Annotated in this window: 49 protein-coding genes, 1 tRNA gene and 2 pseudogenes (1 of these 52 only partly in view); 19 read left to right on the top strand and 33 right to left on the bottom strand. The window is 67.2% G+C overall.

Features of this window, described 5'->3' with window-relative positions; translation table 11 throughout:
• Window positions 1–63, bottom strand: the beginning of a protein-coding gene (locus F8M74_RS23040) for a YciI family protein (RefSeq protein ID WP_141256404.1). 375 nt of this gene lie to the left of the window's left edge; 63 of the gene's 438 nt are visible here — the first part of the coding sequence; it begins with the start codon at window positions 61–63; its stop codon lies beyond the left edge, outside the window.
• A gap of 304 nt (window positions 64–367) precedes the next feature.
• Here F8M74_RS23040 and F8M74_RS23035 point away from each other — a divergent pair, with 304 nt between their 5' ends.
• A complete protein-coding gene (locus F8M74_RS23035; protein WP_141256403.1) occupies window positions 368–1399 on the top strand; it encodes a histone deacetylase family protein in 1032 nt (343 codons plus the stop codon).
• Between the two features lie 17 nt (window positions 1400–1416).
• Here the strand turns inward: F8M74_RS23035 and F8M74_RS23030 are convergent, their stop codons facing one another.
• The 5 genes from F8M74_RS23030 to F8M74_RS23010 form a co-directional block, all read right to left on the bottom strand.
• Window positions 1417–2184 (bottom strand): glutathione S-transferase N-terminal domain-containing protein, encoded by a 768-nt coding sequence (locus tag F8M74_RS23030; RefSeq protein WP_141256402.1) that lies wholly within the window; start codon window positions 2182–2184, stop codon window positions 1417–1419.
• Complete coding sequence (locus F8M74_RS23025) at window positions 2181–2921, bottom strand: alpha/beta hydrolase (protein ID WP_141256401.1); 741 nt, start codon at window positions 2919–2921, stop codon at window positions 2181–2183. The genes F8M74_RS23030 and F8M74_RS23025 overlap by 4 nt, the downstream gene beginning before the upstream one ends.
• Window positions 2922–2955: 34 nt before the next feature.
• A complete protein-coding gene (locus F8M74_RS23020; RefSeq protein WP_141256400.1) occupies window positions 2956–3333 on the bottom strand; it encodes a DUF1684 domain-containing protein in 378 nt (125 codons plus the stop codon).
• Between the two features lie 486 nt (window positions 3334–3819).
• On the bottom strand, window positions 3820–6555 hold the full coding sequence (locus tag F8M74_RS23015; protein WP_141256399.1) for a DNA/RNA non-specific endonuclease: 2736 nt from the start codon (window positions 6553–6555) through the stop codon (window positions 3820–3822).
• Between the two features lie 355 nt (window positions 6556–6910).
• On the bottom strand, window positions 6911–7882 hold the full coding sequence (locus F8M74_RS23010; protein WP_141256398.1) for an MYXO-CTERM-anchored inactivated metalloprotease: 972 nt from the start codon (window positions 7880–7882) through the stop codon (window positions 6911–6913).
• Window positions 7883–8661: 779 nt separating this feature from the next.
• Here F8M74_RS23010 and F8M74_RS23005 point away from each other — a divergent pair.
• Window positions 8662–10110, top strand: coding sequence for a glycoside hydrolase family 43 protein (locus F8M74_RS23005; protein ID WP_228559943.1), 1449 nt, complete (start codon window positions 8662–8664; stop codon window positions 10108–10110).
• Window positions 10111–10568: 458 nt separating this feature from the next.
• Complete coding sequence (locus F8M74_RS23000; protein WP_141256395.1) at window positions 10569–11099, top strand: RNA polymerase sigma factor; 531 nt, start codon at window positions 10569–10571, stop codon at window positions 11097–11099.
• A gap of 5 nt (window positions 11100–11104) precedes the next feature.
• Here the strand turns inward: F8M74_RS23000 and F8M74_RS22995 are convergent, their stop codons facing one another.
• Window positions 11105–11713, bottom strand: coding sequence for a DUF417 family protein (locus tag F8M74_RS22995; RefSeq protein WP_141256394.1), 609 nt, complete (start codon window positions 11711–11713; stop codon window positions 11105–11107).
• Window positions 11714–12236: 523 nt separating this feature from the next.
• On the opposite strand from F8M74_RS22995, the gene F8M74_RS22990 reads away from it, so the two are divergent.
• Window positions 12237–13556, top strand: coding sequence for a ferritin-like domain-containing protein (locus tag F8M74_RS22990; RefSeq protein ID WP_141256393.1), 1320 nt, complete (start codon window positions 12237–12239; stop codon window positions 13554–13556).
• 105 nt (window positions 13557–13661) lie between these two features.
• Here F8M74_RS22990 and F8M74_RS22985 read toward each other — a convergent pair whose 3' ends face one another.
• From F8M74_RS22985 to F8M74_RS22950, 8 genes are all read right to left on the bottom strand, one after another.
• Window positions 13662–14384, bottom strand: coding sequence for a trimeric intracellular cation channel family protein (locus F8M74_RS22985; protein WP_141256392.1), 723 nt, complete (start codon window positions 14382–14384; stop codon window positions 13662–13664).
• A 181-nt stretch (window positions 14385–14565) separates the two neighbouring features.
• A complete protein-coding gene (gene glsA / locus F8M74_RS22980; protein ID WP_141256391.1) occupies window positions 14566–15534 on the bottom strand; it encodes a glutaminase A in 969 nt (322 codons plus the stop codon).
• Complete coding sequence (gene gadC / locus F8M74_RS22975; protein WP_141256390.1) at window positions 15488–17101, bottom strand: putative glutamine/gamma-aminobutyrate antiporter GadC; 1614 nt, start codon at window positions 17099–17101, stop codon at window positions 15488–15490. The genes glsA and gadC overlap by 47 nt, the downstream gene beginning before the upstream one ends.
• Window positions 17102–17135: 34 nt before the next feature.
• Complete coding sequence (locus tag F8M74_RS22970) at window positions 17136–18524, bottom strand: DcaP family trimeric outer membrane transporter (RefSeq protein ID WP_141256389.1); 1389 nt, start codon at window positions 18522–18524, stop codon at window positions 17136–17138.
• A gap of 138 nt (window positions 18525–18662) precedes the next feature.
• Entirely contained in the window at window positions 18663–19991 is a 1329-nt protein-coding gene (locus F8M74_RS22965; protein ID WP_141256388.1) for an APC family permease, read from the bottom strand.
• 39 nt (window positions 19992–20030) lie between these two features.
• On the bottom strand, window positions 20031–21422 hold the full coding sequence (locus tag F8M74_RS22960) for a glutamate decarboxylase (protein ID WP_141256387.1): 1392 nt from the start codon (window positions 21420–21422) through the stop codon (window positions 20031–20033).
• Window positions 21423–21732: 310 nt separating this feature from the next.
• The gene (locus F8M74_RS22955; protein WP_228559945.1) at window positions 21733–22221 is read right to left on the bottom strand and encodes a hypothetical protein; all 489 of its coding nucleotides are present in this window, start codon (window positions 22219–22221) and stop codon (window positions 21733–21735) included.
• A 697-nt stretch (window positions 22222–22918) separates the two neighbouring features.
• A complete protein-coding gene (locus F8M74_RS22950) occupies window positions 22919–23569 on the bottom strand; it encodes a LysM domain-containing protein (RefSeq protein ID WP_228559947.1) in 651 nt (216 codons plus the stop codon).
• Window positions 23570–23844: 275 nt separating this feature from the next.
• On the opposite strand from F8M74_RS22950, the gene F8M74_RS22945 reads away from it, so the two are divergent.
• Window positions 23845–24396 carry a hypothetical protein gene (locus F8M74_RS22945; RefSeq protein ID WP_228559948.1) on the top strand — a complete coding sequence of 184 codons (552 nt, stop codon included), beginning with the start codon at window positions 23845–23847 and terminating at the stop codon, window positions 24394–24396.
• Between the two features lie 113 nt (window positions 24397–24509).
• Here the strand turns inward: F8M74_RS22945 and F8M74_RS22940 are convergent, their stop codons facing one another.
• Window positions 24510–25100, bottom strand: coding sequence for a GrpB family protein (locus F8M74_RS22940; RefSeq protein WP_171410358.1), 591 nt, complete (start codon window positions 25098–25100; stop codon window positions 24510–24512).
• Between the two features lie 156 nt (window positions 25101–25256).
• Window positions 25257–25427, bottom strand: a complete 171-nt coding sequence (locus tag F8M74_RS22935) for a hypothetical protein (RefSeq protein ID WP_203330818.1) — start codon at window positions 25425–25427, stop codon at window positions 25257–25259.
• A 282-nt stretch (window positions 25428–25709) separates the two neighbouring features.
• Here F8M74_RS22935 and F8M74_RS22930 point away from each other — a divergent pair, with 282 nt between their 5' ends.
• Both F8M74_RS22930 and F8M74_RS22925 read left to right on the top strand, forming a co-directional pair.
• A complete protein-coding gene (locus tag F8M74_RS22930) occupies window positions 25710–26981 on the top strand; it encodes a DUF1444 family protein (protein WP_141256383.1) in 1272 nt (423 codons plus the stop codon).
• A 63-nt stretch (window positions 26982–27044) separates the two neighbouring features.
• Window positions 27045–27353, top strand: coding sequence for an endonuclease V (locus tag F8M74_RS22925; RefSeq protein WP_228565722.1), 309 nt, complete (start codon window positions 27045–27047; stop codon window positions 27351–27353).
• 585 nt (window positions 27354–27938) lie between these two features.
• Here F8M74_RS22925 and F8M74_RS22920 read toward each other — a convergent pair.
• Window positions 27939–29804 carry a hypothetical protein gene (locus F8M74_RS22920; protein ID WP_228559964.1) on the bottom strand — a complete coding sequence of 622 codons (1866 nt, stop codon included), beginning with the start codon at window positions 29802–29804 and terminating at the stop codon, window positions 27939–27941.
• 402 nt (window positions 29805–30206) lie between these two features.
• On the bottom strand, window positions 30207–31940 hold the full coding sequence (locus F8M74_RS22915) for an FG-GAP-like repeat-containing protein (RefSeq protein ID WP_141257326.1): 1734 nt from the start codon (window positions 31938–31940) through the stop codon (window positions 30207–30209).
• A 230-nt stretch (window positions 31941–32170) separates the two neighbouring features.
• Here F8M74_RS22915 and F8M74_RS22910 point away from each other — a divergent pair, with 230 nt between their 5' ends.
• A complete protein-coding gene (locus tag F8M74_RS22910) occupies window positions 32171–32470 on the top strand; it encodes a hypothetical protein (RefSeq protein ID WP_141257327.1) in 300 nt (99 codons plus the stop codon).
• A 9-nt stretch (window positions 32471–32479) separates the two neighbouring features.
• Here the strand turns inward: F8M74_RS22910 and F8M74_RS22905 are convergent, their stop codons facing one another.
• Both F8M74_RS22905 and F8M74_RS22900 read right to left on the bottom strand, forming a co-directional pair.
• The gene (locus tag F8M74_RS22905; protein ID WP_141257328.1) at window positions 32480–33385 is read right to left on the bottom strand and encodes an RluA family pseudouridine synthase; all 906 of its coding nucleotides are present in this window, start codon (window positions 33383–33385) and stop codon (window positions 32480–32482) included.
• A 149-nt stretch (window positions 33386–33534) separates the two neighbouring features.
• The gene (locus F8M74_RS22900; protein WP_141257329.1) at window positions 33535–34806 is read right to left on the bottom strand and encodes a DEAD/DEAH box helicase; all 1272 of its coding nucleotides are present in this window, start codon (window positions 34804–34806) and stop codon (window positions 33535–33537) included.
• A 174-nt stretch (window positions 34807–34980) separates the two neighbouring features.
• Between F8M74_RS22900 and hflX the strand changes: the two genes are divergently transcribed.
• Window positions 34981–36405, top strand: a complete 1425-nt coding sequence (gene hflX / locus F8M74_RS22895; protein WP_163884543.1) for a GTPase HflX — start codon at window positions 34981–34983, stop codon at window positions 36403–36405.
• Between the two features lie 120 nt (window positions 36406–36525).
• Here the strand turns inward: hflX and F8M74_RS22890 are convergent, their stop codons facing one another.
• Window positions 36526–37269 (bottom strand): hypothetical protein, encoded by a 744-nt coding sequence (locus tag F8M74_RS22890; RefSeq protein WP_228559950.1) that lies wholly within the window; start codon window positions 37267–37269, stop codon window positions 36526–36528.
• Between the two features lie 588 nt (window positions 37270–37857).
• Between F8M74_RS22890 and F8M74_RS22885 the strand changes: the two genes are divergently transcribed.
• From F8M74_RS22885 to F8M74_RS22880, 3 genes and pseudogenes are all read left to right on the top strand, one after another.
• Window positions 37858–39171: a hypothetical protein gene (locus F8M74_RS22885; protein ID WP_141257332.1), complete on the top strand. Its 1314-nt coding sequence runs from the start codon at window positions 37858–37860 to the stop codon at window positions 39169–39171.
• A 164-nt stretch (window positions 39172–39335) separates the two neighbouring features.
• Window positions 39336–39470 (top strand): annotated as a pseudogene (locus F8M74_RS37990) (IS630 family transposase); the annotation flags it as partial.
• 504 nt (window positions 39471–39974) lie between these two features.
• The gene (locus tag F8M74_RS22880) at window positions 39975–41348 is read left to right on the top strand and encodes a hypothetical protein (RefSeq protein WP_228559952.1); all 1374 of its coding nucleotides are present in this window, start codon (window positions 39975–39977) and stop codon (window positions 41346–41348) included.
• 128 nt (window positions 41349–41476) lie between these two features.
• Here the strand turns inward: F8M74_RS22880 and F8M74_RS37510 are convergent, their stop codons facing one another.
• The 3 genes from F8M74_RS37510 to F8M74_RS22865 all read right to left on the bottom strand — a co-directional run bounded on the left by F8M74_RS37510 (window position 41477) and on the right by F8M74_RS22865 (window position 45233).
• Complete coding sequence (locus F8M74_RS37510; RefSeq protein WP_194857014.1) at window positions 41477–41728, bottom strand: hypothetical protein; 252 nt, start codon at window positions 41726–41728, stop codon at window positions 41477–41479.
• Window positions 41729–41796: 68 nt separating this feature from the next.
• On the bottom strand, window positions 41797–43800 hold the full coding sequence (locus F8M74_RS22870; RefSeq protein ID WP_228559954.1) for a peroxidase family protein: 2004 nt from the start codon (window positions 43798–43800) through the stop codon (window positions 41797–41799).
• 158 nt (window positions 43801–43958) lie between these two features.
• A complete protein-coding gene (locus F8M74_RS22865) occupies window positions 43959–45233 on the bottom strand; it encodes a triacylglycerol lipase (protein ID WP_228559956.1) in 1275 nt (424 codons plus the stop codon).
• Window positions 45234–45432: 199 nt separating this feature from the next.
• Here F8M74_RS22865 and F8M74_RS38675 point away from each other — a divergent pair, with 199 nt between their 5' ends.
• The 5 genes from F8M74_RS38675 (at window position 45433) to F8M74_RS22840 (ending at window position 47486) form a co-directional block, all read left to right on the top strand.
• On the top strand, window positions 45433–45570 hold the full coding sequence (locus F8M74_RS38675) for a transposase (RefSeq protein ID WP_141257334.1): 138 nt from the start codon (window positions 45433–45435) through the stop codon (window positions 45568–45570).
• Between the two features lie 29 nt (window positions 45571–45599).
• On the top strand, window positions 45600–45827 hold the full coding sequence (locus F8M74_RS22855; RefSeq protein WP_141257335.1) for a hypothetical protein: 228 nt from the start codon (window positions 45600–45602) through the stop codon (window positions 45825–45827).
• Between the two features lie 78 nt (window positions 45828–45905).
• Window positions 45906–46178: a hypothetical protein gene (locus F8M74_RS38670; protein WP_368667186.1), complete on the top strand. Its 273-nt coding sequence runs from the start codon at window positions 45906–45908 to the stop codon at window positions 46176–46178.
• Window positions 46163–46513: a hypothetical protein gene (locus F8M74_RS22845; RefSeq protein WP_141257337.1), complete on the top strand. Its 351-nt coding sequence runs from the start codon at window positions 46163–46165 to the stop codon at window positions 46511–46513. The genes F8M74_RS38670 and F8M74_RS22845 overlap by 16 nt, the downstream gene beginning before the upstream one ends.
• A 55-nt stretch (window positions 46514–46568) precedes the next feature.
• Window positions 46569–47486, top strand: a complete 918-nt coding sequence (locus F8M74_RS22840; RefSeq protein WP_141257338.1) for a M14 family metallocarboxypeptidase — start codon at window positions 46569–46571, stop codon at window positions 47484–47486.
• 154 nt (window positions 47487–47640) lie between these two features.
• Here the strand turns inward: F8M74_RS22840 and F8M74_RS22835 are convergent, their stop codons facing one another.
• Window positions 47641–48798 (bottom strand): alpha/beta fold hydrolase, encoded by a 1158-nt coding sequence (locus F8M74_RS22835; RefSeq protein WP_141257339.1) that lies wholly within the window; start codon window positions 48796–48798, stop codon window positions 47641–47643.
• Window positions 48799–48957: 159 nt separating this feature from the next.
• Here F8M74_RS22835 and F8M74_RS22830 point away from each other — a divergent pair, with 159 nt between their 5' ends.
• Complete coding sequence (locus F8M74_RS22830) at window positions 48958–49632, top strand: response regulator transcription factor (RefSeq protein ID WP_011555180.1); 675 nt, start codon at window positions 48958–48960, stop codon at window positions 49630–49632.
• Window positions 49629–51101, top strand: coding sequence for a HAMP domain-containing sensor histidine kinase (locus tag F8M74_RS22825; RefSeq protein WP_141257340.1), 1473 nt, complete (start codon window positions 49629–49631; stop codon window positions 51099–51101). Before F8M74_RS22830 ends, F8M74_RS22825 begins: the two co-directional genes overlap by 4 nt.
• Before the next feature lie 309 nt (window positions 51102–51410).
• Here the strand turns inward: F8M74_RS22825 and F8M74_RS22820 are convergent, their stop codons facing one another.
• The 7 genes and pseudogenes from F8M74_RS22820 to F8M74_RS22790 all read right to left on the bottom strand — a co-directional run.
• Window positions 51411–51995, bottom strand: a complete 585-nt coding sequence (locus F8M74_RS22820) for a TetR/AcrR family transcriptional regulator (RefSeq protein ID WP_011555178.1) — start codon at window positions 51993–51995, stop codon at window positions 51411–51413.
• A gap of 38 nt (window positions 51996–52033) precedes the next feature.
• Window positions 52034–52351 carry a multidrug efflux SMR transporter gene (locus tag F8M74_RS22815; RefSeq protein WP_141257342.1) on the bottom strand — a complete coding sequence of 106 codons (318 nt, stop codon included), beginning with the start codon at window positions 52349–52351 and terminating at the stop codon, window positions 52034–52036.
• A 23-nt stretch (window positions 52352–52374) separates the two neighbouring features.
• Complete coding sequence (locus F8M74_RS22810; RefSeq protein ID WP_141257343.1) at window positions 52375–53121, bottom strand: 3-oxoacyl-ACP reductase family protein; 747 nt, start codon at window positions 53119–53121, stop codon at window positions 52375–52377.
• A 527-nt stretch (window positions 53122–53648) separates the two neighbouring features.
• Window positions 53649–53721 (bottom strand) — tRNA-Ile (locus F8M74_RS22805).
• A gap of 79 nt (window positions 53722–53800) precedes the next feature.
• The gene (locus F8M74_RS22800) at window positions 53801–54148 is read right to left on the bottom strand and encodes an MGMT family protein (RefSeq protein WP_228559958.1); all 348 of its coding nucleotides are present in this window, start codon (window positions 54146–54148) and stop codon (window positions 53801–53803) included.
• 120 nt (window positions 54149–54268) lie between these two features.
• Window positions 54269–56395, bottom strand: coding sequence for an RNA polymerase sigma factor RpoD (rpoD, locus tag F8M74_RS22795; RefSeq protein WP_011555174.1), 2127 nt, complete (start codon window positions 56393–56395; stop codon window positions 54269–54271).
• A gap of 92 nt (window positions 56396–56487) precedes the next feature.
• Window positions 56488–56961 (bottom strand): annotated as a pseudogene (locus tag F8M74_RS22790) (DNA primase); the annotation flags it as partial.

The raw sequence follows: 56961 nt of genomic DNA, 5'->3' as shown, positions 1-56961 counted from the left end.
CGCGGCGGGCTGGGCCGGCGCGGCGCCGAGGGTGAGCAGGAGCAGGGCGGTCGTGAGCGTCATGGCGAGGGTCCTCGGGAAGCAAGTGCGGGGAACCCTAGAGGCAGCGGCTGACGCGGCGCCACTTTCCGGCCCATGAGAGAAGGGCAATCCCACCACCCGGAGGTGGCGATGCAGGTGACGCTGAGCAGCGTGTTCGTGGACGAGCAGGCCAAGGCCCTCGCGTTCCATGCGGACGTGCTCGGCTTCGTGAAGAAGCTGGACCTCCCGGCGGGCGAGTACCCGGCTGAGCGCGTCACGCCATCGTTACGAAGGTCCTGTAACGTCTTGTGCCGGCACGGCGCACGTGCAACCTGGAGCCCATTCGATGCGAGTCGTTCATTCCCCGCGGCACGCCCTCCACGACGGCGGCATGGAGCTGCACCGCGGTGAGCTGGTGCCCTGCTTCGAGATGCCCGCGCGCGCGGACTTCATCCTGCAGGCGGTGAGGCAGGCCGGCCTGGAGGTGAGCGAGCCGCGGGCCTTCGGACTGGAGTCGCTGCTGGGCGTGCACGACGCCGGCTTCGTCGAGTTCCTGCGCACCGCGCACGCGCAGTGGAGGGCCATCGGCAAGCAGGGCTTCATGCTGCCGAGCGGCTTTCCGGCGCGGGGCATGCGCCGCGACCACCTCCCCTCCGGCATCAACGGACAGATGGGCTACTACGCCTTCGACGCCGGAACGCCCATCGTCCAGGGCACCTGGGACGCCGCCTTCGCCGCCGCGCAGTGCGCGCTGACGGCCGCGGCCTGGGTGGCGGAGGGTGAGCGCAGCGCCTACGCGCTGTGCCGACCTCCGGGGCACCACGCGGGCCACTCCACCTACGGCGGCTACTGCTTCCTCAACAACGCGGCGCTGGCGGCGCAGCACCTGCGCGAGCGTGGCTGCGCGCGCGTGGCGGTGCTGGACGTGGACTACCACCACGGCAACGGCACCCAGGACATCTTCTGGGAGCGCGCCGACGTGCTCGTCGTCTCGCTGCACGGCACGCCGGAGACGGAGTACCCCTACTTCCTCGGCTACGCCGACGAGCGCGGGGCCGGCGCCGGCGAGGGCTTCACCCACAACTTCCCGCTGCCGCGCGGCACCACCTGGGCGCAGTACGGCGCCGCGCTCGACTCCGCGCTGGACGCCGTGGCCCGCTTCGGCCCGGATGCGCTGGTGGTGTCGCTGGGCGTGGACACCTACGTGGGAGACCCCATCAGCGCCTTCGCGCTCGAGCGCGAGCACTTCCCCCTCATGGGCCGGCGCCTCGCGCAGCTGCGGCTGCCCACGGTGTTCGTGCAGGAGGGCGGCTACGCGGTGGAGGACCTCGGCCTCAACGTGGCCGGCGTGCTCGGGGGCTTCGACGCCGGACGCTGAAGGTGGGGGCAGGCACGCTACTCCCGGACGGGCTCGGCGGGCTGCTCGCTGCGCCGGTGCCGCGCGTAGAGCGCGTCGCGCCAGGCGACGATGTCCGGATAGCGCGCGCACAGCTGCGGGTGGACGCCCGCCGCGCGCGTGGCGGGGCCTACCGCGAGGTGCCCGCCGTCCACGGGTGACACGAACTGCAGCGTCACCGCCATCGCGAGGTCCGCGTAGGTGAGGCGGTTCGCGACGAGGTGGCGCTTGCCGCCCGCGAGCGCACGCTGCAGCGCCTCCAGCTCGAATACCAGCGTGGCCTCCGCCGCCGTGCTGTCCGGCATCCCGTACTTCCTGCGCAGGAAGGCCATGGCGAGGTCTACCGCGGGCACCGAGAGCTGGCGCACGAAACCAGGGAAGGCGGGTGGCTGCTGCTCCAGCTTCGCGGCGCGGTCGTTCGCGAGCCGGTCGAGGTAGCGCACCCGCGCCGCGCCGAGCGCGGCCTCGCTGCGGGCGTTCCAGGCGGCGATCTCCTCGGCGTGTTCGGCCGGAAAGAGTGTGGGCGCGCTGCCGTGCGCGTCCGCGTAGCGGGCGATGTGGAAGGAGTCGATGAGCGGCCCCTCGGGCGTGAGCAGCATGGGCGTGCTCACGCGGCCCTTCAGCCGCCGCGCCCGCAGCCGCAGCGAGAGTTCGCCGATGAGCGGGTAGTGCTCGCGGTACGCATACGCGAGGCGGTGGTGGTCCAGCGCCCAGCGGGCCTTTTCGGACCAGGGAGAGACTGCCTCGCCAATCAGGGTCCACGTCATCGCTGTGCCTCCGTGCGCAACTGATGCTGCAGGAAGGTGCGCCAGTCGTCGATGAGCTGCGGTGAGAAGTCGTGGCCGAGGTCGGGGTAGACCTTCACGTCGATGGGGACACCGGCTGTCTTCAGTGCGTCCACGCGCGCCGCGGTCTGCGGGGCAGTGGTGATGGGGTCGACTTCGCCCTGCAGCACCCACACGCGCCGCGTGGCCGGTGCACCGGGCGTGGGGGTTCCGAGCAGGCGCGAGCCCATGGGCACCGCGACATCCACCTGCTCCGGGTGGCGCAGCGCGAGCATCCAGGCGAGGTCTCCGCCGTAGGAGAAGCCCGTCACGGCGACGCGGCGGATGCGGGGGTGTTCGGCGCGCAGCTCGCGGATGAGCTCTGCGAGCCGCGCGGCCATCTGCTCCACGTCGGCGGTCTTCTCCTCGGTCGCCTTCTGCTCGTGGCCGGAGGCGAACCAGGTGAAGCCCTCCCTGCGCGGGTGCGGACCGCGAGGCAGCACGACGCGGGTCGGGGTGCGCCAGTCCTCGAGCAGCGGTCTCCAGAACCCGGGTGTGGACCCGGAGTAGTGCAGCGCGACGAGCATCGCCTCGGGCTCGCCTGCTCCGACGGTGTAGGTCTCGTAGGTGAGCGCGGGTGCGGCAACCGGCGCCTCGCGGGGCGCCTGGGGCGGGTGGGCACACGCGAGACAGAGCGCAGGCAGCATCCGGAGCACGGCGAGGTGCAGGGGCTTCATCATCAGACCTCCGACAGCGGAAGGGGAGACGCGGCGCTCACTGACTCTGCGGGCATTTCTCGCTTGCCTGCACGCGCAAGGGAAGTCGGTTCTGGCGCGGCGGCAGCGGGCACAGGTTGTAGGCGGAGAAGGTACAGGTGGGGTTGTAGGCCCGGTTGTAGTCCAGCACCATCTTGTCCCCCATGGGTGTCTCGGCTTCGCGGTCGCCCCCCCCGCGCCGTTGGTCTCGTCGGGTGGGGCTCGTCGCCTCCTCCTGCATCGCCGCGAGCCGGTGTTCGCGCCCGCCCAGGCGGAAGACGGCCACGCCCGGCGAGGAAGGGGCCGTCGCGTCACCTCGGATGCGTTCAGCGCGGAGACGCAGCCTTTCCTTGGATGGACCGCCTGGGATGGGGCCTCCCATGGAAAGGGCACCCATCCAGGAGTTCTCCGCAGCGTACCTGAGAGGTGACAGAGACTCCGTCGTTCAGCTTGTGGACCGATTGTTGGCAGATGGCTGCGTCGCGGTAGCGCGGTTCGCGCCGGCGGCTCTGCGGGCGGTAGACGAGCTCGACGCAACCTGGGGCCTTCATGCGACGCGGGTCCTTTCCTCGCAGTTCACGGGCAAGGGAATCAAGGTGGCTGTGCTGGATACCGGCTTCGGTCCCCACCCGGACTTCGCCAACCGGAACTTCCTCACCGGATGTCGCGGGTATCGCCGCATTTCAGCGCTGTCAGGGGGCGACGGTCGAGGCCCAGCGCACGTTTCAACTCAGGCCTCCTGACTCCGACATCCAGTGAAGGGGGCACGGGGGCGGCTTCGGGTTTTCGAACCCAAGAGGCCCCCGTGCTCCATGCCCGCCAGCCTTCGAGGGGCCTCTATCGCTCCACGAGGCTCGCGCGCATCAGGCCCCTCCACCAGCATTCAGTGCATCAACCCATCCATCTCCTGGGAGGGGGCGGTGAACTTCAGTGGGAGGATGCGTCGGCCCGCGGCGCGTCGTCGGTTGCCGCTGAAGACGAGGTCCTGCGGGCCGGTGAGCCGCCGGTAGGATTCGGCAGGCACGTCGGCGCGCAGGGCGGCGGGCGCCCATGCCAGTTCGTCAGCATCCTTCAGCGCACCGAAGTCCAGGCCCGTCCACGCTTCGATGGCCTGCAGCGTTACCTGGTAGCGCTTGAGTTGCAGAAGCTTCTTTCCGAGCTTGTCGTGCAGCATCTCCGTCTGCTTCATGAAGAATGCGACCACGGAAAGGTCTGCGCCTCCCGCGCTGGCATCGCGGAGGACCACCACCTTCCAGAATCCCGCTGGAATCTGCGCATCTCGCAGCGGTGGGTCATCGTCGCTCAGCACGGGACCCGTGAAGACGCACAACCGATAGGAGAAGTCGGGCGCACGCTCAAGCACCCAATCCTCGAGCACGAGCCACTCATCCTGGTTGAAATTGGCATGTTGGGGAGCGGCATTGGTGAAGTAGAAGGTGGCTTCATTGGCCCGGCGCGCTTCTGAAACCGGGCCCCAGATGGGGTCCTGCCGCCGGACGAGGTGTCCCCGATCCCACGGGTTGCGTGCATAATAGGCGGGTCCCAGTTGCACCTTGGCTGGGATTCGGGGGTCCATCATCCACGGCAGTCCCTCGCGTCCCAGCCGCACCATGTGCGCAGCGTCGATGTTGCACGCCGTGTAGAGCGCTGTGCGGCGACGTTCGTGCAGGGCCAGGGAGAAGTGGACGTAGTCCACCACCTGTCCACCCGAGAAGGACTCGTCGAGCGTGCGCCCGGTCAGCTTGGGCAGAGGGACTTGGAATCCGTCGCCCAAGAAGTCCGCCGAGTAGGGGATGAGGAGTTTGGGGGCGACGCTGACGATGGTGCTCTCCTGCGCCTCGGTTGAGAGCGAGGGGGAGGGGTGTTCCGTCTCCGCGGCGTCAATCGCTCCCTGGAACTCAGTAGATGGAGTGCCTACCGTAGATGGAATGCCTACCGTGTCGAAGGCACGTGCGACGGCTTTCAGCTTCTCTTCTCGCGCCGGGTCATTTCGGAAGAGCGTGCGCGCCGCAACGCTCATCCCACGACGGCTGTCACTGAATTTGGAGGTGGGAGAGAGGTGCTGGGTGAGCGTGATATAGAAGAGGGCGGCAACCTCTTTCGGCTTCAGGAGCGGCCGTCCCGCCGCATCGGCCGCAGTCAGCAAGAGGTAGGCCGCGCGATTGTGGATGCCGCTGTTGAAGTGCACGCCACCAAAGTCGGATGAACCCTCCTCGTACTGATTCATGTGTTCCGGCTGCTTGCAGCGCTTGGGGGAGCTCAGATCTCTGATGGGGAGCCCCGTTCCCTCCAGTTCCTCACCCATCTGCCAGTTCCACTTCCTGACGTCGGGCTCGCGAAAGTTCGAGACGATGATGCCGAAAATGTCCGAGTAGGATTCGTTGAGCGCTCCGCTCTCTCCTTCGTACCACAGGCGCGCAGTGTTCTCGGTGAGTCCGTGGAAGATTTCGTGGGCGACCACGTCGAGCGCGGTGGCGTAGGAGATGAGTTTGTCATCCTGCATGCGCTGGCCGTAGGCCATCTGGGAGCGGATCCAGGCTGCATTTCGCCATTCTTGTCCGTTGCCCTCGCTCCTGTAGCAGCAGTTGATGGAGGAGGTGATGCGGCCTCCTTGGTTGTCGAGGTTGTTGCGCTTGAGGACCTGGCGCAGGAAATGAGCGACCTCGATGGCGTTGGCATGTGCGCTGATTCCTGCCGCGGACCAGGGCCTGGGGGGCAGCGTGACGTAGTCGCCCGGGAACGTCCTGCTGTCGAGTTGGATGTCGCGGAAGCGTGCGTCGTGAGTGTGGACGTTGTAGTCCTCGTCCACGAGCACGATGCGATCCTGTTCCAGCTTGCACCGGAACTCGCGCTCCTTTCCGAGTTCATCCACTGCTGTTTCTGAGCATCCGACATCAGTGACGCGGGATGAGGCAGGACTGGGGCGCCGTCGCGGTTCGTAGGGTTCCGTTTCCGTGAACTCCATTCCCTGCGTGCGCGGCAGTTCGGCGATCATCGCGCCCGTATGGGCGTCCACCACGTAGTCAAAGAGGGCAGGGGCTCGTGGGTCTTTTGATTTCTGGCTTGGCACATTTTCGACTGTGTAGGCCAGGTGCCACTGATTGTTCTTCGGGTTGAAGTAGTATTGGAGAATGGGGACGGCCTTGAGAGAGCCGTCCGTGTATCCAGCCGCACTTTCGACGACTTTCAGGGCTTGGGCTGGAGATTGCTTCGCCACCGGATTGACGCCAGAGGGTTCTCCTCGAGATGCGTTGATGGTGAGCAATTCGTTGTTCTCGTCCAATTCAACTGTCACCAGGGAGCCGTAGACGGGGATGCTCCCGAAGAGCTGGCGGAACTTCACCATGGTGGTCCCGGTGAGAGGGAGCGCCTCGGCGCCAAGCGTACGGAATTCGTTCGTGTGGCTCTGGACCACGATGGGATTGAAGGTCGGGAGTTGCGGACTGGCGAATGCCTTGTCGAGATATCGCCTTGCCGCCGTTTCTGCGTCGATCGAGGCCAGGGAGGGCGCTTCTCTTGTTGGAGAAGGTGCCAAGCCTCTGATGGGCCGGAGTTCCGCCGCCACTTCGGGGCGGTCATGCCGGTGAAATGTGAATGGCGTCAGTCCATTGCTTTCCATGAATTCCTCTCGACCTCCTGTATGTTCGTGGGAGTTCTCCTCGGTGAAACGTGAGCCGTAACGACGGCGTGGGGAGCGGCAGGCGGCCGTGCACGTGCCCAGCCGCGCGTGGGTCCTTCCTGTACACGGTGGGTCGGCACGGTGCAGGCGTCCACGGTGTCGTCCGGCGGGCCAGGCACTTGGAGGTCCGGAAGGTACTGAGTTCTTCCAGGCACATGCATTTCGTTTCGTGGGGCTGCTCAAGCAGGAGTTTCGCGGTGGACGTGTTCGCCCGCGCAAGGTGTGGAGGCCGCCCCACGGGGGCAGTGAAGCCGCTGCGAATGTGTGCTCGGGTCAGGTCATGCCATCCGCGGGTTCAGTCCCGTGCGCGTTGGCGAGTGCGTCGCGCCCCCAGCAGGAGCATGAGCGCTCCGAGGAGTGGCACCGAGGAGGTGGTGGTGCAGCCAGACTTTGACGGAGCGCCGCCATCGCCGTCAGGGACGCTGTCACCAGCGTCCGGGACACCACCGTCAGCCTCATGCACGCCACCATCGTCGGAGGGGATGCCGTCACCAGCGTCCGGGACGCCGCCATCCGTTGAGATGATGCACCCGGGTGTTGGCAGCCCTCGGGGATAGGTCTCGCAGATGCCCTGGAGCGTGCCAGGGTCGATGATGCGCTTCTGCGTATCGCCCCATGGCAGGACGCGAGACATCGTGGAATCGGTGTGGGCCAGCAGGGCGAACCCCAGCCCCTCGCCGATGGAGCGTGTCACCAGGCTCTGGACATCTCCGATGACGCAGCCGGGCTCGATGACTCCCGCGTCGCAGGGGGGACCGTCCAGCGTGGTGAGCATGCCATTGCTGTTGTTGAGGCTGATGGCGGTGCCGAGAATCTCACCGGTGGACAGCCGGAAATAGCTCGTCTCATCGACGACATCCTCCGGCGCGAAGGGCCAACAGTCATACTTGTCGGAACAGGATTCATTCTGCCAGCAGGCATCGTCATCGGGGACGATGTCCGGGCAGTTCACCTGGCGGAAGGTCACCAGCATCTTCCCGTCGAGCGGTCGCGGTGCAGGATGGGGCACATCCTCGCTGGGCGTGAACACCAGGTCCGAGCAACTGGCCACGGTCTGGTTCCAGGTGTTGAACGCGGCGGTGACCGCAGCCCTCTCTTCAGCGGTCGGGTGGCCACCCGAGGTGGTCATCGCATAGGTCACGGTCCTGTCACCACGGCACAGCTCCAGCCCTCCGTATCGTGTACGCTCGTATGGCTGTGCTCGCGCGCTGGACACACCGAAGAGGAGGACGAGAGGAATGAGAAGAAAGACTCTGGAAGGGGGCATGTCCGGATAATCATAGACGGTGCGGGTGACACGCCGCGAGTTCCGGCGCAGGTCGAACAGATCGGCAGTGGATTCGACGCACCAGGTGATTGTCGCCCAATCCCTCACCAACCAGCCTCCGGACGCCGAGCGCCTGTCAGCACTGATGGACCGGGTGGCCACCCACCTCGAAGCGGTGGCTTCGCGCACGTGTCACGCAATTTCCTGGAAGCGACGACGCCTGGCTTGACTTCGCGAGATTTCTGGCAAGCCATCCATCCCAAGGGCCGGAGTATGAAAAGGCGCTTCATGCCCTGAACCGCTTGTCGCCCGAGGCCTGGTGGCCCGCGACAGAGTTGGCGTGGCTGCGAGCGCAGGAAGGGAAGTACGCGGAAGCAGAGCCCTTGGCGAAGGTGGGGCGGCGCTTCGCACCCGAGAATCCCTATGCGCTCGAGACCTCGGCTCTGGTGGCCTTCCACCAGGGCCATTGCCGGGAAGCGGTCGCGGACCAACAGCAAGCGGTGGCGAAGTTCCCCAAGGAATGGCCGGAGGAAGAGCGAGTGCGGTTAGAGCAGGCGCTGGATGCGTATCAGCGTGGGTGCTCGTCCGAGGCGGCTCCGGCGGCCCCATTGAATAGGTAGCGCGCCAGGCGTGCGTGTCCCGGTGCTCATGCGGGTGGAGGTTCAAGTGCTGTTGTCTCTGGTCGACTGAAGGACATGGGTCGGAGAGTAGATGGCTCGTGTTTCTTGTTTTGCTGGTATTTCGTGTTAGTTCACACCCCTCCATCTGGAGGTGGTTCCATGAGGAAGTTCCCTCGCATCCTGGCGCTCACTGTGGTGTGCGCCGTCTCTGCCTTTGCATCCGGCTGTGGCGACGAGCGCATCGACACGCCGCTCGCGGAGGAGGCTCCGGCAGGCACCGCCGGCGCGTCGCTCGCGTGCAGCACCCGCATCACCTACGGCGAGAGGTGGATTCGCCCCTCGGGGCACACCGCGCAGTACGACATCGCGAGTGGCTTGGTGACGTGGGATGGCACCTGCATCAACGAGGGCAGCAACTCGTACGCGGTGCTCTCCAACGGGTGGCGGCCGTACTTCACCGGCAACAACGCGTGTGTCATGGCGCTCGACACGGACTGTGCCGGGGCCTCCGCGTGCTCGACGCGCGTCACCTATGCCGCGTCGTGGCTGCACCCGTCGGGACACCCCGCGCAGTACGACGACGTGAGCGGGCGCGTGTTCTGGGACCGGGCCTGCACGAACGAGGGCAGCAACTCGTACGCGGTGCTCTCCAACGGGTGGAGGCCGTACTTCAGCGGCACGGGCGCGTGCGGCATGTCCTTCCGCTACACGGGGTGCGGCGGCCTGTACCGGAACCCGGTTGTCCCCGTGGATTGCGCGGACCCGGGCGTCATCCATGATGGGACGCGGTACGTCGCCGCGTGCACGTCCGGCGGCGCGGCGAATGCGTTCCCCCTGCGCACGTCGACGGATCTGGTGACGTGGACGAGCGCGGGCTCCATCTTCCCGTCGGCGTCGAAGCCCACCTGGGCGACGGGCGACTTCTGGGCGCCGGAAATCCACAAGGTGGGGACGCGCTACATCGCTTACTTCACCGCGCGGCACTCGAACGGGAAGCTGTCCATTGGCGCGGCGACGTCGGCGAGCGCGCTCGGGCCCTTCACGGACATCGGCAGGCCGCTCGTGCATGACACAGCGATGGGGATGATTGACGCCACCTTCTTCACGAGCACCACCGGGGCACCCTACCTGGTGTGGAAGGCGGACGGCAATGCGGTGGGGCGGCCGACGCCCATCTATGGGCAGGCGTTGTCAGCGGATGGCCTGTCGCTGGTGGGCTCGCGCCAGACGCTCATCAGCAACAACCTCTCGTGGGAGGGCGGCGTCGTCGAGGCGCCATGGGTCGTCGCTCGGGGCGGCTACTACTACCTCTTCTATAGCGGTAACGCGTACTACAACAGCACCTACGCCGTGGGCGTCGCGCGGGCGACGAGCCCGCTGGGCCCGTACACCAAGCTGGGCTCGCCGATTCTCAAGACGGGTGGCGGCTGGGTGGGGCCGGGACACAACTCCGTCGTCACCGGGCCGCGCGGTGACATGTACATGGTCTACCACGCGTGGAACAGCGCCCACACGGCGCGGGTGATGCTCGTGGATGCAATCACGTGGCCCAATGGCTGGCCCGCGGTTCCGTCCGCGCCGTCGGCGAGCTCGCGGCCCATGCCGTAGCGGTGTCGCTGTGACGACTGCCTCCGCGCCGCGGCCTCATTCGCCACGGCGCGGAGGTGCGCGGCGGCGGGGGAGGGCGGTTTGCCCGCAGAAGGCAATCGATAGCTCCGCATGGCTCGAGGCACCTCGCCGCGCGCGGAAGACCCCCCCTTCGGTCGGAGGTGGACGCCTGGACACGCGCGAAGGTTCCTATCGCGGTGGGCGGGCGGCGGCTGGCGTACCCGCTCGCCGGGGCGCGCTCGCGGGCCGCCTGGGCCAGGGGAAGGGGCGGCCCTTATTGGACGTCGCCGGAGAGACGGGCCCCCTTCAGATGAAGGCGGCGTCGCCGCGCGACAGAGGCCATGGTACGGCGGGGAGCAGATGCCTACCTCCGCGAACTGCCGCGCCCCTCAGGCGTGCAGGACGCTTCGCGGGGGGCGACGGTTGCTTGCCGGATCTGCCGCTGGAAGGAGCTGGAGATGGAGCGCAACGACGAGAAGGGGTTCTTTTCCTGGGTCACCAGCCTGGTGCGCGACCATCGCGGCGCGCTCGCGGCGGTGGCTCGAAACGAGGGCCTGCTCGCCGATGATGCGCTCGACGCCGTCCAGGACGCCTTCGCGACCTTCCTCGGCCTGCCCCACGCGCGGAAGCTCGCGTACGAGGAGGACGACAGCCGCAACCTCCTCGCGATCCTCGTGCGCAACCACTCGCGGAACAAGAGGCGGCGCCACGAACTCGCGCGGCCGCATCTCAGCGACAGCGAAGTGGTCGAGAGCCTGGCCGACGATCGGGAGAGCGTCGATTCGCTCATCGAGCATACCGAGGCGCATGTGCTCGCCTTCCAATGCGTGGAGAAGCTCGCCGCCGTGCAGCGCCAGGTGGTGACGCTGCGCCTGCTCGAGGATCAGCCGGGCGTCCGCGTGGCGGATCTCCTTGGCACCACACCTGGCAACGTCGCCGTGCTCCTGCATCGCGCGAAGCGTGAACTCCGCGCGTGCATGGAGGAGTAGCGCTCTCAGGCGGCGGCGCGGTGGAGCCGCTCGGCCGGCTGCGGCTTGCGCTGCGCCAGCCAGATCCGCGCGGAGTCGGCCATGGTGACGATGGCGGCGCCAATCATGATTGCATCCTTGACCACCAGCCGCCCGCGGCCGCTCAGCCACGGAAAGCCGTGGTGGGCGTCGCCGAGCGCCGGCACCCAGCTCTCAGGTGTGGTGACGAGAAAAGAGAGCGTCACGACCGACATGCCGATAACGAGGGCGCTGCCGATCGCGCCGAGCTCCGGGCGCCACCAATGGGCGGCGATGAGCAGGCCGAAGAGCACGATCACGCCGCCGAGCAGGTAGGAGAACCCATAGGTCCCGTTCGCCTCGTGCCACGCGCGGTTGGCAGGAACGAGCGCGCCTTCGGCATTCATATGCTGCCGGTATTCGGGGGCGTCGTACGCATAGACGAAGCTCATGACCGGGCTGTTGGCCACGAAGGGGACGATGCCGTCGGCTTCGTATTCGGCGACCTTGAGCGAGCCAATCCAGACGAGGACGACGATCAGGCCGGCGCGAAGGACGTTCATTCCGATGCGGTCGGCACGGGCGGCGAGGCGGAGGAGTGACTCGATACGGGACAAGGATGGATCTCCTGCTGTGGGGAGCGCTCGAGCCCGCGGTTTCGGACTCGAACGCTCGCGCTATGCAGTAGTCAGGTTTCGTCCCGTCCGGGCATTACACGGAGCATGCGAAAGGCGAGCGCGGCGACAAGCAGCGCGCCTGTTTCCGGGGGATCTCCTTCGTGGGAGCGAGCGCCTGCTCTGCCGCTGGAACGTGAAGCGCTCCGGCCGAGCGCCGGGCAGCAACCGGGGCGGCACGTCGAGCGGCGGTGAGGCGGCGAACTGCCAGCGGCGCGAGCACCTGAGGTGGGCCACCTCCTGCGGAGGCGCCATGCCAGCGCGAGGGCGGCGTCATGTTGAGCCCGCTTGGGCGCCGCTGCCGCGCGACCTGAGCAATCCGGGACACCGAGTGCATCAGGTTTCTGAGTATGCTCATGGAAAACACCCACATGCTTCAGTCGGCGACCCCGGGTTCCTCGAATGAAGTGCTCCTGGCATCGTCATTGCTTTCGAGGGAGAGGTCGTTCCTGAAGAGGAGTGCTACTTGAACTCGGATCAACTGCGTCGGCTCTTCGCTCGAGCGCTGAGTGCATCACTGGCGTCCCCGCTGCTGCTCACCGGTTGTGGCAGTGGGGGTGTTTCCCTGGAGGGCTACTCACCCCCCACCTGCGATGATGGAAGCCTGTCGGTCCGAGGGCTGTCTCCCGCGACACAGACGGACTTCGTCGAGATGAGGCTCCTCGCCGACCTGCACACCACGCCCCGGCAACAGACCCTCGTGTCCTCGGGGACGCCGTGCGAGACCGCAACGCAGCCGGCGGCGTGTAACGCGGAGCTCGAGGCCCTCTCCTCCGAGGAGGGGTTTCGCTCCCGCTGCGAGCCGGACTGCTACGCGTACTACCTCGTGACGACGCGAGGGGATGCGGTGGAGGCCCACACCTCTCAAGCGGCGCTCCAGGCCTTCCTGGGCGACATCGACACCTCTCAGGAGGCGCTGCTCCAGGTCTTCGCGGGGGGCTACAACCTGAGCTGCACCGAGTTGGAGAAAGGCGCGGTGAAGGCCAACGCGGACGGGACCTTCAATGTCGTCGCCACGAAGGGGTTTGCGTGTGGAGAGGGCTCCAACCTGACGCAGTATCTGCTGGAGGTGACACCCTCGGGCGAGGTACGCGTGAAGCGGACCCACATCTTGGAGCGGGGCACGAAGGGGTGCACCGTGGGGCGCAGGCCCGCGGGACTCCGCTCGGATGGTTCGGTTGCATGCGCGGATGAGCTGGGGCAGCACTTCGCGCTCATCGCCCACCTGGAGGAAGCCTCCATCACGGCCTTCTTGAGGCTGCGGGACGAACTGGCGCTTCATGGCGCGGCGGTCGAGCTTCAGCAGGCGGCGCTGCGCAGCGCACTCGATGAGGTGGCTCATACGGAGGTGTGTGGACGACTGGCGCGTCGTCATGGCGCGACGCCTGCGCGCGCGGTGGTGGCGCCGCTCCCGCCCAGGCCGCTGCTCGAGGTGGCGCTGGACAACGCGGTGGAGGGGTGCGTGCGCGAGACGTACGGCGCGTTGCTGGCTCACCATCAGGCCCTGCACGCGGAGGACGACGAGGTGCGCGAGGCGATGGTCCGTATCGCCGAGGACGAGACCCGGCACGCGGACCTGTCCTGGGCCATCGACCGTTGGGCGGTAGAGCGTCTGCCGTCCGCCGAGCAGGAGGCGGTGCGCGCGGCACGTCAGCGAGCGGTGGAGGCGCTGCGTGCGGAGGTCTCCGCGCCGACCGATGCGGCGCTCCTGCGGGCGCTGGGGCTGCCCGAACCGGAGGTCGCCGTCGCGATGGTGGACCTGCTCTCGCAGGAACTTTGGAATTGAGGCCGGGCCTGCTCCTGAAGAGGCCATGGAGCCGAGGCTCGTGATGCCATCAGGGGGGGAGCGGCCCAAGGCTCGTGACGCTCACGTTGGCGGCACTCTCGCGCATCACCTCGGCTCCTCCTCCATCCCGTCGAAGCCGTCGCCCTTCACCGGAGGTTGGGGCCGCCGCGCCTTCTTCACGGGCAACCGCCAGCCGTGGCGCACGGAGAACAGGCGGACGAGCGCCCCTACGACGATGCCGGCGAGCAAGGCGATGCGCTGGTGTCCCAACAAGGAGAGCGTGAGGCACACCGCGCTCGCCGCGAGCGCCGCCATCGCGTAGTAGCCAGGCTCCGGTCGCATCAGGGTGGGCGTACGCTGGATGAGCACGTCGCGAATCATCCCGCCGCCCACGGAGGTGATGATGCCCATGAGGAGGGCCGTCCCGGGCGACAGCCCTACCTCCAGTGTCCGCTGCGTCCCCGCCACCGCGAACGAGCCCAGCGTCAGCGCGTCCAGTGACATGAGCAGCTTCACCGTCGGCCCGTGCCGTAGCTCGAAGAGGAACGCCGTGAAGGCGCCGCCGAACGCCGCCACCAGATAGGACGGCCGCAGCAGCGCCAGCGGCGGCCCCGCCTGGAGGAGCGTGTCCCGGAGGATGCCTCCGCCGATACCGGACACCAGCCCGAGCACCAGGAAGCCCATGAGGTCCAGCTTCCGACGCTCGGCCAGCAGCGCGCCGAGCACCGAACCCGCGAACACGCCCAGCAGGTCCGCGACGAGGGTCCCCAGCGAGAGGACATGCTCCTGGACCTCCGGTCTCGACAGGTCCCACAGGTCGATGTCCATGGACGTGCGCGCGCGTGCGGCGGCATCCGCTCCGCGCCTCCTTCACCGCACGCTGGGGACGCGCGCGCGCGAGGGCAATCGCGGGACGACGCGCCCGGTGGCGGGATGCACGGCCCCTTGCCTGGGAAGGAGGACCCAGGCAACCGTCTCCACCACGCTGAAAGATGCGTCGCGTCGTGCTTCACCTTGCCGGTGGCGAGGACCCGGTGGTGGTCGCGAAGAGGTTGAGGTCGAGCACCTCCGAGAGGTGCCGGATGGCCCGCTGGCTCCTCACGCTGTTGCCGAAACGGTCCAGCGGAGGGCTGAACGCGGCGATGGCGAGCCTGCCCGGAACGACGGCGAGGATTCCGCCGCCCACGCCGCTCTTGGCGGGCAACCCGACCTCGTATTGCCACGTGCCCGTGTTGTCGTAGAGGCCACTCATGGTCATCTCGGCGAGAATCCGAGGTACGTGCTCCGCCTTGACGGCGCGTTGCCGCGTGAGGGGGTTGATGCCTCCCGCGGCGAGGGTGGCCCCCATCACCGCCAGGTCATAGGTCGTCAAGCCGACCGAGCACTGGCGCGTATAGACGTCCGTCGCCTCCATGGGGTCGCTGTAGAGGGTGTGGCTGCTGTCGAGCAGCCACGCGAGGGCGCGGTTGTGCTGATTGGTCGCGCTCTCCGAGCGGTAGACCTCGTCCATGACCTCGAGCTTGCGGCCCGCGAAGGCACACACGGTCTCGTGAATCTTCTCCCAGCGGCGCGCAGCCGAGTCCGCGGGAATCAGGCTGACGGTGGCGATGGCCCCTGCGTTGACGAAGGGGTTGAGCGGCTTGCCGTCATGCACCACGAGCGCGTGGACGGAGGCGAAGGACTCGCCGGTGGGGTTGTCGCCCACCTTCTTCTGGAGGACTTCCGCGCCCACCTCGTCGAGCACCCGCGCGAGGGTGAAAACCTTGGAGATGGACTCGATGGCGAACTCGAAGCGGGTGTCCCCGGCCTCCGTCGCCTGTCCGTCCGTGGTGACGACGACCAGCCCGAAGCGCTCGGGTGGGACGCGCGCGAGGACCGGGATGTAGCTGGCGTTCTGTCCTTCCTTCAGGTCCAGGAATCGCTGATGCGCTTCAGTGGTCGCCGCGCGGATGGTGGCGTGTGTCGTCGGTGCGCCCATCGGGTTGCCTCCTGTCGTGTGGAGTCATGGGAGGCCAAGCCTCCTCGTCGCCTAGTGTCGGAGCCGCGCCGGGGTGGCCCGAGGCGTCGGGCTTCTCCCAGTTGAAGGGGGCCAGGTCGCGCGCTCCCGCCGCCGTGCGCCAGCTGGCCTTGCGCTGCGCATAGAGGATGAGGGGGATGGCCACGAAGAGGATGTTGCCGGCGATGAGGATGAGCACGTACGTCATGGGGCTGCCGACCTTGATTTGCGACGGCGGGATGAAGCTGAGCACGAACGCGACGAGCGCTCCGATGAGGCCCGCTCCGCCGATGACCCACATGCCCACTTCTCCACCCGGGACCTGGTAGGCGCGCTTCGTGTGCGGCTCGCTGTAGCGCAGGTAGATGGCGGCCGAGAACATCAGCATGTACATGATGAGGTAGAGCGTCGACGTGAGCTGGCTGAGGATTTGATACGCGGCCTGCACCGACGGCAGGATGACGAACATCAACGCCAGGAAGGTGACCACCATCCCCTGTACGATGAGGATGTGGCTGGGCGCGCCGTGTCTGTTCCGTCGCTGGAAGAACGGCGGCAGATAGCCCGCCCGGCCCACGACTCCCAGCGCCGCCGAGGGGCCGGAGACCCACACCGTGACACTGCCCAGCACGCCCAGGAAGAGCGCCACTGCTATCGCCGGTGACAACCAGGCCATCCCAAACGCATTGAAGAAGTCGCGGTACGAGACGAGCAGACTCTGCGTCAGGTTGATCTGCGTTTTGGGGATGATGAAGCTGATGGCCAGCGTGCCGAGCACGAAGATCACCACCGTCGTCACCGACGCGATGAGGATGGCGAGCGGATAGGTGCGCGAGGGGTTCTTGGCATCCACGACGTGGATGGCGTTCATCTCCATGCCCGCGTAGAACAGGAAGATGGACGCGGCGAGCACCAGGTTTCCGAACTGGCTGAAGTCGGGAATCACCTTGTCCCAGCCGAGCTGAATCTGAATCGGTCGTCCCGAGGCCAGGTACGTGAGGCCGAACACGATGAGCAGCGCGGCGGGGATGATGGTGCCGATGAGGCCCGCCCACTTGGATATCTTCGAGGACGTCTTGAGCCCGCGCAGCGAGACAAAGGTCGCCGCCCAGTACAGGCCCAGCACGATGAGAATCGTGTAGAACTTGTTGCTGGAGAGGGCCTTGTCCCATGTCTGGTTGGGGCCGACGAACGCCAGCGCCACCGCGCCGAAAGTGAGCACCGTCGGGAACCAGATGGTCGACTCGATCCAGACCAGGAAGATGGCGAGGAAGCCCCAGCGCGGACCGAAGGCCTCGCCGACCCAGCGAAACACACCGCCCTTCTCGGGCCAGCCCGTGGCCAGCTCCGCCGCCACCAGCGACACCGGGATGAGGAAGAACACCGCGGCGAAGGTGTAATAGAAGATGGAGGTCAGTCCGTATTCGGCTTCCGCGGGCATGCCGCGAAGGCTGACGACGGCCGTGACGTTCATGATGGCCAGCGTGAGCACGCCCAGCTTGGGCGCCGCACTGGCGGCAATGGGTTTTCTGGTCGTCCCCGACTCCATGGAGTCTTCCCTCGGTCCTGGTTCGTGTGGTGTTTCAGTAGCGGTACTGGAGGGTGAGCTGTCCGCGGACGGCCTGTCCGGACTGGCTGTCGATGGCGCGGTTGTAGCCCCACAGCCCCTCGACGCCGACCAGGACGCCCTTCATGGGTTTGGCCACCAGGTTCAGGGACGCGTATTGCGACCGCCGGAAGCTCTTCGCATCGAGCGAGGCTTCGAGGTCCCGGTCCCAGAGCTTGAGCCACCCGTAGGTCGCCGTGGAGCGGAGCATGTGGGTCCACGCGTAGGTGACGCCCGCGTAGGCCCCGAGCAGGGGGATGGCCTTGAGCGAGCCCGCTGTATTCAGCGCGGCGTCGTACTGCGCGCCGCCCGTGTCGTTGAGGTACGCGCCCAGGCCCTGTCCGCCGGAGATGCCGGCGAGCAGCGTGTGTTTTCGGGAGAAGTGGTAGGCGCCGGTCAGGTTGCCGCCGATGCCCAGCACCGTCTTGCTGTCCTCGCTGTCCTTGGACTGGAGGCCCACCGCGCGCACCAGACCGGCGAGCTGCAGGTGGCCCCAGCCTCCCTCGCTGCGCCAGGCGACGACGCCGTCGGGGAGCATGTCGCGCGGCTCTCCCGCGGATGTGGGAACGTTGGAGCCAGGCTGTTCCAGGGCGACGTGGAGGAACATCCGTTGGTGCTTGTCGTGAGACAGCGGGTGGCTGTAGCGCGCCACGGCGCGCTTGGTGAAGACGAGCGCGTTGGGGCCCTCGAAGTCGAGGGTGCTCGGGTAGGCATCGACGTCCGCGAAGGTCGAATCGGTGAAGCCCGCCAGCACGCCGCCCAACTGTGCGTAGGCGTAGTTCGGATGGAAGCCGAAGGTGGGTTTGCTCTGGGCGAAGCTCGTGTTGAAGAGCAGCTTCATCGGGCCCAGCTCAGTCTTGCCGCGCATCTCCAAGGAGATGTCGGACGGGTTGGCGGTGACCGTCGAATGGGCGCCCGGAGAGTGGAAGAAGGGCTGGCCGCGCACGGGGATGGCGGACGTGGTGAACCAGGTGGGCGTGCCCAGACGCTTGGAGCTGACCGTGAACGCGGTGGTGGCGCCGATGCCGATTTTCAGGAAGACCTTCGTGGCCGGAATCCGGAAGTAACCGGGCAGCCTGGTGTCGAACACCCCGTGGTCGGGCCGTGGAGCGAAGGCCTGGGTGTTGGAGGGGAGCATCAGGTCGAGGAAGGGCAGCTCCAGGAGTGCCAGCTCCTCAGCGGGCGACAGGGGCGCGGAGGACGTGTCTGTCTTCGCGTCATGGCTCGTGGAGGACTCGGGTCGAGAGGCGCCTTCCGTGGAGGGCTCCTGGGCCTGGGCGTCCCAGGCGAGGGTGCTCAGCGCAGCCATCAGCGCGATGGCGACGCCGCGAACAGGGAGCTGCTGAGAAGGGGCTGAAGAAGTCATCGGGTCCGTTGCCACCACGGCGAAGTGGCTGAAAGCGTAGGGACCCTCTGGTTCCAGTCATCCCAGCTAGGGAGTCTTGCCCGATGTTGGAATGCGGGCATCCCTCCTACCCGTGCGGAGGTCGCGCGGGCGGGCCTGTCAGCGCGCGCGGGAGTGCGGCAGGCCGTGGTGATGCGATTGGATGAGCCACTGGACGAGCGCGCTGCCCGCGACGGCGACAACGGTGAGGACGAGCGAGAGCGGCTGGGTCTTCGCGGAGCTGACGAGGAAGGTGATGAGGACGACACCCATCAGTGCGGCGCCCACGCCAATGACGGCGCGCGAGGCTCCCGTCTGGCGCGCGAGCTTCCAGCACGCGACGTGGACCGCCATGTAGCAGATGAGGAAGGTCGCGCTGGCGACATTGGCGATGGCGCCCAGGCTCATGGTGTTGACCATCACCAGGATGGCGACCACGCCCCACATGAAACCCTTCGTGCTCTTGCCCTTGAGGGGCGTGCTGAAGGCTTGGGGGAGTTGGTCGGCGCGAGCCTGTGCGGTCGACACATTGAGGGCGGCGAAGAGCGTGGCGTTGATGGCCGACGCGGTGGCGAGCAAGGCCCCGAGCGCGACGATGGTGAACCCCGCGGAGCCGAGCACGGGCCGGGCCGCCTGGGCCACGGCGGTGTCCGCGTTACGGGCGAGCTCCGCGGGTGATACCAGGGACAGGACTGTCACGGAGAGCCCCACGTACAGCACCGTCACCACGCCGATGGCCAGGAAGATGGCCTGGGGAATGGTCTTCTTGGGATTGGCCACATCCGACGCGGCGTTGGCCATCATGCCGAAGCCCGAGTAGGCGAAGAAGCACAGCCCCACGCTCGAGATGAGGCCGGTGAGCCCCAGGTAGGCGTGCGTATTCAGGTGCCGCGTTCCGCCCTGGGTCATGGAGTAGATGCCCACGGCGAGCAGGCCGCCCAGGATGATGAGCTTGATGGACACGAGGGCGACCTCCGCCTTGCCCACCGCGCCAGAGCCGACGGCATTCAGGACCGAGAGCAGGATGACGATGGCCGAGCCGAAGATGCTGAACCAGAGGTGTCCTCCGCTCGGGAGGAAGAGCCGGGTGGCGTAGGCTCCGAACGTCTTGGCCACCATGGCGATGCTGATGGCCAGGGTGATGAGGTAGATGAGCGAGAGGGTCCCTGAGACGAGCCCTCGCCCGAAGCCTTCCTCGAAGAAGAGGGTGATGCCGCCGGAGCTGGGGTAGCGCGAGCCGAGCTTGGCGTAGGAGTAGCCAGACAAGAGGGTGACGACTCCCGCGAGCGCGAACGAGAGCCAGGTCTTCGGGCCGACGAGCAGCGCGGCCTGTCCCAGCAGCGCGAAGATGCCGGCTCCCACCATGGAGCCAATGCCAAGCGCGCTGACCGCCCAGATGCTCATCGTTGCCCGCCGCGCGGGCCGGCCCTTCGTTGGTTGTTCCGCCATGAGGTGCCCTCGATGTTGGCGTTCCCCGTTTCACCAGACTCAGTGGTGGTAGCCGGAGGCTTCCTCCTTCGACATTGGCGTACTCACTGGGTGGCGGTGGAAATGTTCGATGCTGGCGTGAAGGTCGTGTACCAGCAGCGTGGCCAGGTCCCGGCTCACGCCGTGACGGACCAATACCCGTTGCACCACCATGTCTTCCAAATCCGCGGGCATGGGATAGGCGGGTACCAGCCAGCCGCGCTCACGCATCCGGTCTGCGAGGTCGTAGAGCGTGAAGCCTGGGCTCACGCCGTCTTTCATCCTCCAGCACACTCCCGGTACTCCCCCCCGGCCGTCGTAGATGATCTCGAAGATACCCAGCTGTTCGACCGCCTTCGCAATGAAGTTCGCGGTGTCCGAGCATGCCTGCTGGATGCGCTGGTAGCCCGTTTTCCCCAGCCGCAGGAAGTTGTAATACTGAATGGCAATCTGCCCGCCTGGCCGTGAGAAGTTCAATGCGAACGTCGGCATGTTCCCGCCCAGGTAGTCCACGCGGAATATCAGCTCTTCCGGCAGGTCACTCTTGTCACGCCAAACGACCCAGCCGCAGCCCAGGGGCGTCAGCCCGAACTTGTGACCGGAAGCGTTGATGGACTTGACTCGATCCAGGCGGAAGTCCCACACCACGTTTGGGTGGATGAACGGAGCGATGAAGCCTCCGCTCGCCGCGTCTACATGGATGGGGATGTCCAGGCCCGTTCGGCGCTGGAGGTCATCCAAGGCGTCGGCAATTTCCTTTACCGGTTCGTAGAGCAGGTTGTAGGTGATGCCCAGGGTGGGAACCACGCCAATGGTGTTTTCGTCGCAGCGCTTGAGCACCTCCTGCGGCGTCAGTGTCATCCGCCCGGGAGCAAGCGGGACCTGCCTCAGTTCCACGTCGAAATAGCGCGCGAATTTGTGCCAGCAGATTTGCACTGGGCCGCAGATGAGGTTGGGCCTGTCCGTGGGCTTTCCTTCGGCAGCGCGGTGCTTGCGCCAGCGCCACTTCAGGGCAAGGCCTCCCAACATGGCGGCCTCGCTGGAGCCCGTGGTGGAGGTGCCGATGGTGTCGCGCGCGACAGGCGAGCGCCAGAGGTCGGCGAGCATGTTTACGCAGCGCGTTTCGATTTCCGCTATCTGCGGATACTCATCCTTGTCAATCATGTTCTTGACAAGGCACTCATCCATCAGGCGGTGCACTTGAGGCTCGGACCACGTCTGACAGAAGGTCGCCAGGTTCTGCCGCGCGTTGCCATCGAGCAGCAACTCGTCGTGCACCACTGCGTAGGCGTGGTCTGCGCGATGCTCTTCGTCCGGGATGCGGAACTTGGGCATCGCGATGGAGAGGTCAGGCGACGCGTACACGTCGTCATTGATGCGGGCGCGGATTTCTTCTCTCCCTCGAATTGTCATGCCTAGTCCTTGACGAGCGGGTGGCCTTTGATTCGTGGGTTGAGATGGGGCTCGTGGACGGTGTCGCCAACGGTCTCCGGGGGCGGGCGGGAAGCGGAGCTTGCGCTCGCTCCGCTCGGCCGGCACTCGTTGCCGAGGGCGGCACTCCAGCGCGCCTACGTTCGCTACAAGGGCGTGATGGACCTGAGGTGAGACACCGGAGCCTCGCACGATGCCCATGTCTGGAGCAGGCCGAGCCTTGAGGCGGGAGTCCTCGAACGAGGTTTCTCCCGCCCCAAACCTCATGTGGCCCGAGGTGCGAGGCGAGGCCTCACGGGAACGCCATGATTGTCGGCGGCGTGGTGCTGGTGAAGAAGTCCGGATACCTCGCTGTGTAGTGGCTCCCGCTGCCGCTCTCTCCCGAGATGACGCCGGTCTTCGAGCCCGAGACGGTTACCGTGGTGCCGTCCGCGGCGATCGCCACGTTCTCCGACACGATGTTGCCCGCCCCCAGATAGACGCCCAAGCCGCTGCTTCGGATGACGGTCAGTGTGGCCGGGTCCACGTGGTGCACGCTGAGGGTGATGGGCGCGCTGCCGCTGAGGCTCGACTTCTTGGTGTAGCTCGCGGCGATTCCCAGCGCGTTCCCCGCCACGGACCGCGTCGGCTCATAGACGACGGACGTGCCCAGGGTCACGCTGCCGTAACCATACACACACGTCGGGATGGGCTGGCGGAAGAGCTTGACGTCATAGACAGTCGGCGTCACGTTCGGCTGCGGGTAGGCGGAGATGCTGTAGATGCATCCGTCAAGCGACACGGATGACACCGCTGACTCTTGCTGCGCCAGCGCGTCGTCCTGCCCGGTCACCCCATCCCCTCCGCCGCAGGCAGGGAAGAGAAGGGCGGCACAAAGATAGACAGTCCTTTTCAAGAATCGCATCGTGCAATGACTCCTTTGCTCGCGGGGGAAGCGCAGGAAGGGTAACAGCAACGCCATTCTCTTCGTGGGCAATCTGCACGCATCCACTCGTTCCTGGATGACCCCAGCGGTGGAGAGATGCCACTCAGCGAGCTGCCCCTGGGTCGCGTGGGCATCACCTCGAAGGTGGTGTCCAACGAGGCATGAGGGGGAACCCGATGCCTCGCATCAAGAGCAGAGGCTCTCTGGATGGAGGGTGTTTGGGGACTCGCTCGCATTCACATCTCACCTCCGCGGCATGAAGCGCGGTGCCCTCCTCGTGGTTCCCCTGGGGTACCCTCGACGCGCTTCCTCCCGGTGTCTTCCCAAGGAATGGAGCGGCTCTTGACCAGGATGATGGTCGAAGCCCGCTGTGTCGCTCCCTTGTCGTCCGGGTCCGGTTCAGCGACGGGCTCGAAGGCGAGGCGAGCCTCAAGCCCTGCATCTTCGAATGGGACGCAGCGCGCGTCCCGCGTTTTCCCTCCGCTGGAAACGACGAAGCCCCCGACCCTCTACAGGGCCAGGGGCTTCCAGGGATGCCATCTGCGTAGCGGCACTACACGATGGGCATGAAGACCTTGAAGCCCGTGCGCCCGCTGTTGGTCGTGTTGCGCTCGATGAAGTCGCTCGCGGACGAGTGACCATCACCCAGGGTGACGGCCGTGTGGCCGTAGATGCTGCCCAGGCGCGTGGAGGTGCTCTCCCATGTGAGGACGAGGCCCGGAATCTTCAGCGCCTCCTCCAGCGACATGTTGACCTGCTTGAATTTGTCGCGCGGCAGGTTGTTGTCAATCTGGTTGCCGTTGCCCGACACGCCAATGCCCAGGGCGTTGCGGATGGCCCGGCTGACGCCCGTGGCGCACAGGCCCTGGCTGTTGTAGCCGCCCATGCCCATGGCCGCCGAGCGGGCCGCATCCGCCAGCCGACGCATCGCGGCAGACGCGTTGCTGGGCCCCGCGCCCGTCGGGCCGCCCACGTCCGCTCCACCGCTCACGTCACCCGAGGGGCCTCCACCGCGAACGCCCTGACGGCCGCTACCGGCGTCGAAGCTGTCGCGACCGGAGTGCCCGATGCGCAGCGTGTTCCCCGCGTAGATGAGGTCGGGGTTCGCGATGTTGTTGTCACGGGCCAGCTTCTCCACCGTGGTGCCGAAACGGGCCGCCAGGCCGGAGAGGGTATCGTTGGGACGGATGCGGTAGTTGGACATGGAAGCTCCTGCCCCCATTCTCGCGACTTCCCCGGTGGAGTTGCTTCACCCTTCCAAGATTCTTGGATTGTTTGGGGGAGCCTTCGGGTTTCACCCAGAGCGACACTTGTGCCTCTCCATGTGCGGACTCACCCATGGCGTGCCAGGAGCCGGACATCGTCCCTGCCGTGGAGCGGTCATCGCGCCGCACGTCTACGACTGCCCCCTCTGCGCCTGATGCTGGCGCGAGGGCAGGGTCTTTCCAAAGATTAAGTCCGCGAGCCTCCTGTGTGGACATGGCGTCACAGTCCTCCACCGCGTCACCGTCCACAGCCTTGCCGACGCAGGACTCCGGGGTGGCGCCGGATGATGACTACTCGCTTGGAGGGCACCTGGTCGTCGGGACGCTCCTGGGCGGCGTCGGGCTCTTCACTGGCGCGCTGGTGGGAGGATTGGTCGGCGCAGTGCTGGATCGCAACTGCTCGCTGACGCGCTGCGGAGACACATTCGTGTTCGCGATTCCCATGCGTCTGGGGACCGCGCTCGGAACGTCGCTTGCCATCTACCTCACGGGGGACAAGTTCAACGGGAGCGGCAACTTCGGCCCCACCTTCCTGGGCGCCGCACTGGGAGCGGTTCCATTCGCCTTGCTCACGACCAGCCGCCACGATCGCGTGGCGAGGATTGGCACCGTCGGGATGCTGGTCACTCCTCTCATCGGTTCGTTCACGGGCTACTGGCTTTCACGATCGCCGAGCTCTTCGCACGGGACCGCGCGCGCTGAGCTGCCGGAAGCTCGGGCTGCTCCGGTGCTGGGCCTGACTCAAGGGGTGGGCTCGTCGGGGTGACGGGACACTTCTGAGCCTCCGCGATGCGGATGAGACGCAGTTCCTCTACGGAGACTGTTTGGGGGAGCCGGCGGAGCCTGGCGAGCACGACGACGACCGGCACGCGCCGCGCCTCAGCGAATCCAGCCCGCCGCGCGAAAGAGCCGCGCGTAGAGGTCGCGGATCACCGGCTCCTTTCGGCGGTTGTATTCCATTACATCGTCCATGCCTTCGGCGGATGTGTACTTGACCGCCGCGTAGCGCTGCCGGTCGTCGTCGTGCTCGCGCAGCCAGTCGCGGAACATGACGTGGCGAATCACCTCGGGGCAGTCCGGGCCGAACACATGCAGGTTCACGCGTGGCGCGGCGAGCCGCAGGCAGCGGTGCTGATGCCAGGACGGCTCGCGGATGATGAGGTCGTAGCCCAGGCTCTCGAGGGCAGGCACATAGTCGTCCTCGCGCGTGGGGTCGGCGACGATGAGGTCGATGTCGATGATGGGCTTGGCGGGAAGGCCCGGCACGGCGGTCGAGCCGACGTGCTCGACCTGCATGGCCGATGCGCCCATCACACCCTGGATGGCCACGGCAAGCTCCGCGTAGCGTGTCGGCCATCCGGCATCATAGGGAACGACTGCAACTTTCTCAGGAGCGGGTTTTCCTTTGACCCAGGGGTCCTCGTCTGGGTCGGCATCGTAATGACGCATGATGTCTTCGGGGCGTGGCATGCTGGGCATTCTTGTTCAGCTTCGCGTTGTTGCCCATGCGAATCTCGCCATGCGCTGACGCGGAGCCCTTCCGTAAGCTCCGACGTATGTCGTCAACTCCATGAGTTGAGTCAGTGGTCGCGCGGTATCGCTGATGAGCATGACCTCCTCCGGCGATCACGGGCCAACGGTATCGGCCGGGGCATTCCAATGACGGAAGTGGGTCTTTAGCTTCTCGACGGTAAAGCGCCACTTCGGCGTGGTCGGCTGACAAACCGTGTTCTGGTTGCCGAACAGCCCGACCTCGTTGATCGCGCGCGACTCCGGAACGGTGTCCAGCCACTTCACTCCCGCGTGGTGTTGAGGTCCAAGCCGCCCGGGACAAGAGAGCCAAGCCCCTGCCGCGCACCTGATGGGAGGGCGGCCAGGGTTGGCGTGTCCCCAAGGGGGCTCAAGCGGCCTGTGTACAGGCCGGGCGCACTGCTTGGGCGGCCCCCGTCAGCGGCATTCTCGGCTCCTCCGCTCCAGCCCTCACCCTCAACATGGCTTCTATCCCGCCTATACGCCGAGGCGCTCTCCGCGGACATGGGAGTGCTGCTCGCGTACCTGGGGCTGTAGTAGGAATCCCGCATGGGTTTCTTGAAGAAGCTATTCGGTCTGGAGAAGTCGGACGAACAGGAGTCGGTGAGTCCTCGGGAGTACCTGCTGCGCGAGGTGGAGTCAGCGCTCGGAGCCGACTCCACCGTGAGCGAGGTGGCGCGGCTGCCAGAGGAGTACGGGCTGCGCTTCAAGAAGAACGGAGAGGAGATCCAGATGTTCCTGGACAACCTCTTCGCGGAGACGCGTGAGCTGTCTCCCGAGCATCGCGCCGAGACCATCCGTCGCTTCCTGGGTGCATTCCAGGGAGGCGGCGCGAGCCAGGTCACGTGGGAGGAGGCGCAGGAGAAGCTGTTGCCCGTGGTGCGCTCGGCGACATTCGGCACCGTGCTGCCCGCGGGAGTGGACGGCTCTGCGAAACACCTGGTGGAGCGCCGCACCATCCCCTTCCTGCGCGAGCTGCTGGTGTTGGACCTGCCCGACGCGTCCATGTACGTGCAGCAGGACCACCTGAAGGAATGGGGCGTCACCGAGGAGGAGGCCTTCACCTCGGCCTTCGCCAACCTGGACCTCATCCACGAGGTGGGCGTGGAGCTCCAGGACGAGAAGCCCAGCCCGCTGTGGTCCGTGGACTCCAACGACACGTATGAGGCCTCGCGCCTCTTGCACCCGGGCTTCCTCGCGTCCTTCTCCGGCCGCGTGAAGGGGCGTCCCGTTGCCGCCATTCCCACGCGCGCGGCGCTCGTCATCACCGGTGACGGGGACCCGGACCAGTTGAGTCGTCTGTGCGAGTTCGCCGAGCGGGAGTTCGAGGCGAGCCCTCGCGGCATCACTCCGGCCCTCTACACAGTGGACGACGCGGGCCGCGTGGTGCCCTACCACCGCCGGGGCGACGACGAGCTCGCGCAGCGCGTGCGCCGCGCCCACGTGCGCTTCGCCATGGGTGAGTACGCCACGCAGAAGGAGCAGCTCGAGGCCTGGAACGAGGCGAACGACGTGGATGTGTTCGTCGCCAGCTTCGGCGCTCTCGTGCGCAAGACGGACGACCGGCCCATCACCTGGTGCAGCTGGGGCAAGGAGGTGGACTCGCTGCTCCCGGAGACCGACGTGGTGGCCCTCCAGGTGGGCGAGAAGGACTTCTTCATGGTTCCCTTCCGCGAGGTGAAGCGGCTCGCCACGTCCTGCCTCGCGCCCGTGCCGAAGATGTGGCCCCCGCGCCACCGCACCACCGGGTGGCCCGCGGACTCGGTCATCGAGCAGCTGCGCGCGGCCCAGGTGGACTTCAACAGCTTCACGGACCCCTGAGCCGTCCCCGAAGTCGCGGGCCGGAGGCCTCCGCGTCAGCCCGGGGCCGCCTGCCTGGAGGAGATGACGATGCTCGCCTGCGTGGATGTGGACTACCGCGAAGACCTCACCGTGGCCGCGTGTGTCCTGTTTCGCGAGTGGGTGGATGCCTCGGAGGCCACGCACCATGTGGACCGTGGCCCGCGCGCGGCCGAGTACGAGCCCGGCCAGTTCTTCCGCCGCGAGCTGCCCCATCTGCTGCGCGTCCTCGCCCTCGTGACGGAGCCCTTGGAGGCCATCGTCGTCGACGGCTACGTCTGGCTCGGCCAGGACAAGCCGGGCCTCGGCGCCCACTTGCACGAGGCGCTGGGCCGCGTCGTGAACGCCCCCTGACACGTGCGGAGGAGCGCCTAGGGCGCTTCGCACGCGTGGTGCTCCCATCGACCCGTTCTCCTTCCGGCAGAACGAGGATGGACATCTGGATGCGCTGCTGGTGGCCACGGGCCAGGGCGATGCGATGTGGGGTCCGGAGCTGACACGCGGTGATGGACGGTTCGCCCTGTTGCGCGCGCCGGTGGTCGCCTGCGACACGGAGTTGCTCCCCCAAGCAGGAGAGGAGGAGGGGAGGGTAGCGCTCGAGGCCGCGGCCAGGAATGAGCCGATGAGGAGAGGACGCCGCGAGTGAACTGGGCAGAACTACTGAGGAGGACCTTCGACTTCGACGTATTGGCCTGCGGGAGGTGTGGAGGCAGGAGGCGGGGGCTGGCGTATGTGAAGGAGGTGGGAGGGGGCGAGCGATTCTGAAGCACCTTGCCTGCCCACGGCAGGTGCGATGCGGGCCCGGCGAGAGGGCCCCGGCCCTCCTCCAGCGCCGCCTCCACGAGTTGGAGCGCGTGGACGCGACACCCGACTTCCTTGAGGTCTTCATGTCCATCCAGGACGACCGGGCCGGATTTCGTCCCGTCTTCCCGCGGGAATTCAGTCGTCGCGCACGTTCCGGACATCTGGCTTCTTGCATCCGGGCGTCAGGCACACCCCGCCCACGATGGCACCACCCCCGAACCCCGGCTGAAGGTCCAACGCACGCGTGTGGATGCGCACGCGGACGAAGGGATGACCACAGCGCAGGTCCATGTCCAGGGCAGGGTCATGCTCCTCCGGGAGCAGCGGCAGCCCGCCGATTTGAAGCGCGAGCGGATGTCCCTCGTGTTGACGCGTGAGGAAGCGCTCGTACCGCCACGGCACGAAGCCCTTGGGAAACGGCTTCTTCAGCGCGGCGGCGTCCCGGTACTCGACGAAGACACGCGCGGGCGTCTTCGGGGCGCGGGCTGGCTTCACCGCGCGGGCGAACAGCAGGGACCTGTCACAGGGCTCGCACTCGTAGAGGCGCACGGTGCGCGCCTCCATGCCAGCGTCGAGCGAGGGAATGTGCAGTACGCGGCTCGGCTTCACCCGCCGGTTGCACTCGGGGCAGGCGGCCCGGGCCTTCAGGTCCGCGGCGGAGAGTCGACCCGGCTGGACGTCCCAGCAGCGCGCGCCCGTGAGCCCGAAGGGCGCGGGGTGGAGGCGGGCTCGCTCCGCGCTCTCGAGGATGGCCTTCGGCAAGCGCTTCGCGCGCTTCAGCGCCTCGAACTGCTCCACCAGCCAGTCGCCCTCGACGTCCTTCAGCTCGGGCCGGCGCCCCTCCACCAGCCATTCGACGACGGCGCGCGCCAGGTTCACGCGTGCGCTCGGCGCGGAGCCCTTCGCGTCCGGACTCCCCGCCTCTGTGAGCACCGCCGCGAGCGCATGGGCTTGCGACTTCGCCTTCGCGCTCCGCCGCTTCAGGTAGTCTCCGAAGCCCGTTCCGTCACTCAGGGCTCGGCGGTCCAACTCCTGCTCGTGCAGCTTCTGCTCCTTCGCGGTGACAAGGTCAGGCGCGACGTGCTGGAGCACCCCCAGGAACTCGGCGGAGAGCGCCACCTTCGCCCCCGCGAGGCGCCGGAGGAAATCCAGGGCCTGCTTGACCTGCTCGAACCTGTACGAACCTGGAACCGAGCTCCCGCTGACATCCCTCGCCGCGAGCCACCCGGGAGCCCAGGGCGCCACGGCCGCTATCTCCTTGAACCGATGCCCTTGCTCCCGAGCCAGCCGCTCCAGGGGCTTGCGTGCCGAGGGCTTCGTCAGCGTCCGCAGGGACGCGCACCACGAGGCGAAGCTCGACTCATCCAGCAGCCCCGGCGGCGAGTAGCGCTTCGGCCAGGTCTCCACCTCCGTGAGCAGCTCGATGCGACGGCGCAGCTCGCGAGGGTCCGTCGTCTCGAACTCGAACCTGGGCAGCAGCTCCTCGTACGTCAGCGCCTCGAACGCGTTGCGCGGCTGGAACATGTTGGCGAGGAAGACGTCGTTCTTGGGAAGCGGAATGTTCAGCTTCACCAGCCGGGTGCGCAGCAGTTGCAGGGACTCATCGTTCTCGGGACGTGACTCGATGCCAATCGGTGCGGTGAAGTCCCGCTCGCAGCTCGAGCAGGCCACGGCGGTCGGAGCGGTGGCCGTGCCACACGCGCAGCGCAACACGGTGGCCTTGCGTGGCACGTACTTCAGCGCTGCTTCCCGGCAGTGTTTCTGCAGCATGACGAAGTCGGTCTTCACGCGGCGGTCGGAGTGAGCCACCGGGAGCGCGCGCTTCTTTCCCTCCCAGAGGAAGCAGCGCACCTCGCCGTCGAGGGTGAACTCCGCCAGCTCTCCACGCCCCCCGAGCCGCAGGGTCCAATCGAGCAGCGCCTCGAGCATCGCGCGCTGCGCCGGAGCGTCCGCCTCCGGCACGGCGCAGCTCAGCTCGATAGGGCAGATGAGGGTCGACACGTCGAACAAGGGACGCCGCTGCAGCTCTTGGAGGAGCTCTCCTACCGGGAGGGACTGCCCTTCCAATCGACCGGCGGACCACTTCTTCCGAGAGGCTCCAGCGGCATCGATTCGAGCCGCCAGCCCCCGCAACCCCTGGATTCGCACACACGCTCCTGATGTGAACTCCGGCGACAGCGTCTACCCGATGGCAATTGTCATCGTCCATCCAGGACGCCACGAGCCGTGATGTCGAAGGAGGGCTTCGACACCCCATGGACGCGGGTGAGCGCCCACCGGCACCTCGCCCGGCCGCGGGAGCTGGACCAGGAGTCCGCGGGTGCGCACATGGGCTGAGCCCCGCTCCCGCGCATCCCCCGCTTCGGTGACACCACCGAAGCGGGGGCCGTACCCGAGGACGCTTCAGGGCAGGCAGTTCGTCGTCAGCATCGTGAGGGAGGCGCTGCCTTCCTGGCTCACCATCAGCTCGAGCTTGTCACCGCCGCTGAAGTTCCCAGCCGCGAGCCCCAGCGGCGCGCCGCCCAGGAGTACGTCTTGTCTCGCCGAGAGCGAACCATCGCCCAGGCCACGCAGGAAGCTGACCCTGGTCTTGGCCGTATTCGTCACGGCGACGTCCAACCACCCGTCCTGGTCGAAGTCCGCCACGGCCAGCTCACCCACCTCCCCCAGCACGTCGAAGTCCTTCGCGGCCTCGAACGTGCCGTCGCCGCGCCCCAGTCTCACGCTCACCGCGGGCTCGTTGAATGAGTCTCCCTTGCTGGTCATCAACAGGTCCGCTCTGCCATCGTTGTTGAAGTCCGCCGCGGCCACATGCCTGGGCTCGTTCTGGGCGGAATACCGGAACGCCGCGCGGAACGAGCCATCGCCCGCGCCAAAGTAGATATAGAACTCGGAGACGAGCGAGGCGGGCATCACCACGTCCAGGTGACCGTCCCCATCGAAGTCCGCGGTGGTGACGGTGAGCGCGGCGAAGGACAGGGGGAAATCCAGCCGGGTGAGTGAGCCCATCCCGTTGCCTTTCATCCAGCTCAGCGTCGAGGACCCCGTCGCGAGGCTCGTATTGACTGTGAAGACATCCCGGTTCCCATCTCCATCGAAGTCCGCCGTCGTCATCGCCCAGGGGCCCGCGCCCGTGAGGATGCTGCGTCCCGCCCCGAAGTCGCCATTCCCCAGGCCGGGCAGCACGCTCACCGACTGACTCCGGGTGTTGAGCACCACCAGGTCCAGCAGCGTGTCGCCGTCGAAGTCCCCCGTGAGGACGCTCTTCGGGTCCGCGCCCACCGCGAACTCCCCGTGCCTGCGGAAGCTCCCATCCCCCTGCCCGAGAAAGGTGGCGACGGTCCTCTCGGCCATCCGCGTCCCGGCGAGGTCCAGCTTCCCGTCTTTGTCGAAGTCCCCCGCCACCAATCCCCGGAGCTCGGCCTCCACGGAGACCTGGGGGAGCTTCGTCAGCCCGACATTGTCACAGCGTGTCTTCGACAGTCGCGGCGCCGAGGGTGGCCCCATTCCCACTGCATTCACCGCCCGGACCACGACCTGGTACTCCGTATCCGGCCTCAGCCCCGTGAGCTCCACGCTCGTGCCCTGCGCCGACACGGAGCGCTGGACGGTCCCCGCGAGGAGCTCGACAGAATAGGAGTGAACCGTCACCCTTCCGTCCGAGGTCGGAGGCTCCCAGCTCACCTGCAGCGCCGTGTTGAGGGAGACGACATCGATGATTCGCGGGGCGCTCGGCAGTTCGTGGGTCGTCACGGCGATGGAAGCGCCCGACTCAGGCCCATCTCCGGCCGCGTTGGTGGCGCGAACCTGGAAGGTATAGCTCGTGCCGTCGGAGAGGCCGGACACAACCACTTGCGTGGCGCCTGTCGTCGTGGCGGTGATGCCCCCGGAGCCCGTCACCGTGTACTTCACGATGGCGCCGCCGCCGTTCGACGTGGGCGCCTGCCAGCTCACCTGCGCGGACCGGATGCCTGGTGTGGCCTGGACGTCCATCGGTGGCCCTGGAGTCGTCACCGTGGGCTCCGGCCTCGGCGGAGGGTCCTTGTCCCCACCCTCCGAGCTGGAACCAGAGCACGCCGCGAGGAGTCCCATCAACAGTGCGGCAGCGAGGCCGCGCTCATGCACCTGAAGCATCATCCATCCCTGGTCAGTTGGCTCCGGCCGGCCATGCGTGGCCTGTAAAGGCAAACCATATGCCCCAGGCGTCGTGAGGCACAGCTCGGAAGTCCGCCCGCGAGGCGTGCAGCGCGTGGCACAGGGACTGTGAAGGTCAAGGCACGACTGCCCATTCCCTGCACAAAGGCAAAAGCCCCTGCTCGTGCTACTTCAGGCACACCGCCGGTTGCACGAACCCCTGGGCAGGGGCCATGACCAGCAGTGACGAGGTTTTCATGGTGAGCCTGTGGGCCATGCTGAGCCTGTTGTCGATTGCCTCCACCCTCGAGGGCGGAGGCGGCGCCCGTCTAGGATTGGGCGTGGTGCTGGGACTCGGGCTGGGCGTTCTGTTCACGGTGGGCCTCCGGAAGATGGGGGACCGTGTCTTCCGCTCCATCCCGACCGACGACGTCCTGGCCGTACCGCACCTTCGGGCGGTCCGAGTCCCCACTGCCGAACAGGTCATCGCGCGGCCCCCGGTGGCCGGCGTGCACGCGTGGCTCGAGGAATGAGTCCGGGCGCTACCGCCAGGAGTCCTGGACGCGGAGCTCGAGCGGGGGTGGCGCCTGAAGCTGAGCGTGCTCGCCCGAGCGCGGATGCAGGAAGGTGAGCGACTCCGCGTGCAGCAGATAGCCGCCGTCTCCGGGCAGGCCGGGGTTCTCCGCCAGCGGCAGGCCGCCCACGCCGAAGAGCGGGTCCCCCACGAGCGGGTGGCCGATGAAGGCGAGGTGGATGCGGATCTGCTCGGAGCGCCCCGTGTGGATGTCCACCTCGAAGAGGGTGTGCTCGGTGCGCCGCTCCAGCACGCGGGCCGTGCTGTGTGAGGGCTTTCCCCGCGCACTGGCACCATGGACTTCGCCCAGCCGCGGATGGGGCACCAACCCGATGGGCGCGCGGATGTCGTAGGACTCCTGGGCGGCGAGTCCCTGGGAGAGTGCGCGGTAGCGCTTGTGCACGCGGCCCTCGCGCCAATCGCTCGCCAGGCGCGCGGCTGCGTCGCGGGTGCGGGTGAAGAGCACGAGGCCCGACGTCGCGCGTCCCAGACGGTGCATCGGAACCGCCTCCGGCCATCGTGCCTGGACGAAGGAGAGCAGGGTGTTCTTCAGGAAGCCTCCCGAGGGCAGGGTTGGCAGTCCGCTCGGCTTCACCACGACGACCAACTCCGCGTCCTCGTACACGAGCTCGAAGGACTGCGGAGTGTCCGCCTCCTCCCACGGCGGGCGGTGCCAGCACAGCCACTGCCCCGGTCTCAGCGGCTCCGAGCCGTCGGCGGTGACGTCGTCGAGTCGCACCTCGCCCCGCGCGAAGCGTGCCCGCCACTCCTCCTCCGAGGAGTGACGATACTTGTCCGTCAGATGGGCGAGCGCGCTGCTGCCCGGTCGGCGCCCGAGCTTCTCGCGATACACATAGCCGTCGTTGAGCAGCACTCGCGTACCCTACATCGCGTGGGCTCGCGGTGGGAGGCACTCCGCCTCCCTTCGCCGTACTCCGCGTCTGGCTCACCGCCCACGAAGGGGTGATTCCACGGGGGACTCACCCGCACGTGGGCCTGCTGGACACGCGGGAGCAGGAGCCGCTACGGCCCGCGCTTCGGAGGGTGAGTGGCGGCGGCAGCGGCGGCTTCGCGCAGCTTGTCCTTCTTGCTCTTGCGCCGACCCTTCACGCCGCCGTTCGGATCCTGGGGCGGGGTGGTCGTCGAGACCTCTTCCGTCGGCTCGAAGCCCGGCACCTGCTCGCGCGGGAGGTCGAGCTGGTGGCGTTTCTCGATGAGTCGGAAGTGGGCTTCGGTGTCCGCGCTGACGAAGCTGATCGCCACGCCCTTGTCGCCCGCGCGCCCCGTGCGGCCGATGCGATGCACGTAGTCCACGGTCGAGCGGGGCAGGTCGTAGTTCACGACCGCCGGCAACTGCGCGATGTCCAGGCCGCGAGCGGCGACGTCCGTGGCCACGAGCACGCGCACGCGCTTCGTCTTGAAGTCCGCGAGCGCCTGCGTGCGCGCGCCCTGGCTGAGTTCCCCATGCAATGACGTCGCGACGATGCCGGCGCGGTTCAGCTTCAGCGCGACATGGTCCGCCGTGTAGCGACTGGCCACGAACGTGAGCACATGGCTCCACGCATGTGTTTCCAACAGGTGCCGCAGCAGCATCGTGCGCCGGGGCACATCCACCTGGAGGGCCCGCTGGAGGATGAACTCCGTCGAGGGCAGCTCCCCGTCATCGACGTCGATGCGCGTGGGCTCGTGAAGCAGCTGCTCCGCGAACTTTCGCACCGCGGGCGGGAAGGTGGCGGAGAACAACAGGTTCTGGCGGCGCGCGGGCAGCAGCGCCAGCAGGCTGTTGAGCTCATCGGCGAAGCCCAACGAGAACAGCCGGTCGGCCTCGTCGAGCACCAGCGTCTCCACCTGGTCCAGCCGGAGCGCGTTCTGATGCACCAGGTCCAGCGCGCGGCCGGGCGTGGCCACGACGATGTCCGCGCCGCCCCGCAGCGCCAGCATCTGCGGGTTGGCGGAGACGCCACCGACCGCGAGGCAGGTCTTCAGCGGTTTCTTCAGGTGTTGGCCGTACCGCTGGATGGAATCGAGGATCTGCGCGGCGAGCTCCCGCGTGGGCACCAGGATGAAGGCCCGCACCGGTCGGACCGACCCTCCGGGACGCGCCCGCAGGGCTTCCAGGATGGGCAGCAGGAACGCGGCGGTCTTCCCCGAGCCCGTCTTCGCCGAAGCCCAGACGTCGCCACCTCGCAGGACCACGGGGATGGTCGCGCGCTGCACCGGCGTGGGTTCGTCGTATCTGAGTCCGGCCACGGAGCGGGTGAGCGCGTCCGACAGGCCGAGCGAAGCGAATGTCATGGGATGGAAGCCTTGGGTGGCGCGAGGACGCGGAAGCCTACCCTACCCGGGAGGTCCGCCCCCGGCATTCCTGCCCCCTCCTCATCCAGGCAAGGTGTCGCCCGGACCCGGTGGGGGGCGGGGGGCGTGGACTCGCCCCGTCGCGGGACGGCCCGACGTGTTACGAGCATGCTCATGGCGATATCTACCCTCCCTGAACGTCAGCGTGCCGTCCTCGTCGGTGTCCAGCTTCCGGGCGTCTCGGACGAAGAGCACGCCGCGGACTTCGCGGAGCTGCGCAGGCTGGTGCACACGCTGGGGTATGACACGGTGGCGACCGTGTCCCAGAAGCGGACGCGGCTGGCCACGGGCACGGTGCTCGGGACGGGCAAGCTCAAGGAGCTGGCGGCCCTCACCGGAGGCACGGGCGTGATTGCGTCCGGGGCGAGCGACCGGACGTCGAAGGCCCGTGAGAAGTGGGAGGCCGTCGCCAACACGGAGCCCGACCCCGAGGGCGAGGCCGTCGAAGAGGAGGCCGACGGCGTGGAGCCGGAGGACGCGCTGCTGCCTCCGCCTTCGGAAGAAGACGACAAGGCGGAGCCCCGGCCCACCGTGGTGGTCGTGGACCACGAGCTGTCGCCTGGCCAGCTGCGCAACCTGGAGAAGGCCACCGGCGCGATGGTGCTGGACCGCGCGGGCGTGATTGTCGACATCTTCCACCGGCACGCGAAGAGCCACGAAGCGCGGATGCAGGTGGAGATCGCCCGGCTCAACTACCTGGCCCCCCGGCTGCGCGAATCCACCGGAGGCCGTGAGCGACAGCAGGGGCGTGGCGCGGGTGACTCGGCGCTGGAGCTGGACCGCCGCAAGATTCGCGACCGGCTGGCGGAGCTGCGCGAGGGATTGGCGGCCATCCAGAAGGACCAGGACCACCGCCGCTACGCGCGAAGGGACCTGCTGCGGGTGGCGCTGGTGGGCTACACGAACGCGGGCAAGTCCTCGCTGATGCGTGCGTTGACGGGCAGCACGGTGCTGGTCGCGGACCAGCTCTTCGCCACGCTCGACACCACGGTGCGCGCGATGCAGCCGGAGACCCGTCCGCGCATCCTGGTCTCCGACACGGTGGGCTTCATCCAGAAGCTGCCGCACGACCTGGTCGCGTCCTTCCGCTCCACGCTGGACGAGGCCCTGGAAGCGTCACTGCTGCTCTACGTGGTGGATGCGTCGGACCCCACGTGGGCCGCGCAGCTGGAGGTCACCCGCACGGTGCTCCGGGATATCGGCGCGGACGCCGTACCGAGCAAGCTGCTCTTCAACAAGGCGGACCGGCTGGACGCGGCGGCGAAGGAAGCGCTGCTCGCGAAGCACCCGGACGCCCTGATGCTCTCCGCGCACATGCCGGACGACGTGGCGATGCTGCGCAAGAACATCATCGCCTTCTTCGAGTCCTCGATGGTGGAGGCGGACCTGGTGATTCCCTACTCCCGGCAGGGGCGCATCAGCGAGGTGTACGAGCACACCACGGTGGTGTCCCAGGCCTACGACGAGAGCGGCAGCCGGCTGCGCGTGCGGGGGCTGCCAGGGGCCATCGCGAAGCTCACCCAGACGTTCCAGGAGTAGGCCTTCCCTGGGGGCCACCCCAGCTAAGGTAGTCCACTCCGCCTGCCTCACGGGCCGGAAACCGGAGGCCGCTGACGCCCGCGCTCCGGCACGGCACCGGAGGCGGGCTGTTCCGGCGGACTACTCGGCGCGGCAGACGGCCGGCGCGGAGAGGTTGGGGCGAATCATCTTGAACGGCTGAATCAGGTCCGGGACGCGGAGCAGCGCGTCACGGCAGCTCGCCTCATCGTTGCCGGACATCTCCACCTTGAAGCTGCATTCCTGCGCGCCCTCGCAGACCGTCTTGGCCAGCCGCGCATAGCAGTCTACGGCGCGGGCGCAGGTGCCATCGCCCAGGTCCACCGACGCGGAGGAGGACGTCGTCGAGGCAGAGGCCGTGTTCGTGTTCGTCGACACCGACGCGCCAGCGGACAGGGAGTCCCGCGAGTTCGCGTCCGGGGCGTTCAGGTTGATGGTGACGTTCGTCTGCGCGGGCGCGTGGGTAGGGGCGGCGACGTAGCGCGGGTTGATGCGGTCCTGGGCGCAGAGGTACAGCTCCTCGCCCTTCTTGCGCACCGTGGCGAGCTTCGCCTCCAGCTCCTCCGGAGGAACCTGCTTGTCGTCCACGGAGACCTGGAAGGTGTACGCGTCCCTCCCATTGTAACGGTAATACATCGTGGAGGTCGCATCGTAGGTGACGGCGATGGCCGTGTTGTCCATGGACTGCGACTCGAGACCGCTCTCCAGGGCGCAGACGCCGATGGACGTCTTGGTCGTCGAGGCGTCATGCGAGTCGACGGGCAGCGTGTAGAACTTGTTGGCACCACAAGCCGCCAGAGAGAGACACAGAGACGTCAGGGACAGTCCCTGGATGAGCCGCTTCATGAGGTTTGCTCCTAGGAAGGGGAATGGGTCCGCGCTGGTGAAGCCCGGCGGAGTGGCGCATCGACGCGTGCGCCGGTTGCTCATTCAATCCTGACACGAAAAGGCCCGCCCCCGGAAGTCTCGGGGACGGGGCTGTCCCGGGCGTTTCTCGAAACCTGGGACTGGTGCGGTATCGGCGGCGCAGGTCGTCAGCTTGGAGGTGATGTCGATGGACGCGGGAGGGGGGCGCGCGATGCTGGAGCACTTGGGCCTGCCCACGACATGGCTTCCATGCCGCCAATACGCTCCAGTAGAGGTCCTGGGGCCGCAGCCAGGTCGTCCCTGGAGCTCGCGACACCTCGGTGGATGTCGCTGATGTGGCGGCGCTTGGGGTGACGGCCCCTCGGTGGTGACTGGCGCCATCCGCCTGGTGACTGCGGTCACCGGCCCAACGCCTCACACGGGGGCTCCGAAGTCATCGCAGCCATGTGAGATCAGCATGTTGCGTTGAATGCCTAAGGTGGCATGGGCGCTGCAGTGAGACAGCGCATGGGCGGGACAGACTCGCCGCAGCAAACCTCCTTCGCTGTCAGAAACCAGGTGATTCCCATGATCGGCGTCAAGGCCAAGGCCCCCTCGTTCTCCTCCATTCGTACGGGCGCTGCGCAGTCCTCTCCCACGGCCCCGAAGCCGTCGCCCTCGGCTGGGCCCGTTCCGGACAAGGGCGGGCGCGTCTCCCAGAACGCCGCGAACCTCCCCGCGCGGCCCTCCGGCCCGGTGGATTCGTTCCAGTCCGCGGGCGCGCCCGGACGGACCTTCGGCCGGGAGGGGGCGCTCCAGGCCGTGGCCGACTACGGCCCCGCAGCGCTCCAGACCGTGGCTGACTTCGGTCCCGCGGCGCTCCAATCCGTGGGTGGCTTTGGTCCGGGGCCCGCGCTCCCGCCCATGGGCAACTTCGGTCCTGTGTCGCCGCTCCATGCCGGTGGCGTGCCCATGGGCCACGTCAACTCGATGGATGGGTTCGAGACGCGCGCCATCACCCACCCGCAGTTCTTCAACGCACCGGTGTTTCCGGGGGCGCAGGGGCCAATCAACGAACCCGCCACCTTCGCGCCCCGCGGGCTTCCCAGGAACCTCGAGAGCCTGCAGAACCTCAATCCGGCGCCCGAGCCGGCTCTCGATGCCTCCGGTTCCGGCGTCCCGAGCGCCAAGGACAAGCGCCCGGCTGGAGACAAGCGGACGGCGGCGCAGATTGTCGATGACACCCCCGCGCTGAAGAACCTGGGCCGCCAGAAGGACATCAAGTTCGACCAGCTCTGCAAACAGACGGGCATCGACCCCAAGCTCGACCTGAAGGACGCGAGGCAGAACCCCGACGCCGTCTACCGTCTGGCCAAGGTGCTGGAGTTCATCGACAGCGCCAAGGCCTCCAACGGTGGGGACCGGTCGAACAAGGTCCAGAACGGCAAGGGCGACGGCAACATCGAGGGCATCACCAAGGATGGAGATGCGCGGCACGGCACCGAGGCCGGCATGGTGAAGGACTTCGCAGAGAAGGGGTACTCCTTCCTGGGTGAGCACCAATTGCCGACCACGAAGGACACCCACGTCAAGGCGGACGGAAGCAACAAGGACAACTTCCAATGGTTCGCGGGTGAGGCGGGCAAGCGCCTGTGGTTCCTGCCGGGAGTCAGCAACGTCCTGACGGGAATCGGCAACTCGGAGGGCGGCGTCAAGGGCGTCTTCGAGGGCGCCGCGAAGGGCTACTTCAACACCTTGAAGGGCGCCGCGGAGGGCGTCCTCGGGGCTGTTGGCAAGGGCCGCGTCAACCCGGCATCCATGATCTTCGGAGGCGCCATGGGCGCGCTGGGGAGCACCGAGGCCGCGCCGCAGCCGGTGAAGGACATCGCCAACATGCTCTGAGCCCGTGGTGCGGCCCTGCGCCAGCATCCCCTGGTTTGAAGACGTCCCTCGGAGCCGCTTCAGATGGGCAAGCGAGGGGCCGCAGTTCGGGGACTCGCTGTGTCATCCTCCGGGCTGCGTGAGGTGTGAATGCAGGAGGCGGGTGCTGGCGTCGCTTCACCGTGCATGTCACGCCCGTGCATGGCAGTTGGCTCAATCAGGCGGAGGTAGAGATCTCCCTGCTCTCACGTCAGTGCCTGGGCGGTCGGCGCATCCCAACCCTCGACAAACTCGCTCAGGAGACAGACGCCTGGGAGCGGTGGGCCAACCACCAGTGGCTCCAAATCCGCTGGCTCCTTGTGCTGAGCACGGTGGTTGATGGAGCCCGGGCTCGTTTCGGACCGGCTGGGTGATGGGAAGTGGCTGCGGGAGGGCGCGTCAGCGAGGACCACGATGGACTCGCCAGGAGCCGCAGCCTGCGATTCGAGGAACTTCCTTGTGGTTTCAATCTGGAGCGGCGTGGGTTTCGCTGACGCCACCTCAACCAAAGGGGACTGAACATGACGTCACCCTGCGAATTCCGTATCGCTAATTCCCCAGCCTGAGCTGTCCGGTTTGATGGGGGCAACTCCACGCCGCATGAACTGACTTGCGCCTTCTCGACACACCGGGATGCCTTTAGTACGCGTGTCCGGGTGCGTTATTCGAATCTCTCTACGCCCCGTCTCCACCTGTCCTGGTGGCCCCTGGTGCTCATCGCTTCAGGTGCATGGCTGCTGCGCATCGCGGGCTTCTTCCACCGGGGAGGCGCTTTCGGGCATCCCGTGGACTACGACGAGGGCGTCTATTTCAGTGCCGCCGCACTTCTTTCCCATGGTGTATTGCCCTACCGTGACTACTTCTTCGTCCACCCTCCTGGGATTGCCATGTTGCTGGCGCCGGTGGCCGCGCTCGCACGTGGCTTCGACGCAGCGCTGGCATTCGCGGTGGTCCGTTGGTTCGTCCCCGGGATCGGGGCACTGAGCACGCTCCTGTGCGGACGCATTGCTCAGGAGCAATGGGGAGTCAGGGCGGGCGTCGTGGCCGCGCTCGCCTATGCCGTCTTCCCAGAAGCGGCCGCCACCGAGCGCGGGCCCTTCCTGGAGCCACTGCTCAACCTCGCCTGTCTTGGCATGGCATGGGTTTGGCTGCGGCATGGGGCTGATGCCTCACGGTGGAAGGGGGATCTGCTGGCCGGAGCCCTTCTTGCCACCGCGTGCGCCATCAAACTGACAGCCGGCGCCTGGGTCATCGCCGCGGTGTGGGCTCGCGGCATGGAGGGCCAGGGACGGCGTGCCCTACGGGTCGTGCTTGTCGCGGCAGCCGTGGGACTGGTCTGGCTGGGCCCCTTCTTCGCGCTCGCCCCCTCCGCGATGCTCGATGGCCTTCTTCGGTTCCAGGTGCTCCGCCCTCCCGATGGCGAGTCAGATGTCTGGCGCCGGCTTCTCATGGTTCTGGGAGACGGGCGCATGGGCTTCTCCGTCCTCTGTGTATGGGGCTTGGTCGTGGCCCTGGCCCGAACTCGTCGAAGGGAGGCTGTCGCCGAGCGACTCTTCGCGGCCGCCTGGGTTCTGACGCTCGTGACCTTCTTGTCGTCGAAGAGCTATTGGGCCCAGTACAACGCCCACTTGGCGCCTACCATGGCGGTGCTCGCGGGGTTGGGGGCCTCCGTGGTGTTGAGTTGGGCGGACACACGCTCGCGCACGCAAGCCGCGCTCGTCACCACCACAGTGATGCTCATCGCACTCTCACCGCTGCCGGCGGCCATCCGCTCAGCGAATCAGCGAGACCGTTTCCTGCTCACGCTCGGGAGCGCACTCCGGGCCTCCGTCCCCCCGGATTCAGCCCTTTGCACCTTCGAACCGGCTTGGGCAATCGCCGCCGGGCGGCTTCCCGGAATCCCAGAGGGGACCCCCGTCCTCGTCGACCCCTACGGCCTCATGCTGAATGATGCACTGGGCACCCCCGGGCGCTTCGCTCACGCAGGAGCCGCTTTCGAGGATGAGCGCTCGCAGCGGACCATGCTCCCCATGCTTGCGCGCTGTGACATCCTGGTCCTTGAGGGGCGTGGCGAATGGCAGCTGTCCTCCGCCAGCGAGCGCTGGGTCCATGAGCACTTCGTGCGAGAAGGGCGCTTCTGGCGGCGTGCTTCTGAATGAAGCCTCGCGGATTCCCCAAGCCGGAAGGAAGCTGGAGGGGGCGAGCGATTCTGGAGCACCGGGACTGTCCACTGCGCGTGCAAGGCTGGCCACGGCGTGAGGGCCTCCAGGCTGCGTGGTGTTGAGGCTCAAACCATGGCCACCAGACCCAGGGGCCCCTTGCAGAGGTTCGCTTGCTGACCACGAGCGGCCCGCATGGTGCGCCGGTGGCGGGCGCACACGCCGCCGCAGGCGAACTTCACCTCCCAGTTGATGCGCGTCTGGGTCCCCGTGCCGTTGTAGTTGTCGAACCGGCCAGAGACGTTGGAGGGGAAGATGCGATTCCTCACGCGCAGGCCGCTCGGGAACTTCAGCTCTCGAAATATCGTGCCGAATGGCATGGAAGTCTCCTGCCCGCGGGGGCCGGAGTGGTCCGGCACCCGCCCCTGGAACGAGTGGTGACCCCGGCTCAGTGAAGGAGGCTTCCCGCGGGGGGCTCCGTGGCCACCATGCTCACCGGCTCCCAGGGGGCGAATGCATTCCGGGTCTGGCGGAGCGCGGGGGCGAGTCCCGGGTAGTGGCGCAGCAGCACGCTGGCCATGGTGTTCTCGTTGAGCCACGCCATCCCGGGCTGAGTGTAGAGGTTGACGTTCTGGTCGTTGGTGAAGAAGCGGTCGCTCGCCAGCCGGCGCGAGGCCATGAGGATGAAGATGCGGAAGGCCGTGTCGCTGAAGCCAAAACCCCTGGGCGGGTCTTCGGCGAGCATGCCCACCATCAGGTCCACGCGGTCCACGTGGCCGTAGACCTCACGCAGCTCCCGGGCCCACTGCTCGTTATGGGTGATGTCCTTGAAGGAGCGGGCCGGCTGGAGGTGCATCAGCTTGCGGAAGGCGTTGTAGCGAGGCACGCCGCGCTCCCGGTCGCGCATCACGTCGATGGATGCCAGGTCCACGCGGGACTCGGCGCCGTCCGGATCCTGCCGGTGGAGGTCGCGCAGGAAGGCGGGGTAGTTGTGCAGCACGAGCGCGCCGGGGTGGCTGATACCGAAGGAGTAGCAGAGGTCCACCATGGTGAGCCCGCCTTCGAGGGCTTTCAGCGTGTTGGGGCCGGCGATGTCCACCATCGCCACCTCGCGCACCTGGACGCCATCCCGCATCCGGTGCAGTCGCATCGTGTCGGGTATCAGCGAGTGCATGCGGTAGACGGCCACGAACTCCTCGGTCAGCGCGAAGGGGACGCCGTGGTGGTTCACCTCGCTCCCGGGGATGCCGCTGATGAGCTCGCTGCGGCTCATCCTCCCGAACAGCCGGGTCACCCGTTGGCCGACCAGGCCCCACCAGTTGGTGTTGAGGGCGGTCTCGGTCGTGGGATGCGCGAGGATCGCCGGCGTCCACTCAATGGTGTGGATTTTCGCCATCAACGCCGTGTTGATGAGGCGGGCCGTGTGGAAGAGCCGGTCGCCATCCCAGTCGGGAAACTCCAGCCGCAGCCGGTCCACGATGGCGTTGTGCTCCTTGGCGAACGTCGTATGCAGCAGGCTCAGGCCAATCCACCAGTTGTGCGTCACCCCGGACTTCTGCAGGTGGGTATTGGGGTCTACCGGGAGCTGCGCCTCCATCCCTTCGCCGACGAGGATGAGCTTGCCTCGACGCTGGCCGCCGTCCTCATCGTCCGTGCAGCGCAGGGCGCGCGTCTCCTCCTCGTTGCTCCCGTAGATCTGTGAGGCATCCCACCATTGTGAGTGCTGGTTGATGTACGTGGGCGGGCCATCCTTGGCACCGGGGATGCGAGTGGGGTCCTCGGGCGTGCGGCGGATTCGCATGGGGTCCTCGGACCAGGAGTCGCCGCGCTCCTTGTCCAGGGGGACCTTGAACTCGCCGCCACGCCTGGGCGAGCCATGGTCGAACCAGTCGTGGGTCATGAATTGAATCCACGCTGCGGCCAGCAGGTTGAGTGAGGTGGCCGGAACGAACGACTGGCGCGCGAGCAGCCGGTTGCTGATGACGCGGGGGCTCGGCTCCAGCAGCGCCGGCTCGGGCTCGGGCCAGGCGTTCTCGAGCGGGACGTTGCGGCCGAACCTCGTGCCCGCGGCGCCCATCCGGGGATTCGAGAGGTCGTTGTACGTGCCGTCGGCGGCGCGCCGGGTGGCCAGTTCCGGATCCCACGTGGGGGGCTCGGGAACCTGGGTGGAGGGCAGGTGTGTGGTGTCGTAGAGGTTCTTTGCCCGCAGCTCGTCGCGGATGGGTATCAGGTTGAGCAGGCCCAGGAACTTCGGCAGCCGGTGCCAGGCAATGACGCGGTTGAGCCCGGCGAAGACTCCAGAGAGGGCCCGCGAGGCGACGGTGCGGCGGAAGGGCCGGAGCGTGGACTGCGCGACCGGTTTGATTCGCCGCGCGGCGGCCGGATGGGGCACGCCAGTGGACACGCCCGCGACGGGTTGGACGGTCCCCTCCATCTCATCCATTCCACTCATAACCCCTCCCATGACCGTCACAGCCCCTGTCAGACGAACCGCTTCGGCCGGGGGGCCGTGGCCCCGCCATCATGGGAATGGCAGCGGTGGATTGAATCGTCCGGGTGTGTGGGGGGCGGTGCGCCAGGCGACGCTGTGTGGGGGCTCCGCGGCCGGGTTCACGAGTCCGCCCGGTGCGGCGGCGCGCTCCCAATGTGGTGGATGCGCGCACCACCGCGCGGCCGAGGCGCCGTTGCTTCCCGGTGTTGCTGGCTGGCCGTGAAGCGGCCGATGTCCTTCCAGAGCCTGATGAACCGCCGTTGATCGAAGCCCGCGGGGGAGTTCAGCAGATCGTACTGGCGGAACGTGGTGGCCGCGACACTGGCCTGGGACGGTGGGCACTGCGCGCTGAAGTGCCCGATGACGTCCGCATGATCGCCCTGGAGCAGGTGGCTGCGGGCCTCGTCCGGCCAGACCTGGGAGACGGAGTTGACGATGCCATCGTTGTCGGTGGGACGCAGCACCTGGTGCTTGCCGGTCCAGAGTTCGCGGAGTTCGCGCGTGCGCCGCAGCCGCTGCGGAGGATTGAAGGCAGTCAGCGCGTGCAGCACGTTGAACAAGGTGGGTGGCCAGGCCTTGCTGGGGGGCGCGACCGTTACGATGGAGCGGACCTGGATGTGGTGCTCCTCGATGAAGGCCGCCTCCGCAGCGAGCTCTGCATCCCCGGCATGGGCCGGACTCGGGGGAGCCAGGGAGGCGGGAGCTGGGTCCAGGTCGGTGATGACGGTGAAGTCGCTGGTCATGTGAAGCAGCCAGCGCAGCAGGTCGAAGTAGGTGCCGCGCGCGGTAGCACGCGGGAGGCTCGCCTCCCGGGAGTAGCAACGCACCAGGGTGTCGATGATGGCGTCGATCCAGTCGGCCGTCTGTTGCCTGGGACTCAATGTCATGAGGGCGCGCCCGAGGACCCCCAGCCCCACGCCTCTCAGTCCGCGCGCCCCCTCGTACATCACGCGCAGGAACAGGCGGGACGCGAGCACCTGTGGGAGGGAGTTGCCCAGCCGGTGCGCGAGCGCGGTTCCCTGGTGGGGCGTCGAGATGAACTGCACGGTACGGAACTGCTTGAGCAGCGGGAGCGGGCTGTCCGCACATTTCTGCTCCTGCTGGTTCCGGAGGTTGATGAGCAACTGGCGGAGGTCCAGGCCACCCGTCGAATGGCCGACCAGATGGATTTCATCTTCCGGCGCTATCGCCCGTCGATTCCGCAGTTCGGACAGCCACGACTGGAGCGCCTGGGCCCGCGTCTGGACGCTCGCCGTGGGCAGGTTGGTGAAGTAGTGCACGGGGCGCTCGTCGTCACCAGCCTGAAGCACTTCCGTCACGCCGTGGTAGTAGCGGAGCGAGCCCAGTGCATCAAATCCACCGAAGCCGGGCACGAGCACGAGATGGCTGGTCATGGATGCGCCTCCCCTGACTTGAATTAAGGCCGCCTGGGTGGAGACGCCACCGCGGGCCGGGGCAGGAAGGACGTGAGGGGGCAGGCGGCCTCGGGCCAGCCGCCCGCCAGGGGAGGGGACCCCGTGTGTCAGGGAAGTTGTCGCCTCGACTGAGGTGCCGAGCTGACGACGCCCATGGGGCGAGAGCAGGCAGGATGCGGTGCCGTACACGGATGCATTCAAGGCGCAGATGGTGAAGCGGATGGTGGGCCCTGGCGCGGTGAGCGCGGTTGCGTTGGCGCGCCAGGTGGGAGTCTCCCAGCCGACGCTCTCGCAGTGGTTACGGGGGGGCGAATAGGGTAGCTGCCTCCCCGCCACGGAGGGCACATGGCCCACCCCGGCTTCGTGCGCCTGGGGGACCTGTTCACCGCGTTCGACGTGGTGTCGGAGGTGCTGGAGACCGGCGGGGGCGGCTTCGTGGAGCCGCTCAAGCGCACCGCCGACGGGGCGCCCATCACCGACGCGCTCCTGCGCCAGGCCAACCCGGATGGTAAGGCGGTGGCCGAGGAGACTCCCCTGTGGGCGGAGCTCTTCGCCATCGAGTACATGTCCTGAGCGGGGGAGGCGAGGCGTCCATCGGCGGGGAGTGCCTTGACGGCGCGGCGGGGCCTGCGCGGCGGGCAGGTCGGGGCTGTGTCATTCGTCCAGTTCTTCGGCTCGGCGTTGCAGGTGACGCCGCACTTCCATTCGCTGGTGCCAGACGGCGTCTGCGTGCCGCGGGAGGGCGGCGTGGACAGGCGTGTACCCCAAGGGGCTCAAGCGGCCTCTCCACCGGCCTGGCACACAGCTCGGACGACCCCCGTCAGCGGCCCTCCTCGTCCCCTCTGCTCCTGCCCGCCACCCTCAACTGAGTCCCTATCCGTCTTATGCGCGGGCGCTCGAACGCGTGGATGTTTGCCGCGCTGAACACGGTCGAGCCGCCCATCGCCGAGCTCGAAGCCGCGACCCTCATGGAGAGCGACAAGAGCCGGCACGCGGAGCGCCTGCCCATGCTCGAGGAACGCATCCGGGTGCGTCTCGACGACCTCTCCGCGGCGCTCGGCCATTCCGAGTGGCTCGGCGGCGCCTTCAGCGCCGCGGACCTGCTCATGGTGACGGTGCTGCGCAGGCTCACCGGAGCGCACATCCTGGAGGACGATTCGAGCCTCTCCGCGTATGTCGCCCGGGGCGAAGCGCGGCCGGCCTCCCAGCGCGCCTTCGCCGATCAACTCGCGGTCTTCACCGCTGCATCGAATGTCTGATGTCACACACGAGAATCCCGGGTAGCGGCCCGCAACCCGCTCTAGAATCGCCGATATGAGCACTGCACCGTACCCTATTGGTTCCCCCGGAAGCCCCTGGGGTGAGGCGGAAGTCACGGCCTGGCGGTCCCGCCAGACCCGCAAGCGCAGCTACGCGGCCGACGTGCTGAGCGCGATAGAGCGCCTGCGCGCGCGCTTCGACGTGGTGCAGTACGGCCTGCTGGACTACCCGCCGGACACGTACCCGCTGTTCGCGCTCGCGAGCCGCGACTGGCGCGACGGGTTGCCGGTGGCGCTGGTCACGGGTGGGGTACACGGCTACGAGACGAGCGGCGTCCACGGCGCGCTGCAGTTCGTCGAGCGGCATGCGGCTGGCTACGCGGGCCGCTTCAACCTGCTCGTCGTCCCGTGCGTCAGCCCGTGGGCCTACGAGCGGATCCAGCGCTGGAACATGAATGCCATCGACCCGAACCGCTCCTTCCGCGAGCCCAGCCCCGCGGAGGAGTCGGCGGCCCTCATGCGGCTGGTCGCCCCGCTGCGCGACCGCGTGCTCGTGCACGTGGACCTGCATGAGACCACCGACTCGGACGAGGCGGAGTTCCGCCCCGCCTTGGCCGCGCGCGACGGCAAGCCCTTCGAGCCCGACCACACCCCCGACGGATTCTACGTCGTGGGCGACACCGAGAACCCGCGGCTCGACTTCCAGCAGGCGGTCATCGCCGCGGTCGCGAGGGTCACCCACATCGCCCCGCCCGACGCCGACGGCAAGATCATTGGCTCTCCCGTCGTCGCCCCGGGCGTCATCCACTACGCACTCCGCCAGCTCGGACTGTGCGCTGGCATCACGCGCGCCCGCTACGTGACGACCACCGAGGTCTACCCCGACAGCCCGCGCGCGACGCCCGCGCAGTGCAGCGACGCGCAGGTGGCGGCGGTCACGGCGGCGATCGATTACGCGTTGGCGCATCCGTAGGGGACGTGCCAATCCAATCTCGACGTCGAGCGCACGCCACGCTCGACCTCGTGGCCGTCACGGCTCACGTGGGCGAGCCGACGCAGGCGGCGCCGGTGGCAGCGGCGCAGGGCCCGCTGGAGTGGGAGTAGGACTTCAGGGTGGCGTGTCGTGCCTATCGCGCCCCGGTGGCCGCGTCCCGGGGTGCTGGCTTCGGTGCATCGCCTGCCGCCTCGGCGATGGGCCGGGCGTACCTGACCAGCGACAGCAGCATCTTGCCCGGCTCTTCGTTCATGAGCTCGTGAGCCGAGTTCTCGAACCAGACTAGGTGCTTGATGGGGGCGTGAAGGCGCTCGAACCATTCGGCCGCGACGCTTGCCGACACGTTGTAGTCGTGCCGGCCATTGAAGAGAAGCATCGGGCACTCGAGCCGGGTCACGTTGCTGAAGTCGGCCCGCAACACGGCGGGGAACAGCTTCTCCTCGGAGAGCTCGTTGGCGGTCCACACCGAGGCCAGCTCGGCATCCGTGTACTCCGGAGAGAGTGCGAAGCCCTCCGCTTCGGCCTGGCCACCCGTCCGCCCGTGCACCTGGCCACCATAGAAGCCGAGCCACTTGCGCTGGATCGCGACGACGGGCAGCTCGAGCGCAGCGCCATGCGCCGCGTAGGGCGCAATCGATTGCAGCTCCCTGATCGCCTCCTCGTTTCCGGCTGCGCGTGCCCTGTCCATGGCAAAGCGCCATCCGCGCCGTTCGCTCTCCAGAACATCGGTCGCCTGTCCCATTCCGATATACGCGTGCAGCCATTCCGGGTGACGTTGCGCTACGGACAGGCCGAGGTAGCTGCCCCATGAATGTCCGAGCAGGAAGATCTTCTCCTTGCCGAGCTCCTTGCGTGCCCAGCGAATCATCTCCTCGGTATCGGCGATCAACCGCTCCGCCGTCATGGTCGCCGCGACCGCGGAGGGGTCATTCGCCAGGTAGGTTTTTCCAGCACCGCGCTGATCCCACTGGATGACGGTGAAGTACTCCTCCCACCCCCGCTGGAAGTACCAGCTCGTCGGCATCGACACGAAGCCGGGACCTCCGTGGAGCATCAGCAACACGGGATTCGCCCGGTCGACGCCGCGGATCGAGACCCATTGGTCGATCCCGCCGATGCGGATCTTCTCCATCCGCTCCACACCCATGGGGGTTACGATCCGGCGCAGGTTGGCGACGATGGCGGTCGCTTCGCGCCGGCTGCCGGGTCCAGCCTGCTCCCTGGCCGTAGGGGTGCCTGCACAGCTCGTCAGGAGGATGGCCAGGCAGCAATTACGGAAGAGGTTCGTCATCTCGGTCCCGAGACAGTACGCAGGTGCTCGCATAGGGGGCATCGCCCACCTCCTTCCACTCTCTTCTGGCAGCGCAGGCTTGCACGAGCCTGACAGTCGCTGATTGTCGCGGCGCCTTCGCCCCGGGAGGAGTAGCGTCCGCCGACACGGAGGGGACTCATGCGTGCGCTCCTTGTCGAGGATGAGCCGGAACTCGCGCGGCTGGTGGCAAATGAAGCGACGTCCCAGGGCTTCTCGGTCGACGCCGTGGCTTCGGTCACCGAGGCCCGTAGCGCGATCCACCTGGGCGCCTACGCGATCGTGCTTCTGGACCGCCGCCTGCCCGATGGCGACGGCCTGTGCCTGATTCCCGAGCTCCGTGCCATGCAGCCGGAGGCGGGCGTGCTGGTGATCAGCGCGATGGGAGATGTCCCGGAGAGAGTCGCAGGCCTGGATGCGGGTGCGGATGACTACATGGGAAAGCCTTTCCATGCAGACGAGCTGCGGGCGCGCATCCGCTCGGTGCTGCGACGGCCTGCACAGGCGCGACAGCTGCAGCCGGTGCGCTGCGGCGCCATCGAGTACGACCTCGGCTCCAGGCAGATGACGGTGCAGGGAAGGCCGCTGCTGCTTCGCCGGCGCGAGGCCTCGCTGCTGGCCGCCCTGATGCGCCGCGCGCGGCGGGTCGTCCAGCGCGACACCCTCATCAAGGAGGTCTACGGGTTCGACGAGGAGCCCAGTGCCAACACCCTGGAAGCACACATCTCCAGGCTGCGACGGCGGCTCGAGGATTGTGGCGCGGGTGTGGTGCTGCACCCGGTCCGGGGCGTCGGCTATCTTATCGACGAGCCATGAAGCGTCTCACGGACTCCCTGGCGCCGCGCCTGATCGCGGCCGTCCTCGCAACGCAGCTCATCGTCATCACCGGGCTGATGCTGTTCTGGATGGTGTTCTCCCACTCCGTCTCGCACGACGATCTGTCCGCCGCGACCTCCCAACGTCGCGTCGCCGAGTCGATCACGCTGGACCCGGCAGGCGCCCCTCGCATCGAGCCATCGAGCGCTCTGCGCGCCTATCAGGCACGACGTCCGCAGCTGGCCTACGCCGTGTACCTGGACGGCCGCCTGGTGCCCGGATCATCGCAGCAGCTTGCCCACGCGATCGCTCCACGCGGCTGGGCCGCACCTGGCGCGAACCTCGAACCGGCGCCCACCCTCGCCGACCTGTACCGGCACTTCCCCGACCTGCAGTGTGTGCAGCTGCTCGCTGAGTGCGGAGATCCGGTGATCGCCCTCGGAGAGGGCCAGCGCGCGAACGTCTCGATGTTCCCGGTCCACGGCATCGGGACCGCGGTCGTCGTGACGAGCGGCAATCGCCTCGGACTGGATGACCTGCCAACCGCGCTGCTGACGCTGATTCCGCGCGTGATGAAGCTGTTTGGTTCGGCCGTCCTCGCCACCGTCCTCGTGCTGCCACTGATGCTGCGTCGCGCGCTACAACCCCTCACGAGGGCCGCCAACGCCGCATCCGGCATCGGCCTCGAGACGCTGGACCAGCGGCTGTCGCCCGATGGCGTGCCCAAGGAGATCCAGCCCTTCGTCACGGCCATCAATCAGCTGCTGGAAAGGCTTGAGCGCGGCGTCTCCCGCCAGCAACTGTTCGTCGCCAATGCCGCGCACGAGTTGCGCACCCCTGTGGCGATTCTCTGCGCCCGGCTTGACTCCCTGGGCGACAGCCCCGCCACGCGCGACCTGCGGCGCGATGCGACGCGGCTGGGGCTGATGGTCGACCAGCTGCTCGCGGCTTTCCGCATGCAGGGACAGACCCCGGCGGATTGGAGAGCGCTGGATCTCGTCCAGCAGCTGCGTGATCTGATCAGCGACATGGCGCCGCTGGCGCTGCGGAGCGGACGAGCCATCGCCCTGGAAGCCGCATCGCCCTCCGAGATGGTGCTGGGACAGGCCGATGGCCTTCGGTCGGCGTTGGCCAACCTGCTCGACAATGCGCTGCGCGCCGAGCCCGCTGGCGGGACGGTGATCGTCAGGATGGAAGCCAGCACGTCCAGCGCCACGGTCGACGTCGTCGATCACGGCCCCGGCGTCGAGGAGTCCGACCGAGAGAACATCTTCGAGCCCTTTTGGCGCCGGGAAGGTCAGTGGAGTGGAACCGGGTTGGGTCTGGCCATCGCCCGCCGCATCTCGGAAGGTCACGGCGGTAGCCTGCAGCACCTGCCCACAGAAGGCGGCGGCGCGACATTCCGGATGCGGGTGCGAAGAGCTCCCGCAGGAAGAAGCATCGACCCGTCAGCGTGTTGCAAAGATTGAGGCGCGTACTGGCTGGAGCCGCCCCATCGCCTGTGTCTGGCCCGACTCGCCTGCCTTCTGCCGCATCGACAGTTCCAGCTGGCGCGAGAGGGCCAGGGCAATCACCTTGGCGTACACCCGCGAGCATCAAGGTTGCGTGCCGCCTCGGAGATGGTGCGCCCCCCCGCTCCGAACTCCACCAGGTCGATGGCTTGGCTATAGAAGTCAGGCGCGGGTCTTCCTGGCGGATTGATGGCCTTCATGATGTGGGGCGTCCCCATGTACTGCGCGTGAGCTTCGTTGGGTCAAAGAAGCGTGAGATGTATTCTCTCATGTCGGCCAAGCGAGCATCGCGGCATCAATGATGGCGGCGAGCTTCTTCGCGGAGGCGCCATCGCGAGACTGTATCGACAAGCCCTCCAGCACCGTGGTGTAGAACGCGGCGAGCATCCCCACCTCGGCGGATGCAGGGAGGTCTCCATCGAGAATGCCTCGCTCGAGTCGCTGCTTCAGCGCACGCTCACCCCTGAGGCGATTCTCCGCGAGGAAGGTCCTGACCCGCTCGTTCTCCGGCGAGCCCAGGAGCGAAGACAGGACGATCATGCACCCCCGAGGTTTGTCGCTGGCGGTGTAGGCCCGCGCATTGGCGCGCAGCATCTCCTCCACCGCCGCGCGTGCGGACGGAGCATCCTCCAGGCTGCGGGTGGTGTGAATGCCTTCGAGCCGGTCGTAGAGTTCAACGGCTTCGCGGAAGAGCTCTTCCTTGCAGCCGAAGATGGAATAGAGGCTGGGCTTGTTGACGCCCATCGCATCGACCAGATCCTGGATGGACGTGCCCTCGTAGCCGCGCGCCCAAAACACCCGCATCGCCTCCACAAGTGCCTCGTCGCGGTCGAACCCGCGGGGGCGGCCCATCACAGCGGAGGGCTTCTTCGTCTTCGCCTTGCGCGGAGTCATCGCTCGATTGCCCGCAGGCCAGCGACGCCGGTACCGATCATCACCAGGAAGAAGATACGTGGTGCCGAGACCTGTTCGCCGAGAAATAGCATGCCGAAGACCGCGACGCCGCACATGCCCATCCCCACCCAGACAGCGTAGGCCGTTCCGACGGGCAGTTGCTTCAAGGCGAGCGACAGCAGCACCAGGCTGACCATGGCGAGGCCGATGCCGATGACACTGGGCCAGAACCGGGTCAGGCCGTCGGCTCGCTTGAGCGCGAGCGCCCAGGTGATCTCCAGACACCCGGCCAATATCAACACAATCCATGCCATGAACGCCTCTTGCTGTCGCGGCTTCAAGCCGAAAAGCCACCATCGACCGCGATGGAGGTGCCTGTGATGAATCGCCCGCTGGCACCCGCCAGGTGCCCGACGGTGGCGGCGATGTCCTCGGGCTGCGCGTAGTGCTTAAGGGACATGAGCGCCAACTCGGCCGCGACGGCGGGTCCGGTCGCCGGATTCATGTCGGTATCCGTCGACCCGGGGTCGATCACGTTCACTGTGATGCCGCGCTCGCCGACTTCCCGTGCCAGGCCCTTCGTCAGGCCGATCAAGGCGGACTTGCTCATCGAGTAGAGCGTGACTCCGCCATAGGGCACGCGCTGCGCGAAGCAGGAACCAATCGAGATGATGCGGCCACCCTGCGGCATGTGCGCGAGCGCGGCTTGAGACGCGACGAACACGCCTCGAACGTGGATTGCCAGCGTCCTGTCGAGTTCCTCGAGTGTGACCTTTTCGAACGGTCCGGAAGGGAAGATGCCGGCGTTGTTGACCAGGATGTCCAGGCGGCCCAACTCGGACGCCGCGCGGTCGACTGCGCCACGGACGGCGTCGGGGTCTCCGTTGTCCGCCTGGATGGCCACGGCCCGTCGGCCGAGTGCCTTGAGTTCACCGACCAGCGTGGCCGCTTTGTCGCCAGAGTTCGCATAGGTGAAGGCTACGTCCGCCCCCCCCTTTGCCAGATGCCGAACGATGGCGGCGCCGATGCCACGCGTGCCACCTGTCACCAACGCCGCCTTGCCACTGAACGCCATCATGTCCACCCTCTACTTTGAAACCGGTCGTTTAAAATGTCTACGCAGCGAGGGTGTCTCCGTCAAGACTTCCTTAATGACCGGTTCATATGTCCCCAGCAGAGCCCTTTGCGGGAAAGAGCCCGCGCTCTCTGCGCCAAGGTGAGTGAGCCAGTTCCCTCAAGCAGGTGAGGAGGAGGCGAGCGAGGGGCTTGATGCTCACCTTCGGCCCCGCCTGGGTGCGTTGACGCTCCCCGAGGTGAACCGCAGCCCGTCTTGATGGGGCGTTCTCCGCCGCGGCCGCTGAGCTCTCGCCCAAGTCGATCAACAACCTGTGCGGCTTCGCACAGTGCCTCTTCTCCAAGGCCATCCAGCGCGGGCTCTGGAAGGGCGACAACCCTGCGGCTGCCGTCCGCCCGGCGCAAGGTGTCCAAGCGCGCCCCGTCCTATCTCAATGCCAAGGAGGTGGCGCCGGTGGTGCGGAACACCGCGGATGCCGCTCAATGGACAGACGCCCTTGAAGAGATTTCCAAGGAATTGAGAGGCATTGAGGGAAGTGGGCCCTCCTGGATTCGAACCAGGGACCAATCGGTTATGAGCCGACAGCTCTAACCGCTGAGCTAAGGGCCCTCATGCGCCAACCAACTGCGTGACGGATTGCATATCGCCGGGTACGCAGTCCTGGCAAGGGGCGTCGTTTTACCCGGCTTCAGCGCTTACGCTTCGTTGCCAGTCCAGGGGCCGGCGCCTCGCGGGGCACCTTCACGCGGAAGGTGTCCCCACGCTGCGTCACCTCCACGCCCTCGGCCCTCAGTCGCCGTGCCTGCTCCTGCGCCACCTGGGGCGCCAGCGTCCCGTCCGAGCGCGTGACGCGCCACCAGGGCAGCGGCAGCTCGGGCTGCTGGGGCAGGGTGGCCATCTCCCGGCCCACACCCCGCGCCGCCCCAGGACGGCCCGCGTAGAGCGCCACCTGGGCATAGGAGCGCACCTGCCCTCTCGGAATGGCCCGGACCGCCTTCCACACCGCCTTGGAGAAGGGGAGGGGAGCCTTCTTCACTTCTGCCTTCGGTGTCTGGGTCTTCGCTCGGAGCGCCACGGCTCCGGACTCTAGAAACACGAAGGCCCCCGGTCCATGAATGGAGCGGGGGCCTACGTACCAGCTCAGCTCAAGCCCGGCTCAGCTCTCCACGAAGGAGCGCAGGCGCTTGGAGCGGCTCGGGTGGCGCAGCTTGCGCAGGGCCTTTGCCTCAATCTGACGGATGCGCTCGCGCGTCACCTCGAAGTCCTGGCCCACCTCTTCCAGCGTGTGGTCGGACTTCTCGCCGATGCCGAAGCGCATACGGAGCACCTTCTCCTCGCGCGGCGTCAGCGTGGCGAGCACCTTCCGGGTCTGCTCCGCCAGGTTCATGTTGATGACGGCGTCGGCCGGCGACACGAGGCTCTTGTCCTCGATGAAGTCGCCCAGGTGGCTGTCCTCTTCCTCGCCAATCGGCGTCTCGAGGGAGATGGGCTCCTTGGCGATCTTCAGGACCTTGCGGACCTTGTCGAGCGGCAGCTCCATCTTCTCCGCGATCTCCTCCGGCGTCGGCTCGCGGCCAATCTCCTGCACCAGGTAGCGGCTGGTGCGGATGAGCTTGTTGATGGTCTCGATCATGTGCACCGGGATGCGGATGGTGCGGGCCTGGTCCGCGATGGCGCGGGTGATGGCCTGACGAATCCACCAGGTGGCGTAGGTCGAGAACTTGTAGCCGCGCTTGTACTCGAACTTGTCCACGGCCTTCATCAGGCCGATGTTGCCCTCCTGGATGAGGTCCAGGAACTGCAGGCCGCGGTTGGTGTACTTCTTCGCGATGGACACCACGAGGCGCAGGTTGGCCTCCACCAGCTCGCTCTTGGCGCGCTCGGCGCGGCGCTCACCCAGGCGGATGGCGTCATAGTTGCGGCGCAGCGACTCGACGGGGAGGTTGGCCTCCTCCTCGACCTTCTTGATCTTCCGCACCGCCGTGCGCACGTCGCGGTCCAGGACCTCCAACTGCTCCGGCGTGAGGTTGAGCTGCTTCTGCAGCTTCTTGCCGATGTTGGGGTTCTCCCGCGACTCCTTCAGCTGCGGGCGCAGCTCCTTCATGGAGCAGTCGTAGCGGCGCTCCAAATCACGCAGCTCGTCCTCGGCCTTGTCGACGCGCTCGATGAGGGCCTTGAGGTTGATGACGATGCGGTCCACCTGCTTCTTGTTGAGCCGCATCTCCTCCAGGACCTCCATCATCTTGGTCCGGAGGTCCTTGATCTCCTGCTTCACTTCCTTCTTGCGGACCTCGGTCAGCTTCTTCTTGGAGGACAGCTCCTCCTCCAAGACGTCGCAGTCCTGGGCGAACTTGCGGAAGCGCTCGATCTGCTTGCAGATCTGCTCAATCTTGTTGAGCTCGCTCTGCGCCAGCTGCGCCGGAGCGTCGCCCTCGCCGACCTCCTCGGGCGCCTCTTCGGCACCTTCGGACTGCGTCTCTTCCGGCGCGTCCTTGATGACGTCGCGCACGCGCAGCTTGGCCGTCTTCAGCTTGTTGCCAATGTCGAGTATCTCCTCGACGGCCACCTTGCACGCCAGCAGCGCGCGGAGGACTTCCTTCTCACCGTCCTCGATGCGCTTGGCGATTTCGACCTCGCCCTCGCGGGTGAGCAGGCTGACGCTGCCCATCTTGCGCAGGTACAGGCGCACCGGGTCGTTCGACTTGCCGCCCGGCTCGTCGTCCTCGTCCTTCTCGTCCTCGTCGGCGTCTTCCTTCTCTTCCTCGACGGTGACGGTGGGCTTGATTTCGTTGTTCTGAGCGGCCTTCTGCGCGTCGACAATCTCGATGTCGTTGTCGCCGAACATGCTCATCACGTCGTCGATCTGATCGGACGACACGATGTCGGCGGGGAGCGCGTCATTGACCTCGTCGTACGTGAGGAAGCCCTTCTCACGGCCCGCGGCGAGCAGGTCCTTGACCTCCTTGCGCTCGGCGACCGGATCCTCCTCGATGTCGTCCTCGACGGCGTCGGGGTCGACCTGGACGGCGGCGGCGGCCTCTTCCGCGGCCTCCTCCGGGTCCACGTCATCGCCCATGGCCGGCGCCACGCCCTTCTTCTTCTTCTTGAGCTTCTCCGTCGCCTCGGCGACGACGTCCCTCGCGACGAGTTCTTCCTTCTCCTCGGCGCCCGTCTTGGCCCCCTTCGCCGCGGCACCGTCCGGAGCCTTCTTCTTGCGGATCACCGGATCCACCTTCTTCTTGGTCGGCTTCACGGACGCCTTCGAGGGCTTCTGCGTCGGCATTCGGGTACTTCTCCTTGAGCAAATTCAGGGGCTTGAGGCCTGGGCGAGCCGGCCGATCTACCGCAAAGTCAGGGTTTCTTACAAACGCGAACTCAAACCGGTTGCATGGGCGCCTTTGTTCCCGAGGAGGCAGGCTTGAGCTCCTCCAGGACACGCTTCTTGAGCGCCAACAGTTCCACGCGCTCCGCCAGGAGCTGGCGCGTCTCCTCTGTCAGGTCGAACGCCCCCGGCGTCTGCTCCGTCGCCCGCTTTATATAAACGAGCCGCTCGTCGATGCGCCGCACCATGATTTCCCTGCAGATGGAGAGGAACGCCGCCTCCAGGGGAACAGGTTCCGAGGGGAGCTGCCGCAGCGCGCTTTCAATGCCGCGCTTCACGGCTTCCGAGGATTCAAAGAGCGCATCATTGGCGCCGTGTCCCGACGTCGCATGCGCCAGCGCCATGCGCAGGCCCATGTGGGACAGCTCGTCACACACGCGGAAGGTGTCCCGCGCCATCAACCGTGGCTCTTTCAACACCGCGCCCACGTAGAAGCACTCCAGCGCGGGGGGCGGCTTCTCCAGGGG

The sequence above is a fragment of the Myxococcus sp. CA023 genome, assembly GCF_010998615.1.
GTDB lineage: Bacteria > Myxococcota > Myxococcia > Myxococcales > Myxococcaceae > Myxococcus.
This window is presented reverse-complemented; position numbering and strand designations above follow the sequence as displayed.

Bases quoted from the DNA above. Each gene is read 5' to 3' on its own strand.
- F8M74_RS22825 (WP_141257340.1), top strand. From the start codon at position 49,629: ATGAAGCGTCTCACGGACTCCCTGGCGCCGCGCCTGATCGCGGCCGTC.
- F8M74_RS22885 (WP_141257332.1), top strand. From the start codon at position 37,858: ATGATCGGCGTCAAGGCCAAGGCCCCCTCGTTCTCCTCCATTCGTACG.
- F8M74_RS22970 (WP_141256389.1), bottom strand. From the start codon at position 18,524: ATGACTTCTTCAGCCCCTTCTCAGCAGCTCCCTGTTCGCGGCGTCGCC.
- gadC (WP_141256390.1), bottom strand. From the start codon at position 17,101: ATGGAGTCGGGGACGACCAGAAAACCCATTGCCGCCAGTGCGGCGCCC.
- F8M74_RS22900 (WP_141257329.1), bottom strand. From the start codon at position 34,806: ATGACATTCGCTTCGCTCGGCCTGTCGGACGCGCTCACCCGCTCCGTG.
- F8M74_RS23030 (WP_141256402.1), bottom strand. From the start codon at position 2,184: ATGACGTGGACCCTGATTGGCGAGGCAGTCTCTCCCTGGTCCGAAAAG.
- F8M74_RS22910 (WP_141257327.1), top strand. From the start codon at position 32,171: ATGACCAGCAGTGACGAGGTTTTCATGGTGAGCCTGTGGGCCATGCTG.
- F8M74_RS22890 (WP_228559950.1), bottom strand. From the start codon at position 37,269: ATGAAGCGGCTCATCCAGGGACTGTCCCTGACGTCTCTGTGTCTCTCT.
- F8M74_RS22835 (WP_141257339.1), bottom strand. From the start codon at position 48,798: ATGACGAACCTCTTCCGTAATTGCTGCCTGGCCATCCTCCTGACGAGC.
- F8M74_RS37510 (WP_194857014.1), bottom strand. From the start codon at position 41,728: ATGCCATTCGGCACGATATTTCGAGAGCTGAAGTTCCCGAGCGGCCTG.
- F8M74_RS22840 (WP_141257338.1), top strand. From the start codon at position 46,569: ATGAGCACTGCACCGTACCCTATTGGTTCCCCCGGAAGCCCCTGGGGT.
- F8M74_RS22915 (WP_141257326.1), bottom strand. From the start codon at position 31,940: ATGATGCTTCAGGTGCATGAGCGCGGCCTCGCTGCCGCACTGTTGATG.
- F8M74_RS22945 (WP_228559948.1), top strand. From the start codon at position 23,845: ATGGCGTCACAGTCCTCCACCGCGTCACCGTCCACAGCCTTGCCGACG.
- F8M74_RS22940 (WP_171410358.1), bottom strand. From the start codon at position 25,100: ATGCCACGCCCCGAAGACATCATGCGTCATTACGATGCCGACCCAGAC.
- F8M74_RS22925 (WP_228565722.1), top strand. From the start codon at position 27,045: ATGACGATGCTCGCCTGCGTGGATGTGGACTACCGCGAAGACCTCACC.
- rpoD (WP_011555174.1), bottom strand. From the start codon at position 56,395: ATGCCGACGCAGAAGCCCTCGAAGGCGTCCGTGAAGCCGACCAAGAAG.
- F8M74_RS22965 (WP_141256388.1), bottom strand. From the start codon at position 19,991: ATGGCGGAACAACCAACGAAGGGCCGGCCCGCGCGGCGGGCAACGATG.
- F8M74_RS22865 (WP_228559956.1), bottom strand. From the start codon at position 45,233: ATGACCAGCCATCTCGTGCTCGTGCCCGGCTTCGGTGGATTTGATGCA.
- F8M74_RS23005 (WP_228559943.1), top strand. From the start codon at position 8,662: ATGAGGAAGTTCCCTCGCATCCTGGCGCTCACTGTGGTGTGCGCCGTC.
- F8M74_RS22830 (WP_011555180.1), top strand. From the start codon at position 48,958: ATGCGTGCGCTCCTTGTCGAGGATGAGCCGGAACTCGCGCGGCTGGTG.
- hflX (WP_163884543.1), top strand. From the start codon at position 34,981: ATGGCGATATCTACCCTCCCTGAACGTCAGCGTGCCGTCCTCGTCGGT.
- F8M74_RS22820 (WP_011555178.1), bottom strand. From the start codon at position 51,995: ATGGGCCGCCCCCGCGGGTTCGACCGCGACGAGGCACTTGTGGAGGCG.
- F8M74_RS23010 (WP_141256398.1), bottom strand. From the start codon at position 7,882: ATGCCCCCTTCCAGAGTCTTTCTTCTCATTCCTCTCGTCCTCCTCTTC.
- F8M74_RS23025 (WP_141256401.1), bottom strand. From the start codon at position 2,921: ATGATGAAGCCCCTGCACCTCGCCGTGCTCCGGATGCTGCCTGCGCTC.
- F8M74_RS22845 (WP_141257337.1), top strand. From the start codon at position 46,163: ATGTTTGCCGCGCTGAACACGGTCGAGCCGCCCATCGCCGAGCTCGAA.
- F8M74_RS22950 (WP_228559947.1), bottom strand. From the start codon at position 23,569: ATGTCCAACTACCGCATCCGTCCCAACGATACCCTCTCCGGCCTGGCG.
- F8M74_RS22930 (WP_141256383.1), top strand. From the start codon at position 25,710: ATGGGTTTCTTGAAGAAGCTATTCGGTCTGGAGAAGTCGGACGAACAG.
- F8M74_RS22960 (WP_141256387.1), bottom strand. From the start codon at position 21,422: ATGACAATTCGAGGGAGAGAAGAAATCCGCGCCCGCATCAATGACGAC.
- F8M74_RS22815 (WP_141257342.1), bottom strand. From the start codon at position 52,351: ATGGCATGGATTGTGTTGATATTGGCCGGGTGTCTGGAGATCACCTGG.
- F8M74_RS23020 (WP_141256400.1), bottom strand. From the start codon at position 3,333: ATGGGTGCCCTTTCCATGGGAGGCCCCATCCCAGGCGGTCCATCCAAG.
- F8M74_RS22855 (WP_141257335.1), top strand. From the start codon at position 45,600: ATGGCCCACCCCGGCTTCGTGCGCCTGGGGGACCTGTTCACCGCGTTC.
- F8M74_RS23000 (WP_141256395.1), top strand. From the start codon at position 10,569: ATGGAGCGCAACGACGAGAAGGGGTTCTTTTCCTGGGTCACCAGCCTG.
- F8M74_RS23035 (WP_141256403.1), top strand. From the start codon at position 368: ATGCGAGTCGTTCATTCCCCGCGGCACGCCCTCCACGACGGCGGCATG.
- glsA (WP_141256391.1), bottom strand. From the start codon at position 15,534: ATGGGCGCACCGACGACACACGCCACCATCCGCGCGGCGACCACTGAA.
- F8M74_RS22985 (WP_141256392.1), bottom strand. From the start codon at position 14,384: ATGGACATCGACCTGTGGGACCTGTCGAGACCGGAGGTCCAGGAGCAT.
- F8M74_RS23015 (WP_141256399.1), bottom strand. From the start codon at position 6,555: ATGGAAAGCAATGGACTGACGCCATTCACATTTCACCGGCATGACCGC.
- F8M74_RS22870 (WP_228559954.1), bottom strand. From the start codon at position 43,800: ATGAGTGGAATGGATGAGATGGAGGGGACCGTCCAACCCGTCGCGGGC.